51 protein-coding genes, 3 pseudogenes and 1 riboswitch (2 of these 55 only partly in view) are annotated in these 56,843 nt (G+C 64.7%); of the genes and pseudogenes, 36 read left to right on the top strand and 18 right to left on the bottom strand.

The features are described 5' to 3' along the window. The 3 genes from gcvP to LDZ24_RS13195 all read left to right on the top strand — a co-directional run. Positions 1–2,836, top strand: partial view of an aminomethyl-transferring glycine dehydrogenase gene (gcvP, locus tag LDZ24_RS13205; RefSeq protein ID WP_248320721.1) — the 3' portion only. The gene continues 95 nt to the left of window position 1, outside the view; the window shows 2,836 of its 2,931 coding nt (coding positions 96–2,931); its start codon lies off the left edge, out of view; it ends in the stop codon at positions 2,834–2,836. A 194-nt stretch (positions 2,837–3,030) separates the two neighbouring features. Next, entirely contained in the window at positions 3,031–4,059 is a 1,029-nt protein-coding gene (locus LDZ24_RS13200) for an alginate lyase family protein (RefSeq protein WP_248322359.1), read from the top strand. A 21-nt stretch (positions 4,060–4,080) separates the two neighbouring features. Continuing rightward, positions 4,081–5,469 carry an L-serine ammonia-lyase gene (locus LDZ24_RS13195; protein WP_248320720.1) on the top strand — a complete coding sequence of 463 codons (1,389 nt, stop codon included), beginning with the start codon at positions 4,081–4,083 and terminating at the stop codon, positions 5,467–5,469. Between the two features lie 339 nt (positions 5,470–5,808). On the opposite strand, the gene LDZ24_RS13190 is transcribed toward LDZ24_RS13195, so the two are convergent. Continuing rightward, positions 5,809–6,138 carry a hypothetical protein gene (locus LDZ24_RS13190; protein ID WP_248320719.1) on the bottom strand — a complete coding sequence of 110 codons (330 nt, stop codon included), beginning with the start codon at positions 6,136–6,138 and terminating at the stop codon, positions 5,809–5,811. Positions 6,139–6,194: 56 nt separating this feature from the next. Between LDZ24_RS13190 and LDZ24_RS13185 the strand changes: the two genes are divergently transcribed. Continuing rightward, a complete protein-coding gene (locus LDZ24_RS13185) occupies positions 6,195–6,902 on the top strand; it encodes a hypothetical protein (RefSeq protein WP_248322358.1) in 708 nt (235 codons plus the stop codon). Positions 6,903–6,911: 9 nt separating this feature from the next. On the opposite strand, the gene flhA is transcribed toward LDZ24_RS13185, so the two are convergent. From flhA to flgA, 5 genes are all read right to left on the bottom strand, one after another. After that, the gene (flhA, locus tag LDZ24_RS13180; RefSeq protein WP_248320718.1) at positions 6,912–9,014 is read right to left on the bottom strand and encodes a flagellar biosynthesis protein FlhA; all 2,103 of its coding nucleotides are present in this window, start codon (positions 9,012–9,014) and stop codon (positions 6,912–6,914) included. Further along, entirely contained in the window at positions 9,011–10,219 is a 1,209-nt protein-coding gene (gene flhB / locus LDZ24_RS13175) for a flagellar biosynthesis protein FlhB (RefSeq protein WP_248322357.1), read from the bottom strand. The genes flhA and flhB overlap by 4 nt, the downstream gene beginning before the upstream one ends. A gap of 192 nt (positions 10,220–10,411) precedes the next feature. Next, positions 10,412–10,846 (bottom strand): flagella synthesis protein FlgN, encoded by a 435-nt coding sequence (locus LDZ24_RS13170; RefSeq protein WP_248320717.1) that lies wholly within the window; start codon positions 10,844–10,846, stop codon positions 10,412–10,414. A gap of 84 nt (positions 10,847–10,930) precedes the next feature. Then, positions 10,931–11,254: a flagellar biosynthesis anti-sigma factor FlgM gene (gene flgM, locus LDZ24_RS13165; protein WP_248322356.1), complete on the bottom strand. Its 324-nt coding sequence runs from the start codon at positions 11,252–11,254 to the stop codon at positions 10,931–10,933. Positions 11,255–11,434: 180 nt separating this feature from the next. Next, positions 11,435–12,775, bottom strand: coding sequence for a flagellar basal body P-ring formation chaperone FlgA (flgA, locus tag LDZ24_RS13160; protein ID WP_248320716.1), 1,341 nt, complete (start codon positions 12,773–12,775; stop codon positions 11,435–11,437). 290 nt (positions 12,776–13,065) lie between these two features. Between flgA and flgB the strand changes: the two genes are divergently transcribed. From flgB to LDZ24_RS13110, 10 genes are all read left to right on the top strand, one after another. Further along, complete coding sequence (gene flgB, locus LDZ24_RS13155) at positions 13,066–13,554, top strand: flagellar basal body rod protein FlgB (protein ID WP_248320715.1); 489 nt, start codon at positions 13,066–13,068, stop codon at positions 13,552–13,554. 7 nt (positions 13,555–13,561) lie between these two features. Continuing rightward, the gene (flgC, locus tag LDZ24_RS13150) at positions 13,562–13,987 is read left to right on the top strand and encodes a flagellar basal body rod protein FlgC (RefSeq protein WP_175938568.1); all 426 of its coding nucleotides are present in this window, start codon (positions 13,562–13,564) and stop codon (positions 13,985–13,987) included. A gap of 11 nt (positions 13,988–13,998) precedes the next feature. Continuing rightward, a complete protein-coding gene (locus LDZ24_RS13145) occupies positions 13,999–14,724 on the top strand; it encodes a flagellar hook assembly protein FlgD (RefSeq protein WP_248320714.1) in 726 nt (241 codons plus the stop codon). Between the two features lie 47 nt (positions 14,725–14,771). Next, positions 14,772–15,989, top strand: coding sequence for a flagellar hook protein FlgE (gene flgE / locus LDZ24_RS13140; RefSeq protein WP_248320713.1), 1,218 nt, complete (start codon positions 14,772–14,774; stop codon positions 15,987–15,989). A gap of 47 nt (positions 15,990–16,036) precedes the next feature. Then, a complete protein-coding gene (gene flgF, locus LDZ24_RS13135; protein WP_175938563.1) occupies positions 16,037–16,789 on the top strand; it encodes a flagellar basal-body rod protein FlgF in 753 nt (250 codons plus the stop codon). 31 nt (positions 16,790–16,820) lie between these two features. Further along, the gene (gene flgG, locus LDZ24_RS13130) at positions 16,821–17,609 is read left to right on the top strand and encodes a flagellar basal-body rod protein FlgG (RefSeq protein ID WP_175938561.1); all 789 of its coding nucleotides are present in this window, start codon (positions 16,821–16,823) and stop codon (positions 17,607–17,609) included. 76 nt (positions 17,610–17,685) lie between these two features. Beyond that, positions 17,686–18,369 carry a flagellar basal body L-ring protein FlgH gene (locus LDZ24_RS13125; RefSeq protein ID WP_175938559.1) on the top strand — a complete coding sequence of 228 codons (684 nt, stop codon included), beginning with the start codon at positions 17,686–17,688 and terminating at the stop codon, positions 18,367–18,369. Positions 18,370–18,371: 2 nt separating this feature from the next. Then, positions 18,372–19,499: a flagellar basal body P-ring protein FlgI gene (locus LDZ24_RS13120; RefSeq protein WP_248320712.1), complete on the top strand. Its 1,128-nt coding sequence runs from the start codon at positions 18,372–18,374 to the stop codon at positions 19,497–19,499. Positions 19,500–19,511: 12 nt separating this feature from the next. After that, positions 19,512–20,570: a flagellar assembly peptidoglycan hydrolase FlgJ gene (flgJ, locus tag LDZ24_RS13115; protein WP_248320711.1), complete on the top strand. Its 1,059-nt coding sequence runs from the start codon at positions 19,512–19,514 to the stop codon at positions 20,568–20,570. Between the two features lie 228 nt (positions 20,571–20,798). Then, positions 20,799–21,551, top strand: coding sequence for a flagellar brake protein (locus tag LDZ24_RS13110; RefSeq protein WP_248320710.1), 753 nt, complete (start codon positions 20,799–20,801; stop codon positions 21,549–21,551). A 213-nt stretch (positions 21,552–21,764) separates the two neighbouring features. On the opposite strand, the pseudogene LDZ24_RS13105 reads toward LDZ24_RS13110, so the two are convergent. Then, positions 21,765–22,911, bottom strand: a pseudogene (locus LDZ24_RS13105) (IS481 family transposase). A gap of 441 nt (positions 22,912–23,352) precedes the next feature. Between LDZ24_RS13105 and fliL the strand changes: the two are divergent. The 8 genes from fliL to LDZ24_RS13065 all read left to right on the top strand — a co-directional run bounded on the left by fliL (position 23,353) and on the right by LDZ24_RS13065 (position 28,883). After that, a complete protein-coding gene (gene fliL, locus LDZ24_RS13100) occupies positions 23,353–23,844 on the top strand; it encodes a flagellar basal body-associated protein FliL (protein WP_248320709.1) in 492 nt (163 codons plus the stop codon). 33 nt (positions 23,845–23,877) lie between these two features. Then, positions 23,878–24,879, top strand: a complete 1,002-nt coding sequence (gene fliM / locus LDZ24_RS13095) for a flagellar motor switch protein FliM (protein ID WP_175938539.1) — start codon at positions 23,878–23,880, stop codon at positions 24,877–24,879. Next, a complete protein-coding gene (gene fliN / locus LDZ24_RS13090) occupies positions 24,872–25,306 on the top strand; it encodes a flagellar motor switch protein FliN (RefSeq protein ID WP_175938540.1) in 435 nt (144 codons plus the stop codon). The genes fliM and fliN overlap by 8 nt, the downstream gene beginning before the upstream one ends. Next, on the top strand, positions 25,303–25,818 hold the full coding sequence (gene fliO / locus LDZ24_RS13085) for a flagellar biosynthetic protein FliO (RefSeq protein WP_248320708.1): 516 nt from the start codon (positions 25,303–25,305) through the stop codon (positions 25,816–25,818). Before fliN ends, fliO begins: the two co-directional genes overlap by 4 nt. 262 nt (positions 25,819–26,080) lie before the next feature. Beyond that, positions 26,081–26,851 carry a flagellar type III secretion system pore protein FliP gene (gene fliP / locus LDZ24_RS13080; protein ID WP_206467222.1) on the top strand — a complete coding sequence of 257 codons (771 nt, stop codon included), beginning with the start codon at positions 26,081–26,083 and terminating at the stop codon, positions 26,849–26,851. A 10-nt stretch (positions 26,852–26,861) separates the two neighbouring features. Next, on the top strand, positions 26,862–27,131 hold the full coding sequence (gene fliQ, locus LDZ24_RS13075) for a flagellar biosynthesis protein FliQ (RefSeq protein ID WP_175938546.1): 270 nt from the start codon (positions 26,862–26,864) through the stop codon (positions 27,129–27,131). A gap of 7 nt (positions 27,132–27,138) precedes the next feature. Beyond that, entirely contained in the window at positions 27,139–27,933 is a 795-nt protein-coding gene (gene fliR, locus LDZ24_RS13070; protein ID WP_248320707.1) for a flagellar biosynthetic protein FliR, read from the top strand. A 617-nt stretch (positions 27,934–28,550) separates the two neighbouring features. Further along, entirely contained in the window at positions 28,551–28,883 is a 333-nt protein-coding gene (locus tag LDZ24_RS13065) for a hypothetical protein (protein ID WP_248320706.1), read from the top strand. 442 nt (positions 28,884–29,325) lie between these two features. Here the strand turns inward: LDZ24_RS13065 and flgL are convergent, their stop codons facing one another. Beyond that, positions 29,326–30,564, bottom strand: a complete 1,239-nt coding sequence (gene flgL, locus LDZ24_RS13060; RefSeq protein ID WP_248320705.1) for a flagellar hook-associated protein FlgL — start codon at positions 30,562–30,564, stop codon at positions 29,326–29,328. A gap of 11 nt (positions 30,565–30,575) precedes the next feature. After that, positions 30,576–32,513 (bottom strand): flagellar hook-associated protein FlgK, encoded by a 1,938-nt coding sequence (flgK, locus tag LDZ24_RS13055; RefSeq protein ID WP_248320704.1) that lies wholly within the window; start codon positions 32,511–32,513, stop codon positions 30,576–30,578. 377 nt (positions 32,514–32,890) lie between these two features. On the opposite strand from flgK, the pseudogene LDZ24_RS13050 reads away from it, so the two are divergent. Further along, positions 32,891–33,484, top strand: a pseudogene (locus LDZ24_RS13050) (helix-turn-helix domain-containing protein); the annotation flags it as partial. Here LDZ24_RS13050 and LDZ24_RS28125 read toward each other — a convergent pair. From LDZ24_RS28125 to fliF, 7 genes and pseudogenes are all read right to left on the bottom strand, one after another. Next, positions 33,450–33,560, bottom strand: a pseudogene (locus LDZ24_RS28125) (IS481 family transposase); the annotation flags it as partial. The pseudogenes LDZ24_RS13050 and LDZ24_RS28125 sit on opposite strands and share 35 nt — an antisense overlap. A gap of 380 nt (positions 33,561–33,940) precedes the next feature. Then, positions 33,941–35,383 carry a flagellar hook-length control protein FliK gene (locus tag LDZ24_RS13045; RefSeq protein WP_248320703.1) on the bottom strand — a complete coding sequence of 481 codons (1,443 nt, stop codon included), beginning with the start codon at positions 35,381–35,383 and terminating at the stop codon, positions 33,941–33,943. A 74-nt stretch (positions 35,384–35,457) separates the two neighbouring features. After that, a complete protein-coding gene (gene fliJ / locus LDZ24_RS13040) occupies positions 35,458–35,907 on the bottom strand; it encodes a flagellar export protein FliJ (protein ID WP_175938533.1) in 450 nt (149 codons plus the stop codon). A 61-nt stretch (positions 35,908–35,968) separates the two neighbouring features. Then, entirely contained in the window at positions 35,969–37,495 is a 1,527-nt protein-coding gene (gene fliI, locus LDZ24_RS13035) for a flagellar protein export ATPase FliI (RefSeq protein WP_248320702.1), read from the bottom strand. Then, positions 37,489–38,169, bottom strand: a complete 681-nt coding sequence (gene fliH / locus LDZ24_RS13030) for a flagellar assembly protein FliH (RefSeq protein ID WP_175938529.1) — start codon at positions 38,167–38,169, stop codon at positions 37,489–37,491. The genes fliI and fliH overlap by 7 nt, the downstream gene beginning before the upstream one ends. Beyond that, positions 38,162–39,157, bottom strand: coding sequence for a flagellar motor switch protein FliG (gene fliG / locus LDZ24_RS13025; RefSeq protein WP_248320701.1), 996 nt, complete (start codon positions 39,155–39,157; stop codon positions 38,162–38,164). Before fliG ends, fliH begins: the two co-directional genes overlap by 8 nt. Continuing rightward, positions 39,147–40,910, bottom strand: coding sequence for a flagellar basal-body MS-ring/collar protein FliF (gene fliF / locus LDZ24_RS13020; protein WP_248320700.1), 1,764 nt, complete (start codon positions 40,908–40,910; stop codon positions 39,147–39,149). Before fliF ends, fliG begins: the two co-directional genes overlap by 11 nt. A 272-nt stretch (positions 40,911–41,182) precedes the next feature. Here fliF and fliE point away from each other — a divergent pair, with 272 nt between their 5' ends. The 5 genes from fliE to LDZ24_RS12995 all read left to right on the top strand — a co-directional run bounded on the left by fliE (position 41,183) and on the right by LDZ24_RS12995 (position 44,437). Next, entirely contained in the window at positions 41,183–41,551 is a 369-nt protein-coding gene (gene fliE / locus LDZ24_RS13015) for a flagellar hook-basal body complex protein FliE (protein WP_248320699.1), read from the top strand. Positions 41,552–41,955: 404 nt separating this feature from the next. Further along, on the top strand, positions 41,956–42,375 hold the full coding sequence (fliS, locus tag LDZ24_RS13010; protein WP_175938522.1) for a flagellar export chaperone FliS: 420 nt from the start codon (positions 41,956–41,958) through the stop codon (positions 42,373–42,375). 31 nt (positions 42,376–42,406) lie between these two features. Further along, positions 42,407–42,736: a flagellar protein FliT gene (locus LDZ24_RS13005; protein WP_175938520.1), complete on the top strand. Its 330-nt coding sequence runs from the start codon at positions 42,407–42,409 to the stop codon at positions 42,734–42,736. A 46-nt stretch (positions 42,737–42,782) separates the two neighbouring features. Next, positions 42,783–44,138, top strand: a complete 1,356-nt coding sequence (locus tag LDZ24_RS13000) for a flagellar hook-length control protein FliK (RefSeq protein ID WP_248320698.1) — start codon at positions 42,783–42,785, stop codon at positions 44,136–44,138. Further along, on the top strand, positions 44,135–44,437 hold the full coding sequence (locus tag LDZ24_RS12995; protein WP_206467213.1) for an EscU/YscU/HrcU family type III secretion system export apparatus switch protein: 303 nt from the start codon (positions 44,135–44,137) through the stop codon (positions 44,435–44,437). Before LDZ24_RS13000 ends, LDZ24_RS12995 begins: the two co-directional genes overlap by 4 nt. Positions 44,438–44,887: 450 nt before the next feature. On the opposite strand, the gene LDZ24_RS12990 is transcribed toward LDZ24_RS12995, so the two are convergent. Continuing rightward, a complete protein-coding gene (locus LDZ24_RS12990) occupies positions 44,888–46,594 on the bottom strand; it encodes an isovaleryl-CoA dehydrogenase (protein WP_248320697.1) in 1,707 nt (568 codons plus the stop codon). 293 nt (positions 46,595–46,887) lie between these two features. Here LDZ24_RS12990 and LDZ24_RS12985 point away from each other — a divergent pair, with 293 nt between their 5' ends. Next, complete coding sequence (locus LDZ24_RS12985) at positions 46,888–48,639, top strand: OmpA family protein (protein WP_248320696.1); 1,752 nt, start codon at positions 46,888–46,890, stop codon at positions 48,637–48,639. 41 nt (positions 48,640–48,680) lie between these two features. Here the strand turns inward: LDZ24_RS12985 and LDZ24_RS12980 are convergent, their stop codons facing one another. Beyond that, positions 48,681–49,631, bottom strand: coding sequence for a LysR family transcriptional regulator (locus LDZ24_RS12980; protein WP_248320695.1), 951 nt, complete (start codon positions 49,629–49,631; stop codon positions 48,681–48,683). 112 nt (positions 49,632–49,743) lie between these two features. Between LDZ24_RS12980 and LDZ24_RS12975 the strand changes: the two genes are divergently transcribed. The 7 genes from LDZ24_RS12975 to LDZ24_RS12945 all read left to right on the top strand — a co-directional run. Next, positions 49,744–50,199, top strand: a complete 456-nt coding sequence (locus LDZ24_RS12975; RefSeq protein ID WP_248320694.1) for a CidA/LrgA family protein — start codon at positions 49,744–49,746, stop codon at positions 50,197–50,199. Between the two features lie 10 nt (positions 50,200–50,209). Next, positions 50,210–50,932: an LrgB family protein gene (locus tag LDZ24_RS12970; protein ID WP_248320693.1), complete on the top strand. Its 723-nt coding sequence runs from the start codon at positions 50,210–50,212 to the stop codon at positions 50,930–50,932. A gap of 102 nt (positions 50,933–51,034) precedes the next feature. Beyond that, positions 51,035–51,173: riboswitch (S-adenosyl-L-homocysteine riboswitch) on the top strand. A gap of 32 nt (positions 51,174–51,205) precedes the next feature. Beyond that, positions 51,206–52,627, top strand: a complete 1,422-nt coding sequence (gene ahcY / locus LDZ24_RS12965) for an adenosylhomocysteinase (protein ID WP_248320692.1) — start codon at positions 51,206–51,208, stop codon at positions 52,625–52,627. Positions 52,628–52,711: 84 nt separating this feature from the next. After that, on the top strand, positions 52,712–53,065 hold the full coding sequence (locus LDZ24_RS12960) for a phage holin family protein (RefSeq protein ID WP_175938503.1): 354 nt from the start codon (positions 52,712–52,714) through the stop codon (positions 53,063–53,065). A 27-nt stretch (positions 53,066–53,092) separates the two neighbouring features. Further along, on the top strand, positions 53,093–53,932 hold the full coding sequence (gene metF / locus LDZ24_RS12955; RefSeq protein WP_175938501.1) for a methylenetetrahydrofolate reductase [NAD(P)H]: 840 nt from the start codon (positions 53,093–53,095) through the stop codon (positions 53,930–53,932). 244 nt (positions 53,933–54,176) lie between these two features. Next, positions 54,177–55,808 carry an ABC transporter substrate-binding protein gene (locus LDZ24_RS12950; RefSeq protein ID WP_175938497.1) on the top strand — a complete coding sequence of 544 codons (1,632 nt, stop codon included), beginning with the start codon at positions 54,177–54,179 and terminating at the stop codon, positions 55,806–55,808. 123 nt (positions 55,809–55,931) lie between these two features. Continuing rightward, positions 55,932–56,843 carry the 5' portion of an ABC transporter permease subunit gene (locus LDZ24_RS12945; RefSeq protein WP_175938496.1) on the top strand. Its footprint extends 99 nt past the window's final position, so 912 of the gene's 1,011 nt are visible here — the first part of the coding sequence; it begins with the start codon at positions 55,932–55,934; its stop codon lies off the right edge, out of view.

Below are 56,843 nucleotides of genomic sequence, written 5' to 3'. Positions count from 1 at the left end.
CCCCGACGAGGCCGACCAGCGCGCAATGCTCGATGCGCTCGGTTTCGCGTCGCGCGCGGCGTTCATCGACGCGGTGATTCCGGACACGATCCGCCGCAAAGAAACGTTGCCGCTCGGCGCGTTCACGCAGCCGAAAAGCGAAGCCGAGGCGCTCGCGGCGCTGCGCAAGCTCGCGGACGAGAATCTGGTGTTTCGAACCTTCATCGGCCAGGGGTATTACGGCACGCACACGCCTGCCGTGATCCTGCGCAACGTGCTCGAAAATCCGGCGTGGTACACGGCCTACACGCCGTATCAGCCGGAAATTTCGCAGGGGCGTCTCGAAGCGCTGCTGAACTTCCAGCAGATGGTGATGGACCTGACCGGCCTCGCGATGTCGAACGCATCGCTGCTCGACGAAGCGACGGCCGCCGCCGAAGCCATGACGCTGCTGCAACGTGTCGGCAAGCCGAGGTCCAACGTGTTCTTCGTCGCGGACGACGTACTGCCGCAAACCATCGAAGTGGTGAAGACGCGCGCGAAGCCCGCGGGTATCGAAGTGAAGGTCGGTCCGGCAGCGGATGCCGCCAGCGCGAACGCATTCGGCGTGCTGCTGCAATATCCCGGCGCGAACGGCGACGTGCATGACTATCGCGCGCTCGCCGAAGCGGTTCACGCGGCGGGCGGCCACGTCGTCGCGGCGGCGGATCTGCTGGCGCTCACGCTCATCACGCCGCCCGGCGAATGGGGCGCGGACGTCGCCATCGGCAACACGCAGCGGTTCGGCGTGCCGGTCGGCTTCGGCGGTCCGCACGCGGCTTACATGGCCGTGCGCGACGAATTCAAGCGTCAGATGCCGGGGCGTCTCGTCGGCGTGACCGTCGATGCGCAAGGCAATTCCGCGCTGCGTCTCGCGCTGCAAACGCGCGAGCAGCACATTCGCCGCGAGAAGGCGACATCGAATGTCTGCACGGCGCAGGCGCTGCTCGCGATCATGGCGAGCATGTACGCGGTCTATCACGGCCCGCAAGGTCTGAAGACGATTGCGCTGCGCGTGAACCGCGTCGCGTCGATTTTCGCGGCGGGCGTCGCGAAGCTCGGCTACAGCATCGCGAACAAGACGTTCTTCGATACCGTCACCATCGAAAGCGGCGCGAACACGACCGCGCTGCATCAGGCCGCTTACGCCGCGCATATCAATCTGCGGCGCGTGAGCGCGACCCAGGTCGGCGTATCGCTCGACGAAACCACCACGCGCGACGACCTGCAGAAGCTCTTCGCGCTGTTCGCGGAAGTCGCGGGCAAGACCGAAACGTTCGATATCGACGCGCTCGACGCGTCCATCAGCGATTCGCTTCCGGCAGACCTCAAGCGCACGAGCGATTACCTCACGCATCCGGTATTCAACCGCCATCACTCCGAACACGAAATGCTGCGCTATCTGCGCAGCCTCGCCGACAAGGACCTCGCGCTCGACCGCACGATGATCCCGCTCGGCTCGTGCACGATGAAGCTCAACGCCACGTCCGAGATGCTGCCCGTGACGTGGCCGGAGTTCGCGCAGATTCACCCGTTCGCGCCGGCCGAGCAGACGCTCGGCTATCGCACGATGATCGACCAGCTCGAACAGATGCTAGTCGCGTGCACCGGCTATGCGGCCGTGTCGTTGCAGCCGAACGCGGGTTCGCAGGGCGAGTACGCGGGCCTGCTCATCATTCACGCGTATCACGAGTCGCGCGGCGAAGGGCATCGCAATGTGTGTCTGATTCCGGCGTCCGCGCACGGCACGAACCCGGCGTCGGCGCAAATGGCGGGCATGCAGGTCGTGGTCGTCGCGTGCGATGCGAACGGCAACGTCGATATCGACGATCTCAAGGCGAAGGCCGAGAAGCATTCCGCGAATCTCGCTGCGATCATGATCACGTATCCGTCGACGCACGGCGTGTTCGAGCGCAACGTGCGCGAGATTTGCGACATCGTGCATCAGCACGGCGGGCAAGTGTATGTCGATGGCGCGAACATGAACGCGATGGTCGGTCTGTGCGCGCCCGGCCAGTTCGGCGGCGACGTCTCGCATCTGAACCTGCACAAGACGTTCTGCATTCCGCACGGCGGCGGCGGACCGGGCGTCGGTCCGGTCGCGGTCGGCGCGCATCTCGCGAAGTTCCTGCCGAACCAGACTTCGACCGGCTATCAGCGCGACGAAGCGGGCATCGGCGCGGTGTCGTCGGCGCCGTACGGCTCGGCCGCGATCCTGCCGATTTCGTGGATGTATATCGCGATGATGGGCGCGAAGGGCCTCACCGCCGCCACCGAAAGCGCGATTCTCGCGGCGAACTACGTCGCGAAACGTCTCGCGCCGCATTACCCGGTGCTGTACAGCGGCCCGGGCGGGCTCGTCGCGCACGAGTGCATTCTCGACGTGCGGCCGATCAAGGAAGCGAGCGGCATTTCGGTGGAAGACGTGGCCAAGCGCCTGATCGACTACGGCTTCCACGCGCCGACCATGAGCTTCCCCGTGCCCGGCACGCTGATGGTCGAGCCGACGGAATCTGAGTCGAAGGAAGAGCTGGACCGCTTCATCGACGCGATGATCGCCATTCGCAACGAGATCCGCGCAGTCGAAGAAGGCCGCGCCGATCGCGAAGACAATGTGCTGAAGAACGCGCCGCATACGGCTGCCGTCGTCACGGCGGACGAATGGGAGCACGCCTACACGCGCGAAGAGGCGGCGTATCCGGTGAAGACGCTCATCGCGCGCAAGTACTGGTCGCCGGTGGGCCGCGCCGACAACGCATATGGCGACCGCAATCTGATGTGCTCGTGCGTGCCGGTGTCGGAGTACGCCGACGCGTGACGCACGGCGCGCCGCGCCGCCCGAAAGCGTCAAGCTTTGTCGGGCGGTTTTGCGGTGCGTTCGAGAACGGCTAACATCTCACCCCGGACCAAGCCAATCAGGGAGTGCGTATGGCGCCGAAGGTGCGAAAGGGGAACGAGGCGAGCCGCTTCAGGGCGACACGCGCGACGCTGGCGACGCTTTGCGCGCTTTCGATGACCGCGCCTGCCGCGCATGCAGCGATGAACTTCTGCGCCGCGCCGGCCATGCAGACGAGCGAGCGCACGAATGCCGATCCCGGCGTGAAGGCGCTGGTGAACGCGGTGCAGGCGCACGTCAACGAGACGCCGAAGGCCCGCGCCACGCTGCACACCGAAGGCACGTTGCCGCACGAAGGCATCTATGACCAAAGCGTCGAAGCGGAGAAGGACCTCGACCTGATGCGCAATGCCGCGCTCGCCTGGCGCGCCACGGGCAACGAGCGCTATCTGCGCCTCGTCGACCGCTTTCTGCTGGCGTGGACCACGACGTATCAGCCGAGCTTCAACCCGATCGACGAAACGAACTTCGAATCGCTGATCCTTGCGTACGATCTGACGGCGAGCGCGTTGCCAGTGAAAACGCGCAACGCGGCCAATGCGTTCATCGCGAAGCTGGTGAACGGTTACGTCGCGGATATCGACAAGCAGCCGCGGCCGCTCAAGGGCACGTACCGGAACAACTGGCAGAGCCATCGCGTAAAGCTGATCGCGATGGGCGCGTTCACCATCGACGACCGCAAGATGATCGACGCGGCGCAGCGGCTTTTTGTCGAGCATATCGGCGACAACATCGCGCCGGACGGTTCGACGGTCGATTTCGCCGAGCGCGACGCGCTGCACTATGTCACCTACGACTTGCAGCCCCTCGTGACGGCGGCGCTCGCGGCGCGGCGGCACAACCGCAACTGGCTGCCGGAGCGCGCGCCGACGGGCGCGACGCTCGCCGGCGCGCTCAACTGGCTGACGCCGTACGCGCTCGGCACGAAGACGCACGACGAGTTCGTGCATTCGAGCGTCGCCTTCGACGCGAAACGGCGCGAGGCCGGCTTGCCGGGCTACTCGGGCCAGTGGGACCCGAAGAACGCGGCGGAGCTTTTTTATCTGGCGGCGCGTCTCGACGGCCGCTATGCGCCGGTGGCGCTGCGGCTCGCGCCGACGCCGCCCGCGTGGCTCGCGGTCTGTCTGCCGCTGCCGGCGCGGTAACTTCCAATTGCAGGAGCAGTCATGGCAGTCAGCGTTTTCGATCTCTTCAAGGTCGGCATCGGACCTTCCAGCTCGCACACCGTCGGCCCGATGCGCGCCGCACTCATGTTCGCGCAAGGGCTCGAACGCGACGCGCTGCTGGACGCGGTGGCATCGGTCAAATGCGAGCTGTACGGCTCGCTCGGCGCCACGGGGAAGGGCCACGGCACGGATCGCGGCGTCATGCTCGGACTCTTGGGCGACGCGCCGGATACAGTGGATGCCAGCACCATCGTGCCGCGGCTCGAAGCGGTGCGCGCAACGAAGACGCTCGCCTTGCTCGGCAAGCACGAAATCCCGTTCACGGTGAAGGACAACATCGCGTTCTATCGGCAGGCGCTGCCCGAGCATCCGAACGGCATGAAGCTCTATGCGTTCGATGCCAGCGCTCAATTGCTACGCGAATCGACATATCTCTCGGTGGGCGGCGGCTTCGTCGTGACGGCGGGCGCGCCGAATACGGCGGTGCTCACGGCGCACGCGCAATTGCCGTATCCGTTCCAGACCGGCGACGAACTGCTGAAGATGTGCGCCGAATCCGGCAAGTCGATCGCGCAACTCATGTGGGACAACGAGTGCGTCTGGCGCAGCCCCGATGAAATCCGCGCGGGCCTCTTGCATATCTGGAGCGTGATGCAGGATTGCGTCGCGCGCGGGTGCGGCATCGGCAATCCGGATGCGGAAGGGCATCTGCCGGGACCGTTTCAGGTCAAGCGCCGCGCGCCGCAGCTTTATCGCGCGCTGACGGGACGGCCCGAGCAGGCGTTGCGCGACCCGCTTTCGATGATCGACTGGATCAACCTGTACGCCATCGCCGTGAACGAAGAGAACGCGGTCGGCGGCCGCGTCGTGACGGCGCCGACCAATGGCGCGGCGGGCATCATCCCGGCCGTGCTGCATTACTACGACCGCTTCGTGCCGGGATCGAATGCGCAAGGCGTGATCGACTTCCTGTTGACGGCGGCGGCCATCGGCATTCTGTACAAGATGAACGCGTCGATATCGGGCGCGGAAGTGGGATGCCAGGGCGAAGTGGGCGTCGCGTGCTCGATGGCGGCGGGCGGCCTCGCGGCGGTGCTCGGCGGGACGCCTGCGCAGGTGGAGAACGCGGCGGAGATCGGCATGGAGCACAACCTCGGGCTCACGTGCGATCCGGTGGGCGGCATGGTGCAGATTCCGTGCATCGAACGCAACGCGATGGGCTCGGTCAAGGCCGTGAACGCGGCGCGCATGGCCATGCGCGGAGATGGCTCGCACTACGTGTCGCTGGATTCGGTCATCAAGACCATGCGCGAGACAGGGGCCGATATGAAGACGAAGTATAAGGAGACGTCGCGCGGGGGGTTGGCGGTGAATATTGTGGAGTGTTGAGTTTTTGCTGTGCGCTGGCAGGCGTTCCGTCCTGCGAGTGCAACATTTCTTGTACTGAGCGCGCGGCGTCGGTTCGAGCGGCTAGCATGGTCGGAGCCAAAACGAATCTATCGACCGCATCCTCGATGCCTGTCTGACGATGACTGCGCGCCGCTCAATGCGTCGGTAGCAATACCTGAGAGAAACGCATTGAAACCGAAGGACCTTGCCGCGCACAGGGATGCGTGTAAAACGCTCAACGGTTCCCCGAAGTTCCGGCCAATGGTCAAGCAGCGATGGCCGAAGCCCTTCAACAAGATGGCTCGGCCCCGCGTTCAGGCGACCGACCTCATTCCAGTTTCAGCCGATCACGCCGTGCTTTTCCTTTGGCGCGATGGCGATCAACTCGAAGACCGCTCGTTTTACGGACACCTGGTCTGCACAATGCCGCGTGGCGACATATACCCGCTCTTCGAACTGCATTACCATCCGAGTCACAAGGGGTTGCACTGCAAGCTGCCCTGCAATACGTCGAGCGATTACACAAATCGCTTGTTGCCCGGCGCACCCGAACTCGACTTGAAGCTGCCGAGACGCTTTGACCCGCGTGCCGCCACTGACCGTGCCGCGCTTATCGTATTCTTTTGCAACGCTGTAGGCATAACCATCTTCAACGATCAGGACGGACAAGGCGATCTATTGTGCTAGCAGACCCGCTCAAACAAACGCTCTGCTCTTTGTTCGAAGTGCACGCCGATACAAACGGCGTGCAGCGAATCGTGACGCCGTTGCAGTACCCGGGAACGGGGGATCAGGTGGTCGTGCGCATTCGTCCGTCTCAGGGCGGCTATTCGATTGATGAAAACGGAGAAGCCTGCTTCAACGCAGGCATGATGGGCGGGGAAGTGGAATCGGGCGCCGTGGAACGCTGGTCGCAGGAAATCGCGCAGTGGAGTCCCGTTCGGCTGTGCGAGGACGAAGTCATCCGCGCCTCGACCTCAGACGAACGTCTTCTTGCGCCTTACGTCTTTCGCGTGGCCGAGGCGGCACAGCAGCTTTTCGCGGTCGCGACATCCCGCGTCGAGCGTCAGCAGTCAAGCGATTTCAAAGGACGGCTCACCCGCGCGATCGCGGATATCGCCGCCGAGTTCGGGCTCGAGCACCGGTCGGAAGTCGAATTGCCGATTTCCGGCGGGCTTGTTGCCGATCATGTCATCGAGACGCCGACGCCCTCCATCGTCATCGCCGCGACTTCGGCCAAGCGGCTGCTGGAAGGCGAACTCATTCACCTGCAATATCGTGCCGAGAAACTTCCGGGCTCCGTGCTGGCCATTGCGGAAAGTCAGTTGGCGGTCGGCAAGACGGAGTTCGAGCGCGCCAACTACTACACATGGAAGACGGTCGTTTTCGACGCGCGCAATCTTCGCAGTCTCATCGGCTCCGTCCTGCATTGAGACGGATGCTCACGCCCCAATCAAATTAACCACCTTCACATTCCGCGTATCCGGCACTTCCGCATAAGACAGCACCTTCAGTTGCGGCAAGCTCCGGCGCAGGAACCGCGCGAGCATCGCGCGCAGCGAATGCTGCACGAGCAGCACCGGCGGCAATCCCAGATTCTGCTGGCGCATGATCGCGTTCTGCGTCGAGTTCATCAGCGTCTGCGCGAGTCCCGGCTCCAGTCCCGGATTCGGCCCCGTCGATAGCGCCTGCGACAGCACGCGCTCCAGCGTCGGATCGAGGCCCATCACCTGCAAATCGTCGGCGCCCGGATACCACTGTTGCGTGATCGCGCGACCGAGCGCGAGACGCACCGCCGACGTGAGTTCGTACGGATCCGAGATGCGCGGCGCGTGTTCCTGCAACGCGTCGAGAATCGTGCGCATGTCGCGGATCGGCACGCTTTCGTCGAGCAGATTTTGCAGCACCTTCTGCAGCGTCGTGAGGGAAAGCGTCTTCGGCACGAGGTCTTCCGTGAGCGACGGCGTGTCCTTGCCGATACGCTCCAGCAGCGCCTGCACTTCCTGTCGGCCGAGCAGTTCCGCGGCATGCGTGACGACGAGGTGATTCAAGTGCGTCGCGACCACCGTGCTCGCATCCACCACCGTATAGCCGTAGACCTGCGCCTGTTCGCGCATGTTCGTTTCGATCCACACCGCCGGCAAGCCGAACGCGGGATCGGTCGTCTGCGTGCCCGGCAGCGCCGCCGACACCTGACCCGGATTGATCGCGAGCCATTGGCCGGGGAACGCCTCGCCCACGCCGACTTCTACGCCCTTCAGCGCAATGCGATACCCGTTCGGCCGCAATTCCAGGTTGTCGCGAATATGGATGACCGGCGGCAAAAAGCCGATTTCCTGCGCGAACTTCTTGCGAATGCCCTTGATGCGCTTCAGCAGTTCGCCATCCGCGTTGCGATCCACGAGCGGAATCAGGCGGTAGCCCACTTCGAGCCCGAGCGGATCGATGAGCGCCACGTCTTCCCAGCTCGCCTCGGCGTTCTCTGCCGATGCCGCCACGGCCGATGCGATCGGCGTGACATCCGTGATCGCGCTCGTCTTCTTGTTCGCGGCGCGCTTGTTCATCGTGCGCGCGGCGTAAATGAGCCCGCCGCCCAGCAGCATGAACGCGAAGTGCGGCATGCCCGGAATCAGTCCCATCACGCCGATGATCACGCCGGTAATCATCAACACGCGCGGGTTCTGGAACAACTGGCCGGTCAGCTGCGTGCCGATGTCCTCTTCGGTCGCGACGCGCGAGACGATCACGCCCGCCGCCGTCGAAATGATGAGCGACGGAATCTGCGCGACGAGGCCATCGCCGATGGTAAGCAGCGTGTAGTTGGTCGCCGCGTGCGCGAAGTCCATGTCGTGCTGAAGCATGCCGACGATCAGGCCGCCCACCACGTTGATGACCATGATGAGCAAGCCCGCGATGGCGTCGCCGCGCACGAACTTGGACGCGCCGTCCATCGAGCCGTAGAACTCGGCTTCCTGCGCGACGCTCTGGCGGCGCTTCTTCGCCATGTCCTCGTTGATGAGACCGGCGTTCAGGTCGGCGTCGATCGCCATCTGCTTGCCGGGCATCGCGTCGAGCGTGAAGCGCGCGCCGACTTCCGCGATACGTCCCGCGCCCTTCGTGATGACCATGAAGTTGATGATCATCAGGATCACGAACACGACGATGCCGACCGCGAAGTTTCCGCCGACGAGAAAGTGCCCGAACGATTCGATCACCTGTCCAGCCGCGTCCGGGCCGGTATGGCCTTGCAGCAGCACGATACGCGTCGACGCCACGTTCAGCGACAGGCGCAGCAGCGTGGAGAACAAGAGCACGCTCGGGAACGCCGCGAAGTCGAGCGGCTTTTGCGTGTACATGCTGACGAGCAGCACCATCACCGACAGCGCGATGTTGAAGGTAAACAGCAGATCCAGCAGAAACGCCGGCAACGGCAGAATCATCATGCCGAGAATCATGCAGATCAGGATCGGGCCGGCGAGCGCCCGAATGTTCTGCGTGCCCAGCGCGTCGGGGCGTTTGGCGAAAAATCCTGCGCGCGCGTTCATGCTGCGGCTCCCTTGTCAGTGTTACCGTCGTTCAGGGCTTCGGCAGCTTCCTGATCGGCGTCGGCGTCGGATACGCCGCCTTTGTCCAGTTCCTTCGGAACGTCGAGATCGGTGGGATCGTCCGGCTTGATGCCGCCGTCTTCCTTGTAGCGCTTCAACTGGTAGACCCACGCCAGCACTTGCGCGACCGCGCCGTACAGCGCGCCCGGAATCTCCCGGTTGATCTCCACGTTGTGATACAGCGCCCGCGCGAGCGGCGGCGCTTCTAGCAGCGGCACGTTGTTCTCGCGGCCCAGCTCGCGGATGCGCGCGGCCACCAGATTCACGCCCTTGGCGACGACGCGCGGCGCGCGCATCTCGCCGTCCGTGTACTTCAGCGCGACGGCGAAGTGCGTCGGATTGGTCACGATCACGTCGGCGGTCGGAATGGCCTGCATCATGCGGCGGCGGGCGGCTGCGCGCTGCTGCGCGCGGATGCGGCCCTTCACGTGCGGATCGCCTTCGTTTTCCTTGTGCTCGCGCTTCACTTCTTCCTTGCTCATGCGCAGCTTCTTCGCGTACGACCACATCTGATACGGCACGTCGACGGCGGCGACGAGAAACAGTCCGCCGATCGCCATGCCGCAGCACACGACGATGAGGTGCATGGCGTCGGCGAGCGCGAGACCGAGCGGCTTTGTGATCAGTCCGAGCACTTCGGCCTTGCGGCTCCAGATTTCCCAGCCCGCCACGCCGCCGACGATGAGCGTCTTCAACACGGACATGCCGAGCTGGATCGGGCCTTGAATCGAAAAGATCTTGCCGAGCCCGCTGATCGGGTTGAGGCGGCCGAAGTTCGGCGCGAGCGGCTTGGTGGTGATGAGCCAGCCGCCGAGCGCCATGGGCGCGGCGAGCGCGGCGAACGCGGTCATCGCGAGCACGGGCAGCACGGCGAGCATGCCTTCCTTGCTGGCGTTGGCCGCGCCGATCATCGTCTGGCGCGTGTCCAGCACCACGTCGTGATTGAACGTGAAGGCGTTGCGCAGGATCGACTGCAAGTGTCCGCTGATGGACCCGGACAACGCCAGCACGCCGAAAAATCCCGCCGCCAGCAGCGCGAACGACGCGAATTCCCGCGAGCGCGCAACCTGGCCTTCCTCCCGCGCCTTTTCCAGGCGCTTGGGAGTGGCTGATTCGGTTTTTTCGAGATCGCTTTCTTCTGCCACTGCGTGCTCCGCTTCGTGCTTCGTTGCCCACGGCATGAAGCCGCTTTCTGATGCAAACGATTATTGCGGAAGGCGTCGAGTGGCTATCGGGGGATTAAGTCGGGGAAAGGGGGGTTAATCGACGGATAAACGAAAACGGCGCGCGACCTCGTGCAAGGTCGAGCGCCGCAATGAGACGAATCGGCAAGACGATCAAACGCCCGGCACGCGCCCGTCCGGGCCGTAGAACCCGGCCTTCGACGGCGCGACCTGCAAGGCGGCGAGCGCCTTGCGGTTGTATTCCATGCGCGTGCGGATCAGCACGCCGTTGTTGTTGTTGCCCTGTTTCGCGCGCCGGGCGGCGGCGCAGAGCAGCTTCCATTGCTCGGCGATGCGGGTATCGGCTTCGGCGGCGGCTTCCATGCCGGCGAATCCGCCGGAAAAACCGAGCGCGTTCAGATGCGCGTCGCGCTCTTTTTCGAGCCCGCTGATGCGCTCGGTCAGCGCCGTCTTCTGGCCGATGATTTCCGGCAGCGCGGCAAGCGGCTGCGCGGCGATCAGGGCTTTTTCCTCGTGCTCGAGGAGGGCTTCGAAGGCCTGAACGGCGGCGACTTCTTCGGTGACAGTGGCAAGCAGGGCGTCTCTCATTGCAGCTCGCTAAAAACGCGGTTCATAAGCGCCGCCCGGCTCCTGTCCACTTCGCGCGCCGGGACGTTGCCCGGGCCGTTGCGTTCAGCCGCCGGTCGGCGGGGTTCTCGTTTGCAGCAGGTCGCGCGCGGTGCTCAAAATGCCGTCGGCGATCTTGCTGGTGTCCATCTTCAGGCTGCCGTCGCGAATCGCGGCCTTGATCGATTCGACCTTCGCCGTATCGATGTCCGAGCCGTTCGACGCGCGCAGGTCCGACGACAAGGTCGACAGGCTGACCGTCGACTGGCCGGCGCTGGCGCCGTTCGCTTGCGCGGTCGGCGCGGCAGTCTTCGCATCGCCTTGCGATGCACGTTGCAGCCCGTCTTGCAGGCCGCTCAAAGAGGTGTTGCTATTCGATTCGATTTTCACGATGTCCATTCCCGAACGTGTTGAGTCCTTTATCGGCGGTGGCTTTGAAAAACTTTACCCTGCCGGGGAAGGCGCAACCTGCTCGGTGCCTGGTCATCTGCCGCTCTGCCTTGTCCCACAAGGCTTTGACGGGTTTGCAACAAATTGCAACAGAACGTCTGGTGCCGCACACAAGCCCGCTTACATGCGGACTTCCACCGTCTGACTGTCCTTCACGATGCCGGTGATGATCTGTCCTCCGGCCGTCTTCACGCGAACTTGCTGGCCGGGCGCGGCGTTGTTCATCGCGCTGCCATCGGCGGAAATCGAGAAGCCGCTGCCGTCGGCGACCACGTGCACCGTCTGGCCGATCGCCACCGAACTCGCGGCGCGCAGCATGTCCGTGCGCAGCGGCAAGCCGGCCGGCACGCGCGACAACGCCACCGCGCCGACCGCCTGCGACGGATCCGTGACGACGGCTTGCGGCATCGCCGTGAGATCGCCGTCTCGGGCGACGAGGTCCGCGCTCGCGAGCACTTCGCCCGGCGCGATGGCGCGCGCGGCGGTGTAGTACGTCGCGTTGATGGAGACGCGCGCCTGCACATACAGCGTCCACGGCCGCTCGCCGACGCAGCGCACGCCCACGGTCACGCGACCCCACAGACGCGCGCCGGTCGGCATGAACGGATCGAGCGCGGAGCAGGGCGCGAGGCCGCGCGGGAAGACCGGCGTCACGGTGATATCCACCTTGCCGGGCAAGCCCGCTGCCTGCTGTTGAAGGAACGCGAGCGCGGCGACGCGGATGGATTCGCCGTCCTGCGCAGTCGCGGCGGCTGACGGCGTTTGCGCGGCGGCCGGCGCCGGCGAGAAACTCACGCGTTTCATCGGCGAGGCGGCGGCAGCGGCGGCCGAGTAATTAGCGGGGCGAATCGGCGATGCAGCGGCGGCCGCGATCGGGCGCGCGCCAGCGGCGCCGGGCGTCGCGTCGTCGCGCGTGACGACGACCGGCATCACGTCGCGCGATGCGATCTGCCTTGCGCTGGTCGCGCCGGTCGCGCTGGCATCGCCGCGCGAGACGGCGACGGGCGCCTTCGCCGACGTGGCCGCAGCGGGCTTCGCATCGCCCGGACCCGGAACCACGATCAGGCCGCCTGCGTCGTCCATGGCGTCGTCGGCGGCTTCGGCGCGCGCTTCCAGCGCGAGCGCGGCGTGGCGCATGGCGGCGTCGGCGGCGCTCGTCGCGGCGCGATAGCCCGAGGCCCGCGCGATGTCGGCCACAGGAGCGGGCGTCGGCGCGGGCGAGGCTGCGGCCACGGACTTCGACGAGCCGAGACTCTTCGCCATTTCCGCGACGGCGGCGGGATTGGTCTCCGCGTTGCCCGGAATCGCGATCATGCCGTCGCTCTGCTGCGCGAACGCGCTCGCCGCGAAGCCGAGCATCAGCGACGCGCCCGCCACGCCGCGCGCCGCTGCACGCGCGCCGCGCTTCATCGCGCTTGCACGCATCGCAACGTTCGACGACTGTCTGGCGCACCTGCTCATCACTGCTCTCCTCGCCGCCGCGTAGCTAGCGACTGCGTACCTGAAGGGATCGGGCCGCTCGCTGCGGCCACTCCGTGCGGTCGCGGCCATGAAAACGCCGCTTCCCACTCTCGACGCAGATTCTAGATACGCCGGGCCGCGCTCAAGCCTCGAATAGAGGCCGCGTTTCCCGGTTATTCATCGGATTAGTTATTGCGCGCCGCTCCTAAGATGCGTGTCATGCAAAAACCCCCCAGCGATTGGGCGGGGACAGGCGACAACCATCCCCGACGGGACCGGAGAAGAAACGAATGCTAGACAGACTCGACAAGGAACTCGCGTTCGGCCGTGAGGCGCTCGATGTGCGCGCTTACCGGCAGGAACTGCTGTCGTCGAATATCGCGAACGCCGACACCCCCGGCTACAAGGCGCGCGATGTCGATTTCTCGACCGCGCTCGCCGGGGCGCTGAAGAAGGACGGCGCGTCCGCCACGGCCTCGAACACGGCGACGCTCAAGATGGCGCAGCCGGTCTCGGTGAGCACGAGCGGTTCGCTCGCCGTGACCGCGAAGGGCCACATGTCCGGCACCTCGACGCTCACCGCGTCCGGCGGCTCGACCGACGACTACGGCCGCCTCGCGTATCGCGTGCCGAGCCAGCCCTCGCTCGACGGCAACACCGTCGATCTCGACGCCGAACGCGTGCAGTTCGCGGACAACGCGCTGCATTTCGAAGCCGGAATGACCGTGATGACCTCGCAGATCAAGTCGATGTTGTCCGCCATCACGTCCAACAGTTAAGAAAGCCATGCCTTCATTGATGAACATTTTCAGCGTCGCCGGTTCGGCGATGTCTGCTCAGGCCCAGCGCCTGAACGTGACCGCGTCGAATCTCGCGAACGCGGACAGCACGACCGGTCCCGACGGCCAGCCGTACAAGGCGAAGCAGGTCGTCTTCGCCGTCGATCCGCTCGGCGGCGCGAAAAGCGGCTCCGGCCAGCAAGTCGGCGGCGTGCAGGTGACGGGCGTGATCGACGATCCGAGCCCGATGAAAACCAGCTACGACCCGACCAACCCGGCGGCCAACGCGGACGGCTATGTGACGCTGCCGAACGTCGATCCGGTGCAGGAAATGGTCAACATGATTTCCGCGTCGCGTTCCTACCAGGCGAACGTCGAGACGCTCAATACCGCCAAGCAATTGATGCTCAAGACTCTGACCATCGGAACCTGAGGAATCCAACCGTGACGACGAACACCACCATCGGCAGCAACGGCACCACGGTGTCGCAGACGCTGCTGGACACCATGAACGGCACGAAGAGCGCGTCCAGCTCGTCGACCAGTACCAGCGGCACGGGCGGCACGTCCGCTTCGGATCTGCAGAACACGTTCCTCACGCTGCTCGTGACGCAGTTGAAGAATCAGGACCCGACCAATCCCGCCGACAGCTCGCAGATGACCTCGCAGCTCGCGCAGATCAACACGGTGACGGGCATCGGTCAGCTCAACACGTCGCTCAGCTCGCTCGCGACGCAGCTTTCCGCAGGCCAGTCCACGCAGGCCGCCATGCTGATCGGCTCGAACGTGCTCGCGCCGGGAAACAGCATGACGGTGTCGAGCGGCGCGTCGTCGACGTTCGGCGTGCAGCTCGCCAACGACGTGAGCGACCTGCAGATCGTCGTGAAGGACAAGTCCGGCAACATCGTCAACACGTTGGATCTCGGCGCGCAAGGCTCGGGCGTCGTGCCGGTATCGGGCTGGAAGCCGGTCGACTCGAAGGGCGCCACGCTCGCCGACGGCACCTACACGATCACCGCGCAAGGCACGATCAACGGCCAGCAGGCGACCGCGACGACGCTGTCGGCCTCGCAGGTGCAGAGCGTCGTGCAAATGACGGGCGGCACGCCGGGCCTGAAGCTGTCCAACGGTTCGACGGTCGGGCTGTCGAGCGTCGCTTCGATTCTTTGATTCCACTTTCCTTTGACGCCGGGATGCGCCCGGCGAAGAGATAAATCATGAGCTACCAACAAGCACTGAGCGGCCTCGGCGCCGCGTCGAGCGACCTCGACGTGATCGGCAACAACATCGCGAACTCGAACACCGTCGGCTTCAAGCAGGGCGCCGCGCAGTTCGCGGACATGTACGCGAGTTCGATGGCGACGGCCGTGTCGAACCAGATCGGCATCGGCACGCGCCTCGCGGAAGTCCAGCAGCAGTTCTCGCAAGGCACGATCACGACGACCAACCAGGCGCTCGACGTCGCGATCAACGGCAACGGCTTCTATCAGCTGTCGAACAACGGCTCGACGGTGTATTCGCGCAACGGCGTGTTCCATCTGGACGACAGCGGCAAGATCGTCAACTCGGCGGGTCTGCAACTGATGGGCTACGCGGCCGATTCGGGCGGCGTCGTCAACAGCGCGAGCACGGTGCCGCTTTCCGTCCCGACCGCGAACATCGCGCCGACGGCGACGAAGACGATTACCGCTGCGTTCAACCTGAACTCGCAGGACAGCAACAACGCGGCGAGCAGCTTCGATCCGGCCAACGGCAACACGTACAACGCGTCGACTTCCGTGGATGTGTACGACACGCTCGGCGGCACGCAGAAGGTGTCCGTGTACTTCACGAAGACCGGCACCGGCTCGTGGGAAGCGTTCGCGGGTTACGGCGACCCGGTCTCGCAGAAGACCGACCTCGGCGCGGTGACGTTCGATTCGTCGGGCAACATGACGAGCGGCTCGAAGTTCACGTTCACCATTCCGAACGGCGCGGACCCCTCCGGCGCGACGACGCAATCGTTGACGCTCGATCTCTCCGGCACCACGCAGTACGGCGCGAAGAGTGGTCTCACGAACCTGCATCAGGACGGCAACAGCACGGGCGAACTGACGGGCTTCACCGTCGGCACCGACGGCATGCTGACCGGCAACTACTCGAACGGCGAAACGAAGGCGCTCGGGCAAATCGCGGTCGCGAACTTCAACAACCAGAACGGCCTGCAGAACCTCGGCGGCAACGTGTACGCGCAAACGGCCGCTTCGGGCGCGCCGCAAGTGGGCGTGCCGGGCTCGACGAACCACGGCACGCTGCAAGGCGGCGCGGTGGAAAACTCCAACGTCGATCTGACGAGCGAGCTCGTGAATCTGATCACCGCGCAGCGCAACTATCAGGCGAACGCGCAGACGATCAAGACGCAGCAGACTGTCGACCAGACGCTGATCAATCTGTAATCACCGTCCGCACGCACTAGACGCATCAGGAAAGAAGGAAGCGATTCATGGACCGTCTGATCTACACCGCGATGACCGGCGCAAGCCAGTCGCTGGAACAGCAAGCTGTCGTGGCGAACAACCTGGCGAACGCATCGACCACCGGTTTCAAGGCGCAACTCGCGGCGTTCCGTCAGGTGCCGATGTCGTTCGAGAACCAGTCCGCCGACGGCACGACGCGCACTTTCGTGCTCTCGTCGACGCCGACGGCGGATTACTCGGCCGGCCCGATCCAGCAGACCGGCAATCCGCTCGATGTCGCCGTGCAAGGGCCGGGCTGGCTCTCCGTGCAGACGGCGGACGGCGGCGAGGCGTACACGCGCGCCGGCAATCTGCACGTCGACCAGAACGGCCAGCTCGTTACCGCGAACAACCTGCCGGTGCTCGGCAACGGCGGCCCGCTATCGGTACCTCCGGGCGCTGAAGTGACCATCGGCAAGGACGGCACGGTGTCCGCGCTGATTCCGGGCGATCCGCCGACCGCGATTGCGACGGTGGATCAACTGAAGCTCGTCAATCCGGACCCGGCCACGCTCTCGCGCGGCGACGACGGTCTTTATCGCACGGCGTCGGGAGACCCCGCCGATGCGGACCCGAACGTGGTCGTGGCCGGCGGCGCGCTCGAAGGCAGCAACGTGAACCCGGTCTCCGCGATGGTCTCGATGATCACCAACGCGCGCCAGTTCCAGATGCAGACGAAGCTCATGGAATCGGCGGACCAGAACGAACAATCGGCCAACAAGCTGCTCAACTTCTCCTAAGCGGCCTGCAAGATACTAGGACAACACAGACATGAATCGCTCTCTCTATATCGCCGCGACCGGCATGAATGCGCAGCAGGCGCAGATGGACGTCATCTCGAACAACCTCGCCAACGTGAGCACCAACGGCTTCAAGGGCTCGCGCGCCGTGTTCGAAGACCTGCTGTACCAGACCACGCGCCAGCCGGGCGCGAACTCGACCCAGCAAACCGAACTCGCCTCGGGCGTGCAGCTCGGCACGGGCGTGCAGCAAGTCGCAACGGAACGCCTCTACACGCAGGGCAACTTGCAACAGACCGGCAACTCGAAGGACGTGGCCATTAACGGGCAGGGCTTCTTCCAGGTGACCATGCCGGACGGGACCACGGCATACACGCGCGACGGCTCGTTCCAGACCAACGCGCAGGGCCAGCTCGTCACGTCGAGCGGCTATCAGCTGAATCCGGCTATCACCATTCCGACCAACGCGACGTCGATCACCATCGGCTCGGACGGCACCGTGTCCATCACGCAACCGAACTCGACGGCCGCGACGAACGTCGGCTCCATTCAGCTCGCGACCTTCATCAACCCGGCCGGTCTGGAAGCGCGCGGCGAGAACCTGTTCTCCGAGACGGGCAGCTCCGGCGCGCCGAACGTGTCGCAGCCGGGTCTGAACGGCGCGGGCACGTTGCAACAGGGCTATGTGGAAGCGTCGAACGTGAACGTGGTGCAGGAACTGGTCAACATGATCCAGACGCAGCGCGCGTACGAGATCAACAGCAAGGCCGTGACCACGTCCGACCAGATGCTGCAAACGCTTTCTCAGATGCAGGTTTAACCCTCTTTTCAACGGATGAAAACGCAAGGGATGGCGTCACACTAACGCTTCATTCAGCTTCATACGAGTCACCAAGATGTCGCCCACTCAAATCTTCACGCGTGCAGCGGTTGCCGCACTCGTCGCCGCGCTCGGCGCATGCGGCCTCGTGCCGAAGGAGCCGATCGTCCAGCAGCCGATGACCGCGCGTCCGCCGCAGCCGCCCAGCGGCGGGCGCTCGCCCGGCGCGATCTACAACGCGGGCTACGCGGGCCGGCCGCTCTTCGAAGACCAGCGTCCGCGCAATGTCGGCGACATCTTGACCATCGTGATCTCGGAAAACGTGAACGCGACGAAGTCGTCCGCGGCGAACACCAATCGCGGCGGCTCCGGCTCGTTCTCCGTGCCGACGACGCCCGGCATCTTCGGCGGGCTCTTCAACAACACGAACCTGTCCGCGACCGGTGCGAACAAGTTCACGGCGGCGGGCGGCGCGAGCGCGGCCAACACGTTCAGCGGCACGCTCACCGTCACCGTCACCGAAGTGCTGCCCAACGGCAACCTGATGGTGAGCGGCGAAAAACAGATGCTCATCAACCAGGGCAACGAATTCGTGCGCTTCTCGGGCGTCGTCAATCCGACGACCATCTCGGGCAGCAACACCGTGTACTCCACGCAGATCGCCGACGCGAAGATTGAATATTCCGCGAAAGGCTATATCGACGAAGCGCAGAACATGGGCTGGCTGCAGCGCTTCTTCCTCAACGTGGCGCCGTTCTGATCATGAATCCGCTTCTCCGTTTCGTTTCGTTTTCGCTCGCGGCCGCGCTCGTGGCCCTGACCTCCGCGCAGCACGCGCACGCCGAGCGCCTGAAAGACCTCGTCTCGTTCCAGGGCGTGCGCGATAACCCGCTGATCGGCTACGGCCTCGTCGTCGGGCTCGACGGCACGGGCGACCAGACCATGCAGACGCCGTTCACCACGCAGAGCTTGACGAACATGCTCGGCAACCTCGGCATCACGGTGAACTCGGCGACGACGCAGAACATGCAGTTGAAGAACGTCGCCGCCGTGATGGTGACCGCGACGCTGCCGCCTTTCGCGCGTCCCGGCGAAGCGATCGACGTCACGGTGTCGTCGCTCGGCAATGCGAAGAGCCTGCGCGGCGGCACGCTGCTCATGTCGCCGCTCAAGGGCGCGGACGGCCAGGTGTACGCGATGGCGCAGGGCAACCTCGTCGTCGGCGGCGCGGGCGCGAGCGCGAACGGCAGCAAGGTGCAGGTGAATCAACTCGCGGTGGGCCGCATTTCGGCGGGCGCCATCGTCGAGCGCGCGGTGCCGACGGCGTTGCAGCAGCAAGGCGGCGTCTTGCAGATGGAACTGCGCGAGATGGACTTCGACACGACGCAGCGCATTGTCGCGGCGGTGAATAACCAGTTCGGCATGGGCACGGCGCTCGCGCTCGACGGCCGCACCATTCAGCTGCACGCGCCGCAAGACGCGAGCGAGCAGGTGCAGTTCATGGCGCAGTTGCAGAACATCGACGTGCGTCCGGCGCAGGCCGCCGCGAAGGTGATCCTGAACGCGCGCACCGGCTCCATCGTGATGAATCAGATGGTCACGCTGCAGAACTGCGCGGTCGCGCACGGCAATCTCTCGGTCGTCATCAACACGCAGACGGCGGTGAGCCAGCCGAACGCGCTCTCGAACGGGCAGACCGTGGCGGCGAAGCAGTCGCAGATTCAGCTGAAGCAGGACAGCGGCGCGCTCAAGATGCTCTCGGCCGGCGCGAATCTCGCCGATGTCGTGAAGGCGCTCAACGCCCTCGGCGCGACGCCCGCCGACCTGATTTCGATTCTCCAGTCGATGAAGGCGGCAGGCGCGCTGCGCGCCGACCTCGAAATCATCTAAGGAGCCCGGCACATGAACTCGAACCTGACGAGCGGCATCGCCAACTCCGCGCTGGCATCGACCGATGGAAGCGGTGGCCTCGCGAATCTCACGAACCGCTTCGCGCTCGACACGCAGGGCTTCGACGCGCTGCGCGCGCAGGCGCAGGCCAATCCGCAGCAGGGCCTGAAGGCGGCCGCCAAGCAGTTCGACGCCGTCTTCACGCAGATGATGCTAAAGAGCATGCGCGACGCGACGCCGTCCGACAGCCCGTTCGATTCCAACGATTCGAAGTCTTTCACCGCGATGCTCGATCAGCAGTTGTCGCAGCAGATGTCCTCGAAGGGCATCGGCGTGGCGGACATGATGCTCAAGCAGCTGATGCGCAACGCGGGCGGCAAGACCGACCCGGGCGGCATGGGCGGCGGCGCCAACGCAATGACCGCGATGAACGCGATGAGCGGGCTCTCGGGCGGCGGCGGCGATATCGAATCGAACGCGGGCAACATCGCCGCGATGAACGCGATGGCGAAAGCCTACGCGGCCGCGCAGGCCAACAAGAACGGCGCGTCGCTCTCGGAAGGCAAGGGCTATACGGCGGCCAGCGCGCTCGAACCGCCGGCACACGGCGTGGGCTCCGACAAGGTGAATGCGTTCGTCGAGCGGCTGGCTGCGCCCGCGCAGGCGGCGAGCGCGGCGACGGGCATTCCGGCGCGCTTCATCATCGGCCAGGCGGCGCTGGAATCGGGCTGGGGCAAGCGCGAGATCAAGCATGCGAACGGCGCGACGAGCCACAACATCTTCGGCGTGAAGGCGACGCCCGGCTGGACCGGCAAGACGGTCGATTCCGTCACGACCGAGTACGTGAACGGCCAGCCCAAGAAGGTCGTCGAGCGTTTCCGCGCCTACGATTCATACGAAGATGCGCTCAACGACTACGCGAGCGTCATCAAGAACAATCCGCGCTATGCGCCGGTGATCGAGGCGTCGCGCGACGTGGCGGGCTTCGCGCACGGCATGCAGAAGGCCGGCTACGCGACCGATCCGCACTACGCGAAGAAGCTGATTTCGATCATGCGACAGATCGCCTGACGACGCGCCGGCGTGGTGCGTCGCGCAAGCGCGAGGGGACTTTGTGTCCAGCAAACGTTTTACGTCGGATGGGACGGCGCACCACATAAGAAAGTTGCGAGCGCCCCTAAACTTTCCAAGAGGCATGCCGCTAACCCGAAGACGACAGTGCCGGATCGATAGCGGTCCGGCGAGCCGCGCGGCGTGGGCCGCAGGCGATGCGCGGGCAAAATGGACACGGCTAGCACCATGAATAGTTATCAGAAACACGATGTCGCCGAGGAAGACAGCGACCACGAAGTGGATTTCGGACGCCGCAATCCGCTGGAAATTGGCGTGGCGCTGCGCAATCTGGCCAATCGCGGCGATTTCCTGACCGCGCAATACGGCGACGCGCAGATCGTCACGCGACTCCTCGATGTCGATGTGACGTCGCACCGCTTCACATTCGATTGGGGCGGCGTCGCGGAGCAGAACCGCGACGTGCTGCAAGCGCCGAAGCTGATTTTCCACGCGGCGCCGGATGGCGTGCGCGTCGAGTTCACGACGGCCACGCCGCGCGAGACGACGTTCGACGGCCGACCGGCTTTCGAGGCGGAATTTCCGTCGGTGCTGTATTACATGCAGCGCCGCGAATACTTCCGCGTGGAAGCGCCGGTGCTGGACCCGTACATTTGCAGCGGCTCGCTGCCGGGCGGCGACCGGTTCCGTTTCGAGGTGCATGATCTGTCTTTGGGCGGCGTGGCGCTGCGCACGACCGACGCGCGCGTGGCCGACATGGAACTGGGCGTGGAAATTCAGGATGCCGAACTGCACTTCACCGCGACGGGCAAGGTGACGCTCGATATGAAGCTGGTGTCGCATCGCGAGTCGACTACGCTCAAGGGCGACCGGCGGTTCACGCTCGGGTTCAAGTTCACTTCGATGCCGGGGTCGGCGGAGAATACGCTGCAGCGGCTCATTACTCAGCTTGAGATGAAGCGGCGGGCTTTAGCACGGTAGGGTTGTTTGCCGTTTGCTTGGAACCGCAAGTTGGACCGCTTTTTTGCTCTTCTAGCGTTGCTGTCTCTCGGGGCGTGGGCTTTCTCTTCGTGGAACTTGTTTTCGCGTCGGTCTATTAGCGTTGCCCCTCCCCGGGGCGGGGGTCACTTTCTTTGCTGCTGTGTATAGACCGGAGACACGGGTAACAGGTGTGTCAGGACATAGGTAACACATTCAACTGCTTCTGCTGCGCTCTTTCAAGTCGACCGTATCGATTCGATGATGAAGGAAGTACACGTCATAACAGCCGTCGATTTCCGGACACGCCCGCAGGGCGATCGGCAGGTTCGCCAGTGCGCTTGAGACTCGGAAGCGTCGCGACCGGAAACGCACCTCGCCGTTGAGCCCGACGCGAACCACCGCGTCTGCGTCCCCGTATTCGATCGGCGGCATGCGCTCCGGATACGCTCGCGGGCTGGGTCGATAGCGCGAAATCGGTGTGGCCATGTCCAGCGCCTGATGCGGCCGCTCGTGGTTGTACACCTGGCGCCACGCGTCAAAGGCTTGCTGGGCGCTCTTCAGGTTCTTGAAGTGGCGGCCCGCGAGCAGTTCGGCCTTGAGCGTGCGATGAAACCGTTCGTCTTTACCGTTGGTCTGCGGGTGCCGGGGGCGGCTGTACGAGATCCGGATGCCCAGGCGCATCAGCCAGATCGCCAGCGCAGTCAACTGGCCCGAGCGCGCCGGGCTGCCCCAGGGCGGACCGTTGTCCGCATTGATGCGCAGCGGCATCCCATAGCGGCGAAACACCGCGCGCAAGTGCTCGCGCACCACCCGCGTGGGCGTGCTGCCACAAGCATCGAGCGCCAGATCGAAGCGCGAGTGATCGTCCAGCACCGGTGAACGGCGCGCAGCGCGTCCCACTATCCAGTTCGATGCAGCCCTTGAAGTCCATCTGCCACAAATCGTTGGGATGCGCGTGTTCGAAGCGCTGCCACGGCAAGGCTGCGGTGCTGCTCTCGGCGCTGATCAGGCCGTGCCGATGCAGAATGCGCGTCACGGTGCTCGGCGATGGGGTTCGATCGCAACCGAGATCGCTCATGCGACGCGCGATTTTGGGCGCGCCCCAGGCTGGCTGCGCTTGACGCAACTCGACCACGCGCGCCTCGACATCGGCCGCCGTACGCGACGGGCTATGGATGGGCCGCCGGCATCGATCGGCCAGCGCGGTGTCGCCCTGCTCGTAGCGCCTGATCCACTTGTAGCCGGTCTTCGGACTAATGCCGTACTGGCGACACAAGGCGCGTCGATTGGCCCCTTCTTGGCTGGCGAACTTCACGAACTCAAGCCGCAGTTCCATGATGTCTTTGCTATCCCAGGTCATGACCGACTCCGGACGAACCATTCGTCCGAAGTGTTACCTATGTCCTGAAACAGGTGTTACCCATGTCTCCGCTCTATACACAGCAGCAAAGAAAGTGACCCCCGCCCCGGGGAGGGGCCACGCTTATAGACCGACGCGAAAACAAGTTCCACGAAAGAACGAAAGAACGAAAGACCGCCCCGAGCCCAAGTCCCACGAAAGAACGAGCTGACGAACCGTTACTGCGTAAGTTAGCAAACCCGCGCCCAGCCAAGGGGCAAACCCCCAACAGCCATGCGCAACGACAAGCTCCACACAAAGCCCCCCCACACCGAATCCTCAGTTCCGCCCCCGACCAACCGCCCGAGAACCCCAAAAAGGCACCAAAAACCCCCTCTGTTCGACCCATCACGACAAGCCGCGATAGCGAACAATTCAACCTATCGAAAGAGGCACGCATTCATGGCTACCACTACTGCAAACCAGCAACCCATCGTTCCCGCGAAGAGCGGCAAGCTCAAGCGCATTCTGATCATCGCCATCGGGGCGATCGTTCTGCTCGGCGCAGGCGCCGGCGGCGCGTACTTCGTGCTCGGCAAGTCCGCGCACGGCCCCGCGAAGCCCGCGCCGCTGCCGCCGCCCGTGTTCTTCCCGCTCGAGTCGCTGACAGTCAACCTGCAAGCCGACGACGGCATCATGCATTACCTGCGCGTCGGCCTCACGCTCAAGCTCAAGGACGAGAAAGGCCAAGCCGCGCTCACCGAACGCATGCCGGAAATCCGCAGCCGCATCCTGCTGCTGCTCTCCGCCAAGCATCCGGACGACCTCGCGGGCATCGACGGCAAACGCAAGCTCGCCGACGAACTGCGCGTAACCGTCGAAGCCGCCGCCAGTACGCCCGAGCAGCCGGCCCACATTCAGGAAGTGCTCTTTACTGAATTCGTCGTTCAGTAAGCGCCCGGCACCCAATCAAGGAACGAGAGAGTCATGGGCCACGAAGAGTTCATGTCGCAAGAGGAGGTCGATGCCCTCCTCAAGGGCGTCACCGGCGAGATCGACCAGGTCTCCGACGAAAACAAGCCAGCCGGCGTGCGTCCGTACAACATCGCGACGCAGGAACGCATCGTCCGCGGCCGGATGCCCGGCCTCGAAATCATCAACGACCGCTTCGCGCGCCTCATGCGCGTGGGCATCTTCAACTTCATGCGGCGTTCGGCGGAAATCTCCGTCGGCCCCGTGAAGGTGCAGAAGTACAGCGAATTCACGCGCAATCTGCCGATCCCGACCAACCTGAACCTGGTCCATGTGAAGCCTCTGCGCGGCACGTCGCTGTTCGTGTTCGATCCGAACCTCGTGTTCTTCGTCGTGGATAACCTCTTCGGCGGCGACGGGCGGTTTCATACGCGCGTCGAAGGCCGCGAATTCACGCAGACCGAGCAGCGCATCATCCACAAGCTGCTGAACCTCGTGTTCGAGCACTACGCGGCCTCGTGGCGCAGCGTGCGCCCGCTCCAGTTCGAATACATGCGCTCGGAGATGCACACGCAGTTCGCCAACGTCGCGACGCCGAACGAAATCGTCATCGTGACGCAGTTCACCATCGAATTCGGCTCGATCGGCGGCACGCTGCACATCTGCTTCCCGTACTCGATGATCGAGCCGATCCGCGACGTGCTCTCCTCGCCGATTCAGGGCGAAGCGCTCGAAGTGGACCGCCGCTGGGTGCGCGTGCTGTCGCAGCAGGTGCAGTCGGCCGAAGTGGAGCTGACGGTGGATCTCGCCGAGATTCGCTCGTCGTTCGCGAAGCTGCTCAACATGCGCGCGGGCGATGTCTTGCCGATCGACATTCCCGAGCAGGTCGTCGCGAAGGTGGACGGCGTGCCGGTGATGGAATGCGGTTACGGAATTTTCAATGGTCAATATGCGCTGCGTGTCCAGAACATGATCAGCAGCGCCAGCGATTCGACGAAGGAAGGTAGTTATGAGTGATCTGATGCAGGAAGGCACCCAGCCCGGCGCGACCGACATGAAAGACGAAGAACTCTCGATGGACGATTGGGCGAGCGCGCTCGCCGAACAGAACGGCAACGAAGCGCCGGTCGCATCGGCGGGCGTATTCCAGCCGCTGTCGAAGGCCGCGGCGCCCTCGACGCGCAACGACATCGACATGATTCTCGATATCCCCGTGCAGATGACGGTGGAACTCGGGCGCACGAAGATCGCGATCCGCAACCTGCTGCAACTGGCGCAGGGCTCGGTCGTGGAACTGGACGGCCTCGCAGGCGAGCCGATGGACGTGCTCGTGAACGGCTGTCTGATCGCGCAGGGCGAAGTGGTCGTGGTGAACGACAAGTTCGGCATTCGCCTGACGGACATCATCACGCCGTCCGAACGTATCCGGAAGCTGAATCGATGAAACGCCTCGCCACCGTTGTCGTGTTGGCCGCGCCAATCTTCGCCCATGCAGCCGACATGAACGCCGTGAATCATGCCGCGCAGATCGCCTCGGGCGTCGGCGCGGGCAGCGCGGTGCCTTCGCTCGGCTTCGGCGCGGTGCTGCAAACGCTGCTCGGGCTCGCCGTCGTCATCGGCTTCGTGTTCGGCTGCGCATGGCTCGCCCGCAAGTTCGGCTATCAGGGCGGCAAGCGCAGCGGGCTCGTCAAGGTGGTGGGCGGCGCATCGCTCGGCAACAAGGAGCGCGTGGCAGTGGTCGAGGTCGGCGATACGTGGCTCGTGCTCGGCGCGGGCCCCGGCAACGTGCGGCTTCTGCACACGATGCCCGCCGGTTCCGCCGAAGCCGAAGTGCCGGCCGGCGTGACGGGATCGCCCGCGCAAACGTTGCCGGGTTCGTTCGGCCAGCGCTTTCGCGATGCGCTCGCCGGCGAAGCGAACAAGCGGCTTCAGAAGTTCGTCAGTACCGGCAAGTAAAGCCGACCGTTCCAGCCGATCCATCGGGCGTGCTCCGCGAGGACCACGCCCGTTTTGCTTTGGGCGACGCGCGCTTTCGCAATAGAACGAGTTGGCGCCGAATTGCCCTTCTGTTCGCGCCATCGTTTGCGACCGGGATAGTCAACAATTCATGCTATCGAAAGAGGCAGGACACCATGGCTATCACATTCGTCATTTTTCAGAGTCAGCGGCTTGGCGACGCGCTCAAGCGTCTCATGCAGTTCGTCGGCGGGAGCAAGTAATGCAGGTCGGTCGTCACATCGCGCGGGGCGTGAAGCTCGCGCTTCCGGTTGTCATCGCGCTGTCGCCGCTCGCGGCCCTCGCGCAAAGCACGGCGGGTTTGCCCGCGTTCAACACGAGCCCCGGCCCCAACGGCGGCACGACGTATTCGCTCAGCGTGCAGACCATGCTGCTGCTGACGATGCTCTCGTTCCTGCCCGCGATGGTCCTGATGATGACGAGCTTCACGCGCATCATCATCGTGCTGTCGCTGTTGCGCCAGGCGCTCGGCACGTCGAGCACGCCGCCGAATCAGGTGCTCGTCGGCCTCGCGCTCTTTCTCTCGTTCTTCGTAATGTCGCCGGTGCTGGACCGTGCCTACAACGACGCATACAAGCCCTTCTCCGAAGGCCAGATCGCGATGGATCAGGCAATGACGCGCGGCGTCGCGCCCTTCAAGCAGTTCATGCTGAAGCAGACGCGCGAATCCGATCTCGCGCTGTTCGCCCGCATTTCCAAGGCCCCGCCGATGAACGGCCCGGAAGACGTGCCGCTTTCGCTGCTCGTGCCGTCGTTCATCACGAGCGAGCTGAAGACCGGTTTCCAGATCGGCTTCACGATCTTCATTCCGTTCCTCATCATCGACATGGTGGTGGCGAGCGTGCTGATGTCGATGGGCATGATGATGGTGTCGCCCACGACCATCGCGCTGCCTTTCAAGCTGATGCTGTTCGTGCTCGTCGATGGCTGGCAGTTGCTGATCGGCTCGCTGGCTCAAAGTTTCGTATCGTAAGGAGACGCGCATGACACCCGAATCCGTCATGACGATGGCGCATCAGGCGATGGTCGTCGCGCTGTTGCTCGCCGCGCCGTTGCTCTTGGTCGCGCTCGTCGTGGGTCTCGTCGTGAGCCTCTTCCAGGCGGCCACGCAGATCAACGAATCGACGCTCTCGTTCATTCCGAAGCTGATCGCGGTCGCCGTGACGCTCGTGATCGCCGGTCCGTGGATGCTCTCGACGCTGCTCGACTACATGCGCCACGTGTTCACGATCACGCCCGCGATTACCGGCTGAGCGTTCGATGTTCTCCGTCACCTACGCGCAACTGAACGGCTGGCTCACCGCGTTCCTGTGGCCGTTCGTGCGCATTCTCGCGCTCCTCGCCACCGCGCCGGTCTTGAGCCACATGGCCATTCCGACGCGCGTGAAGATTGCGCTTGGCGCGTTTATCACGCTGATCGTCGCGCCGACTTTGCCCGCGATGCCGCAAACCACGGTGTTCTCGGCGGCGGGCATCTGGATCATCGTCAATCAGTTTCTGATCGGCGCGGCCATCGGCATGACGATGCAGATTGCATTCGCCGCCGTCGATGCCGCGGGCGAGTTCATCGGCCAGCAAATGGGCCTCGGCTTTGCCATGCTTTACGATCCGCGCGAGGGCGGCAATGCGGTGGTCATCTCGCGCTATCTGAACACGCTCGCGATGCTCGCGTTTCTCGTGTTCGACGGCCATCTGCAATTAATCAGCGCGCTCGTGACGACGTTCCAGAATGTGCCGATCGAGGCGAACGTGGTGGCGGCGGCATCGCATGCGCAGGGCTGGCGCGTGCTTGTTGGCTATGGGACCAGTATTTTCGGCACGGGCCTGCTGCTTTCGCTTCCGATCGTGGCGGCGCTGCTCATCTCTAATCTGGCGCTGGGCATTTTGAACCGGGCGGCGCCGCAGATCGGGATTTTCCAGGTTGGGTTTCCAGTCACGATGCTGGTCGGCTTGCTGCTCTTGCAGCTCATGTTGCCCAATCTGATGCCGTTCTTCTTGCGCATCTTCGATGCGGGTATCGCGCAAGTGGGGCGCGTGGCTGGGGCACTTTATTGAGGTTGGGCGTCGGCGGGATGCCGCCTCGGTGTTTGGTTTGTTCCGTGCCACCTTATCGGTCGGTCGACGCACGTATGTCGTTGCGGCGGTCGACTCCGCAGACCGACTGTCAGCAACCAAGTTGCGCCACTGTCGTCGCGCAATGCTGGAGACACAACGGGGCACCGCTCTTTCGCGTAACGCCCCGCGAACACCGCGCGCTTATCCGCCCGGTTCGAAACGTCTGCCATTTCCTTAACATCTCATCGGTCGATCGACGCGCGAGCTGATTGCGGCGGTCGACACGGTAGACGAGCCGTCAGCAAAGAAGACGCGCCACCGTCGCCGTGCGATGCTGGGGACAGCGAGGGGGCATCGCTCTTTTGCGCAATGCCCCGCGAACTACTATCGCTTTCAGCAGAATCGCGCGTTCATGCGTCCGGTTCGACGCCTGCCACTTGCTTCGCACGCCATCGGTCGACCGACACCGTACCTGACTGCGACGGTCGAGACGGCATACCGACTTCGGCAAAGAAGTTGCGCCACTGTCGTTGTGCGATGCCAGAGAAAAGAAGGGGCACCGCTCTTTTACGCAGTCCCCCGCGAACTACTATCGGTTTCAGCGGAATCGCGCGCTTATGCGTCCGGTTCAAGGTCTGCCGTTTCCCTGCACGCCATCGGTCGATCGACACGCGTATCTGATTGCGGCGCTCAACACGGTAGACCAGCCGTCAGCAACGAAGCTGCGCCACCGTCGTCGTGCGATGCTGGAGACAGCGACGGGGCATGGCTCTTTTGCGCAATCCCCCGCGAACTACTATCGCTTTCAGCGGAATCGCGCGCTTATGCGTCGGGTTGAACGTCTGCCGTTTCTTTGCACGCCATCGGTCGATCGACACGCGTATCTGATTGCGGCGGTCGATACGGCAGACCGACTACAGCAAGGAAGTCGCGCCACCGTCGTCGTGTGATGCCGAAAGCGACAACGAGGCACCGCTCTTTCGCGCAATGCCCCGCGACCTGCTATCGCTTTCAGCGGAATCGCGCGTTCATGCGTCCGGTTCAACGTCTGCCACTTTCTTCGCACGCCATCGATCGACGCGCGCATCTGATTGCGGCGGTCGAGACGGCATACCGTCTTCAGCAAGGAAGTTTGCGCCACTGTCGTTGTGCGATGGCGGAGGCAGCAACAGGGCTGCCGCTCTCCCGAGCAACGCCCCGCAAACTGTTATCGGCTTCAGCGAACCGTGCCTTCATTCGTGCGGGTCAACGTCTACAGTCGAGACGGCAGCCCGACCGACAGCAACGAACTCACGCCTTTGTCGTCGCGCCACGCCGAAAACAACAACGGGGCAAAGCTCTCCCGAGCCATGCCCCGCAACCTACTACCGCTTCTATCAAAAGCCGCCGCGCTTACCCGCCCAAATAATCAAACAACGACATCTTCTGAATCTGCGTGAACGCCATCTGCGCCGCCTGAAGCGAGTTCTGCGTCAACTCATACGAGCTGATCGACGAAACCAGGTCGATCTGCGTCAGGTTCGCCAGATCCGATGCGTTCTGCGTCTGCGTCGTCTGCATCGCCGTCTGCGTCGATTGAATCTGCTGCTCGCGTCCGCCCACCACGGTCTGCGCCGCCAGCACGTTGTTGAACGTGTTGGTGATCTTCGTGCCCGCGGTCGTCAGCGCGTTGGTCAGCGCGGCGTGCGCGCTGTCCGATCCGGTCGGCTGCTTCAGCGCGCTCACGAGGTTGTCGAGCGTCGCGAAGATGTCGTTGTTGCCAGCGGTCGCGGGCTGCACCGTGAAGCTGTCGCCATTGCCGGGCGCGCCCGCAACGGACACCGTCTGGCCGCCGAGCGTGATGTCCGCTTTGCCGGTGTACGCGGTCGGCGTCGTCGGCAACGATGAATCCGCCGGCACCGCCGTGACCGTGTAGCTCGTCGTGCCCGCGGTGGCATCGACGGCGAACTGGATCGTGTACGTGCTGCCGTTATTCGGATTGCTCGGGTCGGAAACGCTCACGCCGCTGATCGTGCCCGTGCCCGTGTTCGTCGCAGCCGCGCTCGAAACAGGCGTGCTTTCCGTCGGCGATACGCTGCCGAAAATCGACTGGCCCGGGTCGCCCACCGCGATCGAACGTCCCGCGCTGATCTGCACCGTGCGCTGGCCGGCGTCGCCCGAATACGTCGCGCCGACACCCGACGGGTTGTTCGTGTACGGCTGCGTGCCGCCCTTGAGGCCCGAGAAGATGTAATTGCCGTCGCTGTCCGTGGTGTTCGCGATGTTCATGAGCTGATCGCGATAGCCCTGAATCGCATTGGCGATGGCCGTGCGGTTCGCGTCCGTCAGCGAGCCGTCGCCGGCCTGCACGAGCTTCGTCTTGATGCTTTGCATCACGTCGCTCACGTCGCTCAGCGTGGAGTCTTCCTGTTGCAGCGAGGAGAGCGCCTTCGTCTGATTCGTGCCGTATTGCGTGAGCGCGTTGCCCTGCATCGTGAGCTGCACGGCCTGCGCCGCGCCGAGCGGGTCGTCGGACGCGGTCATGATGCGCTTGCCCGACGATATCTGCTGATACATGGACGCCAGCGTGCTCTGCTGGTCGCTCATGGAAGCGACGTTCAGATTGAAGTACTGGGAACTGGAAATACGCATCGCGAGTTGCCTCAGTTGAAGATGCCGAGCAGCGTCTGGAACAGCGACGACGCGGTCTGAATCACCTTGCTGTTCGCCTGATAGAGCTGCTGATACTGGATGAGGTTGGCCGCTTCTTCGTTCAGGTTCACGCCTTGCACGGACTGCTGTGCCGCTGTCGCCTGATTGAGCAGCGCGGTCTGCGACGAACTCGTCGCCTTGAGCTGATTGGCCTGATTGCCGATGTCGTTCACGTAGCTCGCGTACGAACCCGTGAGCGTATCGGTGCCGCCGTTGAGCGACTTCGCCGAGACGAGGTTCGCCATCGCGAGCGCGTTGCTGCCGTCGCTCGTGCCGCCCTTGTTAGCGGCGATATTGAACACGTCCTTGTCGGCGGGAACGCCGCTCAATGTCGCGCTTACGCCGTTGGACGTGATCGTGAGTCCCTTCGAGGCGTCGTACGGAATCGTCGAGTTCGCGGTGTACGCGGTGCCGTTCACGGTCACATCGACGTTCGACGTGAAGCCGCCTGCGGCCTTGTCGTACGTGAGCGAGATGTTCGACGGCATGCTGTAGCCCGCCGCCACCGTCGCCGACGTGATCGAGCCGGTGCCCGTGTTCGAAGTCGATGCCGAGCTCACCGCGGGCGATGCCGCCGCGATCGCGGTAGGGCTCTTCGTGGTCAGCGCGAAGTTGTCCAGCGCGCCGCGCGTCGGCTGAATGCTGAAGGAGTCGCCCTTCTGCATCGTGCCGGACACGGTGATGTTGAGGCCGTCGAACGTGCCGCTGTTGGCGGGCGGCGTAATGCTGCCGAGCGATTTACCCGACGCCGGATCGGTCACTTCGTAGTCCGTACCGTTGTACGTCAGGGTGTAGTCGCCCGTGGAAGGCTGCGACGCGTCGGCGAACGAGACGGCCACGCTGCCGCTGCCCTTGTTGCGCGCGTCGGAATATACGTTGGGCGTGCCGGTCGAAAAGAGCGCGCCGCCCGCCTTGCCGCTCAGGTCGAGGCCGAGCGCGTTCTGGCTATTCAGTTGCGAGGCGAAGCTCGTCGCGATGGCGCCGAGTTGCGCCTGCGCGGGATCGAGCGTCTGCGTGCGGAAGTCGATCAGGCCGCCCACGACACCGCCCGTCAGCGCGGAATTGTCGATGTACTGCGTGTTCGCGGCGGTCTGCGGCGTGCCGTCGGTGCGCTTGAACGCGACGGTCAGCTCGCTCGGATCGGAGGGCGACGTCACCGTTTGCAGGCCGTACTGCGTATTGCCGACGACGAGCGGCTGCCCGTTGCCGATGAACACGTTGTAGTTGCCGTCCTGCTGCACGACTTGCACGCCGATCATCGAACTGAGGTTCGTTACGGCCTGATCGCGTTGATCGAGCAACTGGTTCGGCTGCTGGCCCGATGCGCTCGCGCCGTTGATCTGCTTGTTGAGATCGGCGATTTGCTGCGCGTAGTTGTTGATCGACGAGACGGCGCTCGACAGTTGCGTGTTGACGCTCTGGCGCAGCTGGTCGTATTGCTCGCCGGCGGAGGTCATCTGGTCGGCGAGCGTCTGCGCGCTGCTGACGAGCGACTGGCGCGAGGCCGTGCTGCTCGGCGAGTTCGCCACCGACTGCAGGCCGGAGAAGTAGTTGCTGATGCCCGCCGCGATGCCCGACGTCGGATCGCCGACGAGGTTGTTGAGCTGCGAGAGCATCGTGTAATAGGTGTTCGCCGCGCTGCTCGCCGACTGCGTGTTGTTGACTTGCGTCGTCAGGTACTGGCTGTACTGTCGCGTGACGGTGACCGTCTGCACGCCGTTGCCGAGATACCCGGAGCCGGTGCTTTGACCGGACGCTTCCTGGTACGCGACCTTTTCCAGCGTATAGCCGGGCGTGGCGGCGTTGCTGATGTTCTGGCCGGTCGTCGTGAGGCCCCACTGGGCCGCATTCAGGCCCGACAAGCCGATGTTGATGATGTTGTTGGACATGCACGAATCCTTTTCTGGCGCTGCCGCTTGATTGCACGTTATATCGGCTGTTCGCCGGGGAAATTTAATGGTTTCCTTTTTTGATGCTTTCGGGTTTTCGCCTGCGGCGGGCGTTGTTTGGGTTCTTGCATTTTGCTTCTATCTTTGTGCTTCGTATGCGGCGATGTACGGGGGGTTCTTGGGTTAATTCTCGCGTTTGGTTCTGTTTTGCTGCCGCTCCTTTTCGTGGAACTTCTATTCGTGTCGGTCTATTGGCGTTGCCCCTCCCCGGGGCGGGGGTTACTTTCTTTGCCGCTGTGTATAGACCGGAGACATGGGTAACACCTGTTCCAGGACATAGGTAACACTTCGGACGAATGGTTCGTCCGGAGTCGGTCATGACCTGGGATAGCAAAGACATCATGGAACTGCGGCTTGAGTTCGTGAAGTTCGCCAGCCAAGAAGGGGCCAATCGACGCGCCTTGTGTCGCCAGTACGGCATTAGTCCGAAGACCGGCTACAAGTGGATCAGGCGCTACGAGCAGGGCGACACCGCGCTGGCCGATCGATGCCGGCGGCCCATCCATAGCCCGTCGCGTACGGCGGCCGATGTCGAGGCGCGCGTGGTCGAGCTGCGTCAAGCGCAGCCTGCCTGGGGCGCGCCCAAGATCGCGCGGCGCATGAGCGATCTCGGTTGCGATCGGACCCCATCGCCCAGCACCGTGACGCTCATTCTGCATCGGCACGGCCTGATCAGCGCCGAGAGCAGCACCGCAGCCTTGCCGTGGCAGCGCTTCGAACACGCGCATCCCAACGATTTGTGGCAGATGGACTTCAAGGGCTGCATCGAACTCGACAGTGGGACGCGCTGCGCGCCGTTCACCGTGCTGGACGATCACTCGCGCTTCGATCTGGCGCTCGATGCTTGCGGCAGCACGCCCACGCGGGTGGTGCGCGAGCACTTGCGCCGTGTTGAAACCGTTCGTCTTTACCGTTGGTCTGCGGGTGCCGGGGGCGGCTGTACGAGATCCGGATGCCAAGGCGCATCAGCCAGATCGCCAGCGCAGTCAAAAAGTCTCAAGCGCGCTGGCGAACCTGCCGATCGCCCTGCGGGCGTGTCCGGACACCGACGGCTGCTATGACGTGTACTTCCTTCATCATCGAATCGATACCGTCGACTTGAAAGAGCGCAGCAGGAGCAGTTGACTGTGTTACCTATGTCCTGACACACCTGTTACCCATGTCTCCGGTCTATACACAGCAGCAAAGAAAGTGACCCCCGCCCCGGGGAGGGGCAGCGCCAATAGACCGACGCGAGAATAAGTTCCCCGAAAGAACGAAAGAAAGACCGCCCCAAGCGCTACCGCGTAGGTCCGCAACCTCGCCCCGGCAAAGGGCAACCCCAACGACCGAACCCAAACCAACGCCCATCGGGGAAAGAGAAGCCCTTAAGCAAAAGTATCCACAAGCCCCACGGTCCGCCGAACGACCGCAGAAACGCCCCCGCCAGCGGCCTCGAGACCACCGCCACCGCCAACACCCCGCCCTCCGCGAGAGGAAGAAGAAGCCCCGCCCTGACCATCCCCCTGGGACTGACGCCCAAACGCCGACCCATCCGAGACACTCGTGCTCCCGAGACTGATGCCATTGGCTTCCATCGCCTCGCGAAGCTTCGGCATCGCAGCTTCCACCGCCTCACGCACCTGCGCATGCTGCGACACGAACAGCGCGTGCGCATGATTGTCGGCGACCTGAAGCGTCACCTGCAGCGGTCCGAGATCCTTCGGATTCAACGTGAGCTCCGCGCTCTGCTGATCCGACTTCGACACGAACACGACCTTCTGGCTGAACGCATCGTCCCAGCCGGATGCGCCCACGTGCGGCGCAATCGCCGCGCTCGTCGCCGACGTCATCGCGCCTTGCGGGCTCGATACGCCCGCATTCGCCGATGCCGCCTGCAACGCGACCGCATGCGCCGCCGCATCGGCGGACTGCTTGTACGCGGCGCTCGCGCCGTCGCCGGCCGGCGTCAGCGCGTCCTGCGCCGTGGCAAGCGCGGCGGCGTTCGTCTGCGCCGCGCTCGCAGCCGCGTTCTTCGCATCGCCCGATGCGCCGTTCGTCAACGCGATGCCGCGCGCGCCCTTCGCGCCCGCGCCGAGCAAGGCGCCCTGCGTTTCGCTCGTCGTCCCGTCCGTCGCCTTGGCGCCGTTTGAGCCATTCGCGCCGTTCGCGGCATTCCCGCCGGCATGCGCAGCCGCAGCCACGGCAGCCGCATTGGCCGGCGTGCCGTTCATCGCCGCAAGCGCGGCTTGCAGCGCATCCTGAGCCGGGTTCGCGTCGGCGCTCTTCTTCGCGTCGCCGGTCGCGGATGCGTCGCCGTCCGCCGATGCCGCCGTGGCCGCGCCAGTCGCCGCATCGGTGAGCGCGGCGAGGCTGGTGTCATCGGCATCCGCATCCGACGCGTCGGCGGCGTCGGCGCGCGCCTTCGCTTCGGCGGCCGCTTTCGCAGCGGCATCGGCTGCATTCGCAGGCTTCGCGTTCGCGTTGGCGCTCGCGGCCGGCTTCGACGCGTCCGCGCCGTCGCTCTTGTCCGCATGTTTCGGCGCGTCGTGCGTCGCGTCGGTCTTGCCGTTCGCGTCCGCCGATGTCGACGCCTGCGCGTCATCGCTCTTGCCGGCGTTCGCGCTGTCGTCGGGCTTCGGGGCGTCGTGCACGCTCGACTTGTCGCCGGACGTGAGTGCCTTCGCCGCGAGGGCGTCCGCGTTCGCGCGGTCGGTGATGCCTTGCAGCGTCAGCCCGAACGAAACGCCCGCGCTCGCCGCGCGCTTGGCCGTCGATGCGCTCGACGAGCTCGCGCCCGTGAGCGCGCCGATGGTTGAAACGGAGGACATGTTCGACCTCTTAAATCCTGAAATAAACTACACGCGGCGCTCGCTGCCATGACAGCAGCGCCGCTAAAAATCCGTCAGGCGCGCTCGGCTCGCATGCGCAGCACTTTCGCCGCGTGCTCGTCCGCTTCGCGCTGTTCGACACGCGCCGCCTTGCGCGCGAGAACCGCTTCGCCCCGTGCAGCCAGCACTTCGTAGCTGCCGACCTTCTGCTTCTTGAGCCGCCACTCCGGCTTTGCCGCCTCGATGCGCTGGTCGGCCGTCACGAGCAGCATGCGCTGCTGCGCGATGGCCGAATCCAGCGTATCGACGAACGCCTGGAAGTTGCGCAGCGTCTGCGCCGTCGTGCCTTGCTGGGCAGATGCCGTGAAGCGCGCGTGATACTCGTCGCGGTAGGCAACGAGCGATTCGAGCTGTTTCTCGGCCTCGTTGCGTTCCTGCTGCAACTTCCCGAGCTTCTTGGTGGCGGCGTCGAGCTCTTCTTGCGCGAGTTCGATGAGCGTGTTGATCGGCAGATTCTTGGACATGACGTGGCGGTTCCTGTGGTCTTCAGGGCTCTACGTGTTCTTATGACGAATGGCTCGAATACTAGTCGAAAAGCTGATGCAACAAATCAAGACTCGGTTCGAAATTTGCCTGCTCACGAAAACCTTGCTGTAAAAACGACTCCATCCGCGGATACAGCGCAATCGCGCGGTCGAGCAGCGCGTCGCGGCCGCTCGAATACGCGCCCACGTTGATGAGGTCGCGGTTGCGCTGGTAGCGCGACAGCATCTGCTTGAAAAGACGCACGCGTTCCAGATGCTTGTCGTCGATGAGCGAAGTCATCGCGCGGCTGATGGACTGCTCGATGTCGATGGCCGGGTAATGCCCCGCCTCCGCCAGCGACCGGTTCAGCACGATATGGCCGTCCAGAATGGCCCGCGCCGAGTCGGCGATCGGGTCTTGCTGGTCGTCGCCTTCGGTCAGCACCGTATAGAACGCGGTGATGGAACCGCCGCCTTCCGGCCCGTTGCCGGTACGCTCGACGAGCGCCGGCAGCTTGGCGAACACCGAAGGCGGATAGCCCTTGGTCGCAGGCGGCTCGCCGATCGCGAGCGCGATCTCGCGCTGCGCCATCGCGTAGCGCGTGAGCGAATCCATCAGCATCAGCACATGCTTGCCCTGATCGCGGAAATATTCGGCGAGCGAGGTCGTGTACGCGGCGGCCTGCATCCGCAGCACCGGCGACACGTCCGCAGGCGCGGCCACGACGACCGAGCGCGCGAGACCGTCCTCGCCCAGAATCTGCTCGATGAACTCCTTCACTTCGCGGCCACGTTCGCCGATCAGCCCGATCACGATCACTTCCGCGCTCGTATAACGCGCCATCGTGCCGAGCAGCACCGACTTACCGACGCCGGAACCCGCGAACAAGCCCATGCGCTGGCCGCGCCCGACCGTGAGCAGCGAGTTGATCGCGCGCACGCCCACGTCGAGCACCTTGTGAATCGGCTCGCGGTTCAGCGGATTGATGACCGGCGCGGCGAGCGGCGCATCGACCTTCGCGCCGAGCGGGCCGAGCCCGTCGAGCGGACGGCCGGACGCATCGACCACGCGGCCGAGCATTTCCCAGCCGACCGGCAGACGCTTCGCGCCCGCCATCGGATCGTTGATCGGCGCGCTTTCCAGCGGATACACGCGCGCGCCGGGCAAGAGGCCGCTCATTTCGGTGGTCGGCATCAGAAACAGCTTGTCGCCCGCGAAGCCGACGACTTCCGCTTCCGCCGTCGGGATCGCGCTGCCGGGCGGCAGTTCGATCATGCATTCGGAGCCCACGCCCATCTTGAGGCCGACCGCTTCGAGCACGAGGCCGGCGGCGCGCGTGAGGCGCCCGCACGGACGCAGCGGCTTCGCGATGGCGTTGCGCGACCTCAGCGCGTCGAGCTTGTCGCGCCACGCGTCGATGTGGGGATTGCCCGCGAGCTTCGCCAGTTCGGCGATGGTGTGCGCGGCGTACGCGTCCGGCGCGGCGTCGCTTGCGGCTTCTTCGCTCGCGAGCGGCCCGAACGACGCCCGCGCGATTTCCTGTTCCAGCGCGGACAACCCGTCCTGCGTGATGCGATGGTTCACCACGGCTTGTTCCTCCCGAGCGCAGCGGCGACGCGTTCCCAGCGCGACGCGTTGGTCGCGTCGATCTCGCCGGTCGCGGCGTGCGCCTTGCAGCCGCCGCGTTCAATGGCCGGGTCCGGACGCACCGTCCAGCCCGCCGATTCCAGTTCATCCTTCAGATACGAATCGACGATCGGCAGGTCGGCCGGGCTCACGATCAGCGTCGGCGCGCCCGACAGTTCCGGCTCGGCCGCGATCACTTCACGGGCGACGGCGACGAGCGCGGTCGGATCGAGCGCCAGATGCTGACGCACGACCTGCTGCGCGATATCGACGGCCAGCCCGGCCAGCGTTTCCGCGATGGCGGCGTCGGCGGCCTGAAGCGCGGTCTTGAACGCATCGGCGATCTGCGCGAGTTGCGCCGCCTGCGCGAGCGCTTCCTTGCGGCCGTCCTCGAAACCCTTCGCGTGGCCTTGCTCGAAGCCCGCCTGATAGCCGAGCGCCTGACCGGCGACGTGCCCCTTGGCGACGCCGTGCGCGTGCGCGTCTTCTTCGATGCGGCGCAGATGCGCTTCGAGCGCCGCCTGTTCCGCCGCGCTGTTGTCGACGGTGACGGGATCGAACGACGCCATCTCCCAGCGTTGATACGCGGAGACGGGCGCCTTCTCGCCCCGGTTCTGGGTGGCGGCGTCAGACATACGCGTCCTCCGCCTTGCCGCCTAGCTGAATCTGGCCGTTTTCCGCCAGATTGCGGACGATCTGCAGAATCTTGCGCTGTTGCTGCTCGACTTCCGACACGCGCACCGGACCGCGCGAATCGAGGTCTTCGGCGAGCAGTTCGGCCGCGCGCTGCGACATGTTCGAGAGGAACTTCTGGCGCAGCGCGGGCTGCGCGCCCTTCAGCGACACGATCAGCGTTTCCGATTCCACTTCCTTCAGCAGCAACTGGATCGCGCGGTCTTCCAGGTCGAGCAGGTTCTCGAACACGAACATCTGGTCGATGATCTTTTGCGCCAGTTCCGCGTCGTACTCGCGCACGTTCGAAAGCACGCCTTCTTCGTGATTGCTCGACATGAAGTTGAGAATCTCCGCCGCCGTGCGAATGCCGCCCATCGGCGCGCGCTTCAGGTTGTCGCTGCCGGAAAGCAGCGTCGTCAGCACGTCGTCGAGTTCGCGCAGCGCGGCCGGCTGAATGCCGTCGAGCGTCGCAATGCGCAGGAGCACGTCGTTGCGCAGGCGGTCGTTTAGCAGCGACACGATTTCCGACGCCTGATCGCGGTCCAGGTGCACGAGAATCGTCGCGATGATCTGCGGATGCTCGTTCTTGATGAGTTCCGCGACCGCGCCCGAGTCCATCCACTTGAGGCCTTCGATACCGCTCGTATCGCTGCCTTGCAGAATGCGGTCGATGAGCGCGCCGGCCTTGGTCTCGCCGAGCGCCTTCGTCAGCACCGAGCGAATGTACTCGCTCGAATCCAGCGAAAGCGCCGTGTGCTTTTCGGCTTCGCCGACGAATTCGGTCAGCACGTTGTCGAGCTGCTCGCGCGTCACGTTCTTGAGCGCCGCCATCGTGGCGCCGATCTTCTGCACCTCGCGCGGGGCGAGATACTTGAAAACTTCGGCGGCTTCTTCCTCTCCGATCGACATCAGGAGGAGCGCGGCTTTATTGAGACCTTCAGCGTTCATCGGACACCCAGTTCTTCACGACCGTCGCAACGATTCTCGGATCCTGCCGCGCGACCATTCGCGCGTAGTCGAGATTTCGATCGAATTTGGCCTTGTTGCTTTCATGACCGAGGAGGCTGACCTCGGCATCCTTGTCTTCGTCCTGCTTCGCTTCGCCGCTAATCGTCGGACCGTCCAGCAGCGAGAGTTCGTCGGCTGCGGCGAGCGCGGGCGCTTCTTCCGGCGGCGGCGGGAACGCGCGGCGCATTGCGGGCTTCACCATGCTGAAGTACAGGAACAGCGCGACGATGCCGATACCCACGTACTTCGCGAGCGAGATGCCGCGCGCAATCATGTCCGGCGTGCGCCACCACGGCACGGCAGGCGTCAGGTCCGAATCCGACGAGAACGCGCTGTTCACCACGTTGACCGAATCGCCGCGCTTCTCGTCGAAGCCCATCGCGTCCTTCACGAGCTGCTGCACTTGCGCGAGCTTGTCGGCGGCGAGCGGCTTCATCGTGACGTTGCCCTTCGCATCGACCTGGCGCTCGTAGTTGACGACCACCGCCACGGACAGACGCTTGATGCCGCCCGTCGCCTGCTCGTAGTGGCGCACGGTGCGATCCACTTCGTAGTTCGTCGTCGTGTCCTTGCGCAGATTGGTCGGCGTGGAACGCGTGGCGGTCGTGCCCGACGCGGCGGCGTCGATCGGCGCGGACGCCGGCTGCGGCGGCTGGTTCGAGAGCGCGCCCGGCACGCCCGAGGCGCCGCTGCCCGACGTTTCGCTCGATTCGCTCGACTGCTGGCTGCGGATCGCCGTGTTCTGCGGGTTGGCGTTCGGGCCGTAGCTTTCGGCGGTCTGCTCGAGCTTCGAGAAGTCGATGTCGGCGCTCACTTGCGAACGCGCATTGCCCGCGCCGAAGAGCGGCGAAAGAATGGCGTCGATGCGCTTTTGCGTGTTGTGCTCGATCTGCTGCACGTACTTGAGTTGCGACGCGTCCAGGCCGTTGACGGCGCTCTGGCTCGTGAGCAGGTTGCCGTCCTGATCGACGATATTCACGTTCTTGACCGGCATGTCCGGCACGCCCGATGCCACCATGTGCGCGATCGCGAGCACTTGGCCTTCGTCGAGCACGCGGCCGGGGTAAAGGTTCACCATCACGGAAGCGGTCGGCAGTTCCTTGTCGCGCACGAACACGCTCGGCTTCGGAATGGCGAGATGCACGCGCGCCGACTTCACCGACGAAATGGAACCAATGGTGCGCTCCAGCTCGCCTTCGAGCGCGCGCTGGTAATTGATCTGCTCGGCGAACTGGCTGATGCCGAACTTCTGGTTGTCCATCAGTTCGAAGCCGACCGAGCCGTTCTTCGGCAGACCCTGGCTCGCGAGACGCAGACGCGTTTCGTGAACCTGCTCGGCCGGCACGAGAATGGCGCCGCCGCCGTCGGACAGCTTGTAGGGAATGTTGCCCTGCTGAAGCGCGGCAACGATCGCGCCGCCGTCGCGATCCGACAGATTGCTGAACAGCACGCGGTAGTCCGGCTGGCGCGACCACATCACGAGACCGGCGACGACCATCGCCAGAATCGCGACGGCGACGATCAGCGGCACGCGCGGGTTCGAGCGAAACTGCGAAAGCATTGGCACCCGCTGCGCGAAACCGCCGGCGGAAAGGCCCGCGCCCGCTGCGGGCGCGCCTGCCGCGCCCGGCTGCGCACCCGCCAGGCCCATTCTGGCGTCGGGCGTGATCAATGAGTTGTTGGGCGTTTCCATTAGCGTCGAAGCTCCGAATCTTGGCTTCTTCCCGCGCCGCAGTGTCGTCCGCGGTTGGGGAAGTCTTTTCACGAGATGGATTATCCGCACTACCTTGCAAGTCGATTCGGTGAATAGAGCGGGGTTTTCCCCGTTCTTCGTACGCTTCGAAACGGGGTCCGCTGCTAATCTTTTTCATACCCGGACGAGCCATTTTTTACCGGCCCGTCCGAGCCGGCCAGACGCCGGCAATTCCACGGTCCTGCATCAATTTGCTGTCACACGGAGTCAATATGAACTTTCCGATCAATCCGCTTTCCGCCGCGATGAGCGCCATTCAGTCGATGTCGGCGCAGGCCGCCGGCGGCGCGGGCAGCGCGGCCACGGTGGCGTCCGGCGCGGTGACCGGACAAAGCGCGGGTTCGGGCGCGGCGACCGCGGGCAGCTTCGCGGACGCGCTCAAGTCGTCCATCGACAAGATCAGCGCCAACCAGACGACCGCGCTCAACGAGGCGCATGCATTCGAAGTCGGCGCGCCGAACGTTTCGCTCAACGACGTGATGGTGGACATGCAGAAAGCCAACGTCGGCCTTCAGTTCGGCTTGCAGGTGCGCAACAAGCTCGTGAGCGCGTACAACGACATCATGCAGATCTCCGTCTAACGCCCGGCGAGCGCCGCCGACCGTTCCGATCCTGCCTTTGAGCTTGGTTTTCGCCCCCAAACCCTTGCGCCCTAAAGCTTTTGCGCGTTTCTCCGATAACCCCGTTAGCAGCCCGGCGAACGACGGTTCGCTCGCGAAAGCGAGCCGCGCCTTCGTGTTTCGAGCCGGCGCGGACGTTCGCAGGCCGGAAAAAGCCGGGGCAGACGCGGGAGCGACACGGCGACATGCCGCGTGCTTCGCGTCGCGGGGGATACAGGTTGCAGGCGGCGCGGGTGAGGGCTTCGAGCCACGCTCGCCGGCTGCATGGATTTGCACGGGACGAGACGGGGCCGGGGCACGCGCGAACGCGCGCCCCGGCTAACCGGGGCGAGAAGCCGTAACAGTCGTCGAGACAGGAGCCATCGATGTTTTCGCAGGGACAGGCGGGAGCCAACGCATATGCGCGCGTCGGCGTTCAGACCGGCGTCATGGGAGCCAGCCCGCACCGGCTCATCGTGATGCTCTATCAGGGCGCGCGGCAGGCCATCGCGCAGGCGCGCATGCATACGCAGCAGAACAACGTGGGCGCGCGCGGCCAGGCGATCGGCAAGGCAATCAGCATCGTCGAAAGCGGGCTTCAGCAGGCGCTCAACAAGGACGCGGGCGGCGAAATCGCGCAGCGGCTCGACGCGCTCTATTCGTACATGACGCGGCGTCTTTTGCAGGCGAACATGGAGCAGAGCGAGACGATGCTCGTGGAAGTCGACAATCTGCTGGCGACGCTCGAGGAAGCGTGGGTCGGTATCGGACCGGAAGTGGCGCAAATGACCGCCGCAGCCGTCTGAACGAAAAACGGTGGGCGACTGCCGCAGAAGAATGAAAACGACAGAAGAATACTTCGCTCACTACGAAGCCATTGCCGCGCTGTCCGCCCAGATGCTGAGAGCGGCGCGCGAAGGCGACCTGGGCGATTTGAAGGCGATGCAGGGCACGTATCGCGACCTCGTCGAGCAGTTGAAGGACGCCGATCACGCATCGGCGCTCGACGAGACCGCGCGGGCACGCAAGCTGGACCTCGTGAAGAAGATTCTCGCCGACGACGCCGCCATCCGCGACCTGACATCGCCGAGTCTCGCGCGGCTGTCCGCGCTCTTCGCGGTCAACAGTCCGGCGCGCGTGCTCAAAAAGATGATAGGACTGCGTTAGGCAGACACGCCGCGAGGCTTCGCGGACGTACTTGAGGAATCTCGGCATGACAGGATTCGACTCCGCGATAGCAACGCTCCTGGCCGGCCGCTCGGACCTCGTCCTTTCCGCGATCCGCGCGGCCGACGCGGTGAACGGCGCGGCGGGCGCCGCCGCGGGACGCACGACGACGCAGGCGGGCACGTCCGCCACGGTCGATACGCCCGACACGCCGGAATCCGGCGCGGCGGGCGCGGGCCCGGCGGCATCGGCGCAGACCGAGCTTTCCAGCGTCGCGCGCACGCTCGACGTGATTTCGCGCTTGTCCGGCACCGCGTCGGCCGTTATCGGCGACGCGCCGTTATGGCCGACGCCGCCGCACCCCGCGAGCGCGTTCGCCGCGCTCACCACCGGCCTTTTCGATACCGCTTTCTCGTCGAACGCCGCTGCCGTCGCGGCGGCGCGCGCCGCGAGCCAGAATTTGCCGCCGCTGCCGGCGTCCGTGCTGGCGGGCGAGCTGGCGAAGACCGTCGGCGAAAGCGGGCTCTTCTACGAATCGCATCTCGCGCAATGGCTCGCAGGCCAGCGCACCGCAGCCTCGCTCGGCAACGAGCCGCAGGCCCGCGTCGATCCGCGCGCGCTGTCGCTGCCGTTCGATTTTGCGAGCGAAGGCGCGCCGGACGGGGCGCATGCCGCGCCGGCGTTCTTAGCGTCGCCCGTTTTCCCCGATCTTCACGACAACGCCCCGCCGACGCCCGCGCGCGCCGTCGAGATGCCGCAGACGCCGCAGCAGGCGGCGGCGCTCGCCGCGTCGGTGCGCGACGCGCCCGCGTCGGCCCTTTCGAATTCGCAGAGCGGAGCCGCGAGCGCGAGCAGTGCGAGCGCGCAGCCCGCGCCGTCCGGTTCGGGTTCGGCGATGCAGGCGTCGGTGGCGGCGGGCGTGCATCCGGCGACGCTCGACATCGTGCGCCAGCAACTCGATCTTCTCGCGAACGGGCAGTTCCGCTGGCAAGGCGAGGCGTGGCCGGGCACGCGCTTCGAATGGGAAATTGCCCGCGAGCCGCGCGATGCCCGCGCGCCAGAACCGGCGGCGGACGAGCGCGCGTGGCGCACCCGCGTCACGCTGTCGCTGCCGGCGCTCGGCACCGTGGACGCCGAACTGGTCCTGAGCGGAGAGAAGCTCGTCGCGCGCATCAATGCGAGCGACAAGGGCGCGGCCCGGCTCGCGGCGGATGGCGCGGCGTTCGCGCGTCAACTGGATGCGGCGGGCATCGCGCTGGCGTCGTTTTCGGTGCGTTCGATCGACGGCGCGGCGGGCACCGATGTCGCGCACGACACAGGCCATGCGGCGCCGAAGCCGGTTCGGTCGCCGCTCGAACATCTGTTTCGCGCGTCGCCGCGCAATGAAGGAGGCGCGACATGAGCACGCCGTATGGCCGCAAGCAGGCGACCGCGCTCACCTACGAAGCCGGCAATCGCGAAGCGACGCCGCGCGTCGTCGCGAAGGGCTATGGCATCGTCGCGGAGATGATCGTGCAGCGCGCGAAAGAGGCGGGCGTCTACGTGCACGAATCGCCGGACATGGTCTCGCTGCTGATGCAGGTGGACCTCGACGCGCATATTCCGCCTGCGCTCTATCAGGCGGTGGCGGAACTGCTTTCGTGGGTGTATCGGCTGGAGAACGAAGAGCCGTTGCGGGAGGCGGGGCGGGCGGTGCGTTGAGGGCGCGGTGCAATTGTTTGCGCTTCGGCGGCTGCCCGTTTGCCGACGAGAACGCATGGCTGCGTAGCCTCTTGCGTTGAATCGAGTGCGGCGATCGTGTGCTTTTCCGCTGCAAGCACCGCTGCCTAGACCGGCTGGGCGCCTTTCGTCGGGGTCGGTCTCCGGCGCTTCCTTTTTCGAAGCGATCTTGAAATGCCATTGGCTGTGCGGCGCACTGTCCGGCGCCGGGCATTTTTCGCAGCTTGGTCGCGTGGGCTCTGGCGGTGAGCGTCTTCGTCGGTCGCTTGATACCGACGGCCTGGCCGCGAAGAGCGGCGGCGCGGCCGCTTCTCCTTGCAGCGCGGCCTTATGAGCAGGGCGTCGCTGTTGACCCAGTTCATTTGTTCGCATCACTACGCGCCCCCCAGGGCAGCTGGAACGCCCCCTTGCACGGTTCTGCCCGCCGTCGCACTAGCCAAACGCCCGCGCCACGATCCCCGCGTGGTCGAACCGCGCCGGCAGCGTGCCGTAGACGCGCCCCGTTTCGCCGCGCGCATCGCCGAGACGCGTCTCGATGAACGCCTGCGCCACGTCCTCCGGCGCATGACGCGCGAGCAACACGCCCTGCGCACATAACACCAACTGCTGCGCGATGCGCCGCGCCGACGCTTCTCTTTCCGATGCATCGCCCGTCAGCATTCCGATGAGCGCGCCGAGCGCCGCGCCCAGCGCCGGATGCGCGGATGCCGCGTCGCGCCAGTCATCGAGAAGCGCGTGCGCCGCGTCCTGCTCGCGCTCGAACGCGCGCAGCACGTCGAGGCACATCACGTTGCCCGAGCCTTCCCAGATCGAATTGACCGGCGCTTCACGATAGAAACGCGCCATCGGGCCCGATTCGACATAGCCGTTTCCGCCCCAGACTTCCATGGCTTCGCCGGTGAATTCGAGCGCGCGCTTGCAGACCCAGAACTTCGCGGCGGGCGTCACGATGCGCCGCCACGCGCGCTCGGCCGGCGCGCTGCCCGCCGCCGCGCTGCGTTCGAACGCGCCCGCGAGCCGCATGAACAGGAGCGTCGCGGCCTCGGATTCCAGCGCGAGATCCGCGAGCACGTTGCGCATCAACGGTTGATCGACGAGCCGCGCGCCGAACGCGCTCCGATGCCGCGCGTGATGAATCGCCTGCACGAGCGCCGCGCGCATGAGCGCCGCGCTGCCGATCACGCAGTCGAGCCGCGTGAAGTTCGCCATTTCGATGATCGTCGGCACGCCGCGACCTTCTTCGCCGACCATGACGCCGTAGGCATCGAAGAATTCGACCTCGCTGCTCGCATTCGAGCGATTGCCGAGCTTGTCCTTCAGACGCTGCACGTGAACCGCGTTCTTGCGGCCGTCCGGCGCGAAACGCGGCACATAGAAGCACGACAGCCCGCCTTCGGCCGAAGCGCGCGCGAGCACCAGATGCGCGTCGCACTGCGGCGCGGAGAAGAACCATTTGTGGCCGACGAGCCGGTATTCGCCGCCGCGCCCGCCCGCGCCGAGCGGCTCGGCGCGCGTGCGGTTGCTGCGCACGTCGGAGCCGCCCTGCTTCTCGGTCATGCCCATGCCGATCATCATCGACCGCTTGCCGGCTTCGAGCGGAATGTCGCGCGGATCGTGTTCGCGCGACAGCAGCGGTCCGGCGAGCCTCGCGTACAAAGCCGGCTCGTTGCGCAACACCGGAATGCTGGCGAACGTCATCGTGATCGGACACAGCGAACCGGATTCGAGCTGGCCGTGCAGAAAGTAGCTCGCGCAACGCGCGGCCATGGAGCCGGCGCGGGCGTGCGGTTCGAACGGCAAAGCGTGCAGGCCGGCGTGCCGCAACCGGCGCAGGAGTTCGTGCCACGCGGGATGGAATTCGATCGCGTCGATGCGCTCGCCGCGCGCATCGTGCGTCGCCAGTTCCGGCGTATGGCGGTTGGCCAGATGGGCGAGCGCGAGAACATCGGGCTGCGTGAGCGCGCAGCCGTCGCGCGAGAGGGCGTCGGCGTGCCAGCCGGCGCCTTCGCGCTCGACCGCCGCCGCGAGCGCGCAATCGGTGGCGAACGCGTCGTAACGCTCGAGCGGCGGCGCCTGATTCGCGACCTCGTGCGTCTGACCGAACCGGCTGGCGGGTGCATCGGCGGATGAAGCATTCATACAGCGGTCTCCTGTCTCGGGCGGCGTCGGAGCCATCTCGAATTCATGAATCATAGGCCGGCGTTTCGGCGCACGGGTAGAGGCATCGCTCTCTTCATTGGCGGCCGGACGCGAGCGCCCGGTTGTCACAGCGGCGACAAGTTTTCTGAGGCGCAGTCCTAAAGGCACGAGAGCTGAGACAAATCCGATTGTTCAGTCCGCCATGCCGACTTGCAGGACCCCGAACCTATAATCGTTCGGCCTGAGTCGGGCGCTCGGCCCGGTGCAACAACGCATTTCTGGAAGTCTTCTCAATGAGCATCAACCTCAATCAGTCGGTGCAGGGCGCTTTGAACGAAAGCGTGTTGCAGCATCTCGCCGCGCGCGTCGGCTGCGCGCCCGAATCCGCCAAGCGCGTCGTGTCGCTGTGCGGGCCTGCGCTCATCGGCTCCATGATGAACAAGGCGTCGTCGCTCGACGGCGCGCGCAATCTGTTCAACGCGGTCATGTCGCCGGCCGTCAACACGCATATCGCCGAAGAACTGCCGCACTTCGTGCTGAACGACGACGGCATGCAAACGCTGCTGGCCACGAGCGCATCGGTGGACGGCGCGGTTGCCTCGCACGACAACGTCAACGCGCTCAGCGAACGCATCGCCGAATATTCGGGCGTGCCCGCGCACGTCACGCGCGTCTTGGCCGGCGTGGTCGGCGCGACCATTCTCGGGCTGCTCAAGCGTCACTTCACGCAGCACAACGGTCAGGTCGGCCAGTTGCCCACGCTGCTCGGGCACCAGTTGCCGGTCGTTCGCGCGAACATGACAGACGCCTTCGCGCAGGCACTTGGTCTCGGCTCGGTCGGCGCGTTTCTGGCGGGGGTGGCGTCGCGGCTGAAGGCAGTGTCGTCGCATCTGGAGCATCCGTCCACGCAGGAAGCCGCCGCGTTCCCGATTCACAGCGACCTGTACCCCGCGCCCGAGACCGAGGAAAACAAGGACAAGTCGAACAAGCGGAAGTGGCTGTGGGTGGCGAACGCCGCCGCGCTCGCGCTGTTCGCGGCGTTGGTCGCGCGCGGCTGTTCGACGGAAGAGAAGCACAAGGACGCCGCGCACGATGCGCAAGCGGACGCGTCGGCTTCGGGGTCGGCTTCCGGGGCGGCTTCGGATTCCGCTGTTGCTGCCGCGTCGTCCGACGCTGTGGCGAGCGGCGCGGCCGTGGCCAGCCAGGCGTCCATGCCGACGCTGCTGCCGAGCAAGAACGCGCTCGCCGCGATCACCGTCGATGCGTCGGGCGTGCCGACCGTCAAGGCGACCGTCGGTAGCGACGAGGAGCGTCAACGGCTGATCGACCTGATGTCGGCCAAGTTCGGCGCGGACAAGTTCCACGCGAACGTCGCGGTCGACCCGGACACGAAGCCTTCGGCATGGCTCGACAAGCTCGACACCCTCGTGCCCGTGATGACGCTGCCGGGCGCGCGCGTGCAGATAGACGGCGACAAGATAGAACTGGCCGGCAAGGCCGCTGACGCCAAACTCGGCTGGCTGGAAAAGCTGAAGGCGCTGTTCGGCTCGGGCTGGAACATCGGTCTCGCTTCGGCGCAGGCGGACGCGGCGGCTTCCAATGCGGCGGCGGCATCGGCGGCATCCGCAGCATCGGCGGCCGCGCCTGCATCCGCTGCGGCAACTGCGGGAACGTGCTCCGCACCCGCCATCGCGCGAATGCTGAACCTCAAGCCCATCCACTTCCGCACCGGTTCAAATACGCCGCCCGCCAGCGCGATGGCCGCGCTCGCGAAGTCGGCGCAGGCGCTGAAAGACTGCGACGCCCACGGCGCGCCCATCATGCTGCGAATCGCCGGCTATTCCGACAACACCGGCAGCGCGGCGCTGAACGTCGAACTGTCGAAGAAGCGCGCGGAAGCCGTGCGCGGCTATCTGGTGAAGCACGGCATTCCGGCCAGTTCGTTGAAGGCCGAGGGTCTCGGCGAAGTCAATCCGATCGCCGACAACTCGACGCCGGCGGGCCGCATGGCGAATCGCCGTATCGAGTTCACGGAAGTGAACTGAAGCGGGTCGAGCAAGACGGGCGCGTTGCTTCGCAACGAAGATCAGCCGCCCGCATCCGCCTTCTTGCCCCGCCTGCGGGCGAATCCATCGGCCAAGAAGTCCTGATCGAGGTTGGCGGGCAGCACTTCCCGCGCGACCTCGATCCACGCTCGCGCCGCATGCGACAGATAGCCGTTGCGCCGCCAGCCGAGCGCCATGTCCCAGTGAATCTCCGGCGCGACAACCGGCCGGCACGTGAACGCGTCGGTGTCGAGGCGTCGGCAATACGGCGCAGGCAGCAGCGCGATGCCGATTTCCGCCTGCACTAGCGCCGCCATGAAATCCCAATGCCCGCTGCGCCCGACGATGGTCGGCGTGAAGCCCGCCGCGCGGCACGCGTTCATCACGATATCGTTGAGCGCCAGGCTTTCGCCATAGAACACGAACGGCTCGGCGGCGAGATCCGCCAGCGGCACCTCGCGCACGTCTTCCCAGCGCGCGCCCTTCGGCGCGACGAGCCATAGCAACTGACGGCTGACCGGCAGCACGTCGAACATATCGGTATCGACGGGTTGCAGGACGCCGCCCAGTTCCAGTTCGCCATCCATCAGCGCGGCCTCGATCGCCTTCGATCCGCGCTCGAACAGCTTCAGCTCGACTTTCGGATACCGCCGCCTGAACGCCGCGATGGCCGGCGTGAAAAGCGAGCCGCCCATCGGCGGAATGCCGATGGTGAGCGTGCCGCGCCCAAAGGTGCCGAGGTCATTCAGTTCCGCCTCCAGCCGCGCGTGCGCCGCGAGCACGTCCACGCCGCGTTGGTAGACGATCTGCCCGGCATCGGTCAGCACCATCTGCCGGCCTTCGCGCAACAGCAGCGGCGAGCCGACTTCGTCTTCCAGCGCCTTCACCATCTTGCTGATGGTCGGCTGCGTGACGAACATGTGCTCGGCGGCAGCGGTAAAGCTCTTCTGTTTGACGACTTCGACGAAATACCGCAATGCGCGCAGTTCCATGATCGGCCTCGGATTCCGGATTGGAATGAAGTGAATAAGGTTAAGTCATTTTTATTATGGAAACGACGGCTCTATACTCGGCTACAGGTTAACCCTAATCGCACACCACGCCATGTCCGCCGTCCTTTCGAATGCAAGCACCGCCAACACTGCTCGCGCCGCTATCAGCCGGTTCGCCCGCGTCGCGGTGCAGGCCGGCGGCATCGCGGTGATCTGGTTCGTCGCCGATTTCGTCGCGCGCAAGCTCGCGTTGCCGGTGCCGGGCGGCGTGGTCGGTCTGGTCGCGTTGCTCGCGCTGCTGTTTTGCGGCGGCGTCGCGCCGCGCTGGGTGAAGGCGGGCGCGGACTGGCTGCTTGGCGACATGCTGTTGTTCTTCATCCCCGCAGCGGTCGCGGCCGTGCAGTACGGCGGCCTGTTCATGGAAGACGGCTGGCGGCTCGCGCTCGTCGTAGTCGCGGGCACGCTGATGGTGATGGTCGCCGTCGCGTTCGCCGTCGATCGCGCCGCGCGCCTCGAACGTCGTCTCGCGTTGCGCCGCGCGCTCGTCGCCCGTCACGCGCGCGCCTGAGCACGCGGCCATGCACCACTTCTACGCCTCGCTTCTCGCCGACGACGCCGCGCGCCTCATCGCCGCCGGCTGCTTCGTGCTGACGGTCGCGCTGTACTTCGCGTCGAAAAGTCTCTACGCGCGATTCCGCAGCCCGTGGCTCACGCCGATGCTTTCCGCGCCGGCCGTGCTCGCGCTGATCGTCACGACCGCGCGCATTCCGTATTCGGTCTACTTCGCCGACACGCGCTGGCTCATGTGGCTGCTCGGCCCGGCCACCGTCGCGTTCGCGGTGCCGATCTACGAATACCGCGCGCTTCTGAAGCGCCACTGGATCTCGCTGACGGTCGGCGTCACGGTCGGCATTCTGGTTGCCGTGGGCGGATCGCTTGCGCTCGCGAAGCTCTTGCATCTGTCGCCGGAATTGCAGCGCAGCCTCGCGACGCGCTCGGTGTCCACGCCGTTCGCGCTCGCCGTGTCCGACAAGATTCACGCGCCGAAAGACCTCACCGCGCTTTTCGTGATCGCGACGGGCGTCTGCGGCATGCTCTTCGGCGAGATCGTGCTCGCGCTCGTGCCGCTGCGCACGCGGCTCGCGCGCGGGGCGCTTTTCGGCGCGGCGGCGCACGGCGTCGGCACGGCGAAAGCGCGCGAACTCGGCAGCGAAGAAGGCGTGGTCGCGAGCCTTACGATGATGATCGCGGGCGTCGTGATGGTGCTGCTCGCGCCGGCGCTCTCCGCGCTGCCGTTCTAGGCGCGCGCATCGGTAAAATGCGGCTCACGCGGCGTCGATGATTTGAATCAGCGTGTGCTGAAACGCAAACGATCCAATAAGACTTTGCTACAATCGTCACTCGCCCCCGAGGAGCGTTGCGACGGTTGAGCGGCTTGCAGCAAGCCTCATCCGCCAGGCTCGGTGGCATTCAATCCGGACGGTTCCAAAGCGCCCTAAAAAGCGCCCCCGAGCCACCGCATTCGAACGGCGCTCACGTCAACATTTCTAGTCTTTTTTAGAAAGGAGGGCGTGATGAACGCCGCAGTTCTCGATTCCAACACCACCCAGGATTTCGTTGTCGCCGACATGTCGCTCGCCGCATGGGGCCGCAAGGAACTCGACATCGCCGAGACGGAAATGCCCGGTCTCGTGCAAATCCGCGAAGAATACAAGGCGCAGCAGCCGCTCAAGGGCGCGCGCGTCGCGGGCTCGCTGCACATGACCATCCAGACCGGCGTGCTGATCGAAACGCTGAAGGCGCTGGGCGCGGACGTGCGCTGGGCGTCGTGCAACATCTTCTCGACGCAGGATCACGCCGCCGCCGCCATCGCCGACGGCGGCACGCCGGTGTTCGCGTTCAAGGGCGAATCGCTCGACGAGTACTGGGAATTCTCGCATCGCATTTTCGAATGGCCGAATGGCGAATTCGCCAACATGATTCTCGATGACGGCGGCGATGCCACGCTGCTCCTGATTCTCGGCTCGAAGGCGGAGAAGGACCGCTCGGTCATCGCCAAGCCGACGAACGAAGAAGAAGTCGCGCTGTACAAGTCGATTGCGCGTCACCTCGACGCCGATCCGACGTGGTATTCCACGCGCCTTTCGCACATTCAGGGCGTGACGGAAGAAACGACCACGGGCGTGCATCGCCTGTATCAGATGGAGAAGGACGGCCGCCTGCCGTTCCCGGCCATCAACGTGAACGATTCGGTCACGAAGTCGAAGTTCGACAACCTGTACGGCTGCCGCGAGTCGCTCGTGGACGGCATCAAGCGCGCGACCGACGTGATGATCGCGGGCAAGATCGCGGTCGTGGCTGGTTACGGCGACGTGGGCAAGGGCTGCGCGCAATCGCTGCGCGGTCTGGGCGCAACCGTGTGGGTCACGGAAATCGATCCGATCTGCGCGCTGCAAGCCGCGATGGAAGGCTACCGCGTCGTGACGATGGAATACGCCGCCGACAAGGCTGACATCTTCGTGACGGCGACCGGCAACTACCACGTCATCAACCACGACCACATGAAGGCGATGCGCAATAACGCGATCGTCTGCAACATCGGTCACTTCGACTCGGAAATCGACGTTGCCTCCACGCGCCAGTACACGTGGGACAACATCAAGCCGCAGGTCGATCACATCATCTTCCCGGACGGCAAGCGCATCATTCTGCTGGCCGAAGGCCGCCTCGTGAACCTCGGCTGCGCGACGGGCCATCCGTCGTTCGTCATGTCGAACTCGTTCACGAACCAGACGCTCGCGCAGATCGAACTCTTCACGCAAGGCGACAAGTACGAGAACAAGGTGTACGTGCTGCCGAAGCATTTGGACGAGAAGGTCGCGCGCCTGCATCTGGGCCGCATCGGCGCGGAACTGACCGTGCTGTCGGACGAGCAGGCAGGCTATATCGGCGTCGACAAGAACGGTCCGTTCAAGCCGAACCACTACCGCTATTAATCGCACGCGGCGGCGGGGCCGGCGCGGATGCGCACGCATCCGCGCCGCGCTTTGCCCGAACGACGACAAACCGGAGAACCCTCGATGACCGTGCTGCTGACATGGCTGATCAACGCGCTCGCGCTGCTGATCATCACCTATCTCGTGCCGTCCATACACATTCGCAGTTTCGGCACGGCGCTGATTGTCGCGGTGGTGCTCGGGCTGATCAACGCCGTGCTGCGTCCGGTTCTCATCATCCTGACGTTGCCGGTGACCATCCTCACGCTCGGCCTCTTCATCCTCGTGGTGAATGCGCTGTGCTTCTGGCTGTGCTCGTCGCTGCTGAAGGGTTTCGAGGTCTCGGGTTTCTGGTCGGCGTTCTTCGGCTCGATTCTGTACAGCATCGTGTCGTGGCTTCTGTCGGCGCTCGTGTTCGGGCAGCGCAACTTCGGCTAGCCGCCGCGCTTTGTGCCACACATCATCATGAAACCCATCGAACTCTCATTCGAGTTTTTCCCGCCGAAGACGCAGGAAGGCGTGCAGAAGCTGCGCGCCTCGCGCGCGGAGCTCGCGAAGCTCGCGCCGAAGTTCGTCTCCGTAACGTTCGGCGCGGGCGGCTCCACGCAGCAAGGCACGCTCGATACCGTGCTCGAAATGGCGGCCGAAGGCTTGCAGGCCGCGCCGCATCTATCGTGCATCGGCTCGTCGCGCGAAAGCCTGCGCGCGATTCTCGGCGCGTACCGCGAGCACGGCATTCGCCATATCGTCGCGTTGCGCGGCGACCTGCCTTCGGGCATGGGCGAATTCGGCGAACTACGTTATGCGTCGGAACTGGTCGCGTTCATTCGCCAGGAGCACGGCGACTGGTTCCATATCGAGGTGGCCGCGTATCCGGAGTTTCATCCGCAAGCGCGTTCGCCGCGCGCCGATATGGAAAACTTCGCGCGCAAGGTGAAGGCGGGCGCCAACGCCGCGATCACGCAGTACTTCTTCAACGCGGACGCGTACTTCCGGTTCGTCGGCGAAGCGAAGAAGCTGGGCGTGGACGTGCCCATCACGCCGGGCATCATGCCGATCACGAACTTCTCGCAGCTCATGCGCTTCTCGGACATGTGCGGCGCGGAAGTGCCGAGGTGGATCGCGCGGCGTCTGGAAAGCTACGGCGACGACCGCGAGTCCATTCGCGAATTCGGTCTCGACGTGGTAACGGGCCTGTGCCGCCGCCTGATCGACGACGGCGCGCCCGGCCTGCATTTCTACACGCTCAACGGCGCGGCCGCGACCAGGACGATCTGCGAACGGCTCGGTTTTCAAAGCGCCTGAATCTCGCGTTTCTTGCATCACCCGCGCGGCGCTCGCCGCGCGGTTCTTCATTTCCTCCCGCACGCCCGACGTTTCGCGCTCCGACGCAATCCACCACGTGGAAAGTGGAGAAAACCCACCACGCGCGTAACATTTGTTCGTGCTAGTGTTGCGGCCGGCATTTTCGTCCGCTAACAAGGCGGTGGACGCGATCAAGTAAGATCGCGCTACGCCGGCCAAAAGCTGGCATTGACTTGGAGGAAACATGAAGAAAAATGGCCTGTTGCGAGTCGCCCGCATGTCGGCGCTCATGGGCGCCGTCGCCACGGCAACGCTTTTCGCGGCGAGCGCCGCGAACGCGGCAATCCCGAACAAAACGCTTGTTTACTGCTCGGAAGGCAGCCCCGCCGGTTTCGATCCCGCGCAGTACACCACGGGCACCGATTTCACCGCGAACACGTTCACCGTGTATAACCGCCTCGTCGAATTCGAGCGCGGCGGCACGAAAGTCGAACCGGGTCTCGCGGAAAAGTGGGAAGTCTCGTCGGACGGCCTGACGTACACGTTCCATCTGCGTCACGGCGTGAAGTTCCAGACGACGTCCTACTTCAAGCCGACGCGCGAATTCAACGCGGACGACGTGCTCTTCACGTTCAACCGCATGCTCGACCCAAACCAGCCGTTCCGCAAGGCGTACAACGTGCAGTTCCCGTACTTCACGGACCTGGGCCTCGACAAGCTGATCTCGAAGATCGAAAAAGTCGACCCGTACACCGTCAAGTTCACGCTGAAGGAAGTGAGCGCGCCGTTCATTCAGAACATGGCGATGGAGTACGCGTCCATTCTCTCCGCCGAATACGCGGACAAGCTGCTGAAGGACGGCAAGGCCGCGGACATCAACCAGTATCCGCTCGGCACCGGCCCGTTTATCTTCCGCAGCTATACGAAGGACGCGACCATCCGCTTCGACGGCAATCCGGACTACTGGAAGCCGAACGCGGTGCAAATTTCGAAGCTGATCTTCTCGATCACGCCGGACGCCGCCGTGCGCGTGCAGAAGCTGAAGAGCAACGAGTGCCAGGTGATGAGCTATCCGCGCCCGGGCGATATCGCGGCGCTGAAGTCGGCATCGAATGTGGATACGCCGTCGCAGGCCGGCTTCAACGAAGGCTACGTTGCGTATAACGTGACGAAGAGCAATCTCGGCAACGCCGACGTGCGCCGCGCGCTCGACATGGCGATCAACAAGAAGGCGATCATCGATTCCGTGTATCAGGGCGCGGGCCAGCCGGCCACCGCGCCGATGCCGCCGACGCAGTGGTCCTACGACAAGAACCTGAAGGCAAACGCGTACGACACTGCGAAGGCCAAGCAACTGCTCAGCAAGGCGGGTTTCCCGAACGGCTTCGAAATCACGCTGTGGGCCATGCCCGTGCAGCGCGCCTACAACCCGAACGCGCGTCTGATGGCTGAAATGATTCAGGCCGACTGGGCGAAGATCGGCGTGAAGGCGAACATCGTGTCGTATGAGTGGGGCGAGTATCTGAAGCGCGCGCACGCGGGCGAACACGACGCACTCTTGATCGGCTGGACCGGCGACAACGGCGACCCCGACAACTGGCTCGGCACGCTGCTCGGCTGCGATGCGGTGAAGGGCAGCAACTTCTCGAAGTGGTGCTACAAGCCGTTCGACGATCTCGTCGTGAAGGGCCGCTCGACCACGGATGTCGCCGCGCGCACGAAGGCGTACACCGACGCACAGCAGATCTTCGCGCAACAACTGCCGTTCTCGCCGATCGCGCATTCGACCGTCTATCAACCGGTCAGCAAGAAGGTGACGAACATGAAGATCGAGCCGCTCGGCTATGTGCGTTTCGATGGCGTCGGCCTGCAGTAAGTCTTGCTGGCGGAATGCTTTTTGCACTAAACCTTAACTAGTCGAAACACGTCCGGCGGCGCGGATCAAACGATCCGGCCGCCGGTAGCGTATTTATCCCCAAGAACGAACCAAAGGGCGATCATGTTCCGATTCGTTTTGCGACGCATAGGAATGGTGATACCGACGTTCATCGGCATTACGATTCTCGCGTTCGCGCTCATCCACCTGATCCCGGGCGATCCCATCGAAGTCATGATGGGCGAACGGGGCGTGGACCCGGCGGCCCACGCCGAAGCCATGAAGCGCCTCGGGCTGGACCAGCCGCTGCCGCTTCAATATTTCCACTATGTCGGCCACGCGCTCAAGGGCGATCTCGGCACGTCCATCATCACCAATACGAGCGTGATGGGCGAATTCATGGCGCGCTTTCCGGCGACCGTCGAGCTGTCCATCTGCGCGATGATCTTCGCGCTCGTCGTCGGCTTGCCGGCGGGCGTGGCGGCGGCGCTCAAGCGCGGCACGGCGGTCGATCACGGCGTGATGGGCACCGCGCTCACCGGCTACTCCATGCCGATCTTCTGGTGGGGCTTGATCCTCATCATGTTCTTCTCGGCGAAGCTCGGCTGGACGCCCGTGTCGGGTCGCATCGCGGTGGAATACGACATCCCGCACGTCACCGGCTTCATGCTGATCGACTCGCTCTTTTCGAGCGACGAAGGCGCGTTCACGTCGGCGCTCTCGCATCTGATTCTGCCGACCATCGTGCTCGGCACGATCCCGCTCGCGGTCGTCGCGCGCATGACGCGCTCGTCGATGCTCGAAGTGCTGCGCGAAGACTACATCCGCACCGCGCGCGCAAAGGGCCTTTCGCCGTTGCGCGTGGTCGTCGTGCATGCGCTGCGCAACGCGCTGATTCCGGTCGTGACCGTGATCGGTTTGCAGGTCGGCACGCTGCTCGCGGGCGCGGTGCTGACCGAGACGCTGTTCTCGTGGCCGGGCGTCGGCAAGTGGCTCATCGACGCCATTTCGCGCCGCGACTATCCGGTCGTGCAA

The organism is Caballeronia sp. Sq4a (genome assembly GCF_023170545.1).
Taxonomy (GTDB): domain Bacteria; phylum Pseudomonadota; class Gammaproteobacteria; order Burkholderiales; family Burkholderiaceae; genus Caballeronia.
Note: the sequence above shows the minus strand (reverse complement) of the source record. Positions and strands in the feature narration are given on the sequence as shown.

Bases quoted from the DNA above. Each gene is read 5' to 3' on its own strand.
- LDZ24_RS13120 (WP_248320712.1), top strand. From the start codon at position 18,372: ATGAATCCGCTTCTCCGTTTCGTTTCGTTTTCGCTCGCGGCCGCGCTC.
- LDZ24_RS12990 (WP_248320697.1), bottom strand. From the start codon at position 46,594: ATGAATGCTTCATCCGCCGATGCACCCGCCAGCCGGTTCGGTCAGACG.
- LDZ24_RS13045 (WP_248320703.1), bottom strand. From the start codon at position 35,383: ATGTCCTCCGTTTCAACCATCGGCGCGCTCACGGGCGCGAGCTCGTCG.
- LDZ24_RS13005 (WP_175938520.1), top strand. From the start codon at position 42,407: ATGAAAACGACAGAAGAATACTTCGCTCACTACGAAGCCATTGCCGCG.
- flgE (WP_248320713.1), top strand. From the start codon at position 14,772: ATGAGCTACCAACAAGCACTGAGCGGCCTCGGCGCCGCGTCGAGCGAC.
- LDZ24_RS12980 (WP_248320695.1), bottom strand. From the start codon at position 49,631: ATGGAACTGCGCGCATTGCGGTATTTCGTCGAAGTCGTCAAACAGAAG.
- fliR (WP_248320707.1), top strand. From the start codon at position 27,139: ATGTTCTCCGTCACCTACGCGCAACTGAACGGCTGGCTCACCGCGTTC.
- fliP (WP_206467222.1), top strand. From the start codon at position 26,081: ATGCAGGTCGGTCGTCACATCGCGCGGGGCGTGAAGCTCGCGCTTCCG.
- LDZ24_RS12970 (WP_248320693.1), top strand. From the start codon at position 50,210: ATGCACCACTTCTACGCCTCGCTTCTCGCCGACGACGCCGCGCGCCTC.
- LDZ24_RS12985 (WP_248320696.1), top strand. From the start codon at position 46,888: ATGAGCATCAACCTCAATCAGTCGGTGCAGGGCGCTTTGAACGAAAGC.
- flgC (WP_175938568.1), top strand. From the start codon at position 13,562: ATGCCTTCATTGATGAACATTTTCAGCGTCGCCGGTTCGGCGATGTCT.
- LDZ24_RS13170 (WP_248320717.1), bottom strand. From the start codon at position 10,846: ATGAGAGACGCCCTGCTTGCCACTGTCACCGAAGAAGTCGCCGCCGTT.
- fliJ (WP_175938533.1), bottom strand. From the start codon at position 35,907: ATGTCCAAGAATCTGCCGATCAACACGCTCATCGAACTCGCGCAAGAA.
- LDZ24_RS13065 (WP_248320706.1), top strand. From the start codon at position 28,551: ATGCGTCCGGTTCAAGGTCTGCCGTTTCCCTGCACGCCATCGGTCGAT.
- fliF (WP_248320700.1), bottom strand. From the start codon at position 40,910: ATGGAAACGCCCAACAACTCATTGATCACGCCCGACGCCAGAATGGGC.
- fliO (WP_248320708.1), top strand. From the start codon at position 25,303: ATGAAACGCCTCGCCACCGTTGTCGTGTTGGCCGCGCCAATCTTCGCC.
- LDZ24_RS13200 (WP_248322359.1), top strand. From the start codon at position 3,031: ATGACCGCGCCTGCCGCGCATGCAGCGATGAACTTCTGCGCCGCGCCG.
- fliE (WP_248320699.1), top strand. From the start codon at position 41,183: ATGAACTTTCCGATCAATCCGCTTTCCGCCGCGATGAGCGCCATTCAG.
- LDZ24_RS12995 (WP_206467213.1), top strand. From the start codon at position 44,135: ATGAGCACGCCGTATGGCCGCAAGCAGGCGACCGCGCTCACCTACGAA.
- LDZ24_RS12960 (WP_175938503.1), top strand. From the start codon at position 52,712: ATGACCGTGCTGCTGACATGGCTGATCAACGCGCTCGCGCTGCTGATC.
- ahcY (WP_248320692.1), top strand. From the start codon at position 51,206: ATGAACGCCGCAGTTCTCGATTCCAACACCACCCAGGATTTCGTTGTC.
- flhA (WP_248320718.1), bottom strand. From the start codon at position 9,014: ATGAACGCGCGCGCAGGATTTTTCGCCAAACGCCCCGACGCGCTGGGC.
- LDZ24_RS13000 (WP_248320698.1), top strand. From the start codon at position 42,783: ATGACAGGATTCGACTCCGCGATAGCAACGCTCCTGGCCGGCCGCTCG.
- LDZ24_RS13125 (WP_175938559.1), top strand. From the start codon at position 17,686: ATGTCGCCCACTCAAATCTTCACGCGTGCAGCGGTTGCCGCACTCGTC.
- flgA (WP_248320716.1), bottom strand. From the start codon at position 12,775: ATGAGCAGGTGCGCCAGACAGTCGTCGAACGTTGCGATGCGTGCAAGC.
- fliM (WP_175938539.1), top strand. From the start codon at position 23,878: ATGGGCCACGAAGAGTTCATGTCGCAAGAGGAGGTCGATGCCCTCCTC.
- flgF (WP_175938563.1), top strand. From the start codon at position 16,037: ATGGACCGTCTGATCTACACCGCGATGACCGGCGCAAGCCAGTCGCTG.
- LDZ24_RS13195 (WP_248320720.1), top strand. From the start codon at position 4,081: ATGGCAGTCAGCGTTTTCGATCTCTTCAAGGTCGGCATCGGACCTTCC.
- fliS (WP_175938522.1), top strand. From the start codon at position 41,956: ATGTTTTCGCAGGGACAGGCGGGAGCCAACGCATATGCGCGCGTCGGC.
- LDZ24_RS13110 (WP_248320710.1), top strand. From the start codon at position 20,799: ATGAATAGTTATCAGAAACACGATGTCGCCGAGGAAGACAGCGACCAC.
- LDZ24_RS12975 (WP_248320694.1), top strand. From the start codon at position 49,744: ATGTCCGCCGTCCTTTCGAATGCAAGCACCGCCAACACTGCTCGCGCC.
- flgJ (WP_248320711.1), top strand. From the start codon at position 19,512: ATGAACTCGAACCTGACGAGCGGCATCGCCAACTCCGCGCTGGCATCG.
- fliN (WP_175938540.1), top strand. From the start codon at position 24,872: ATGAGTGATCTGATGCAGGAAGGCACCCAGCCCGGCGCGACCGACATG.
- fliH (WP_175938529.1), bottom strand. From the start codon at position 38,169: ATGTCTGACGCCGCCACCCAGAACCGGGGCGAGAAGGCGCCCGTCTCC.
- flgK (WP_248320704.1), bottom strand. From the start codon at position 32,513: ATGTCCAACAACATCATCAACATCGGCTTGTCGGGCCTGAATGCGGCC.
- fliG (WP_248320701.1), bottom strand. From the start codon at position 39,157: ATGAACGCTGAAGGTCTCAATAAAGCCGCGCTCCTCCTGATGTCGATC.
- metF (WP_175938501.1), top strand. From the start codon at position 53,093: ATGAAACCCATCGAACTCTCATTCGAGTTTTTCCCGCCGAAGACGCAG.
- fliL (WP_248320709.1), top strand. From the start codon at position 23,353: ATGGCTACCACTACTGCAAACCAGCAACCCATCGTTCCCGCGAAGAGC.
- flgL (WP_248320705.1), bottom strand. From the start codon at position 30,564: ATGCGTATTTCCAGTTCCCAGTACTTCAATCTGAACGTCGCTTCCATG.
- LDZ24_RS12950 (WP_175938497.1), top strand. From the start codon at position 54,177: ATGAAGAAAAATGGCCTGTTGCGAGTCGCCCGCATGTCGGCGCTCATG.
- flgB (WP_248320715.1), top strand. From the start codon at position 13,066: ATGCTAGACAGACTCGACAAGGAACTCGCGTTCGGCCGTGAGGCGCTC.
- flgG (WP_175938561.1), top strand. From the start codon at position 16,821: ATGAATCGCTCTCTCTATATCGCCGCGACCGGCATGAATGCGCAGCAG.
- fliQ (WP_175938546.1), top strand. From the start codon at position 26,862: ATGACACCCGAATCCGTCATGACGATGGCGCATCAGGCGATGGTCGTC.